Origin of the sequence: Halorientalis marina (genome assembly GCF_023028345.1) — an archaeon.
Taxonomy (GTDB): Archaea; Halobacteriota; Halobacteria; order Halobacteriales; family Haloarculaceae; genus Halorientalis; species Halorientalis marina.
Genome location: NZ_CP095487.1, coordinates 881,016 through 937,938, shown reverse-complemented (window position 1 = coordinate 937,938; position 56,923 = coordinate 881,016). Strand labels below are relative to the sequence as shown.

Here is a 56,923-nt window from a genome sequence, read left to right as displayed (position 1 = left end):
TCGAGGAGCTCGGTCTGTACGGCATCGCCAACCGCGCGGTGTTCGTCCTCGACGACGACGGCACGGTCGTCTACGCCTGGGAGGCCGACGACCCGACGAACGAACCCGATTACGACGCGGTACTGGACGCCGTCGAGTCGGCCTGAGACGACGGCGCCGGCGGGCTCACTTTTATTGTCCGTCGATGGAGAGGGTGTCGTATGCGATGCCGCCCTGCCCTCCCGTGTATCGCCCTCCTCCTCCTCGCCGGCTGTACGTCCTTCGGCGGGGGCGTGACGACGACCGACGCACCGGCCGACACGCCGACCGTAACGGAGACGACAGTGCCCCCGACGGACGCGACCCCGACGCCGGAGACGACGACCGACGGGCCGGACGCGACGACTGGGACGGCGACGCCGTCGAACGACTCGTCGCCGGCGGCCGACGCGTACCCGCCCGGCGTCGGTCCCGACGGACTGACGAACAGCACCGCGCTCGAACTGGCGAACCGGGACGCGCTCCTGGAAACCGGCTACGCGGCGGCCGGGACCCGGAACCTGACCACCGAGGTCGGGACGCGGAACACGTCGGTCCGAGCGGTGGTCGGGGCCAGCGGGTTCCCGCACCACACCGTCACCCGTCAGATAATGAACGGCACTCTCGGCCGTGAGACGGCGACGTGGGCCAACGAGACGGTCGGACTCACTCGCTACCGGGGCGACGACCCCGTCGAGTACCGCAACCGGTACGGCCCGGACGCGCCGACCGCGGCCGCCACGGAACTCGGACTGTTCACGGCCCTCGAAGGCGGTGACTGGGAGACGGTAGCGGTCGAAGGCACACCCGATGCCCGACGACTCACGCTCCGTGCGACGACGCCCGACCCGACCGGCGAGCGCCCGCCGGAGGCGACCCTGACCGGCTACGACGGACGGCTGGTGGTGGGTGAGAACGGAACGATCCACCGCGCGAACGTCACGGTCGACATCGAGATGCGGGGCGCGAACCACACCGTCCGCTTCGCCTACGGACTCACTGCGACCGGCGGTGCGACCGTCGACCGCCCGGCGTGGGTCGACGAGCGAATCCGTGACGTACTGAACGTCAGCGTCCGGGCGGCGGCGGTCGACGACCGGTTCGTCCGCGTCGAGAACACCGGTCGGACGGCCATCGGACCCGGGAGCGAGTTCCTGCTCTGGTACGGCGGGTGTGGCCGCGCGGCGGCCGACCTCGAACGCCCGCTCGCGCCGGGCGAGGCGGTGTACGTCTACGTCGAGAACGGCACGTACAGCGACCTCGGCTTCAATCACACGAGCCCCAGCGGGCCGGCTCAGTCCATCTCGCACCCGAGCGACCTCATCGTGTACCCGCCCGCCGGCGACGACGAGCGGCCGGACCCGGTCGCGCGGGCGGACGTGGCCGAGGTCGACGCCACGAACGCGTCCGCGTCGGGGAGTGCCGCCCTGTCAGTGGCGGGCGGTGCGACTCGTCTCGGCTCGGCGGTGGGGTGCTGACGCGCCGCCTCACATCGTCCCGAACAGCTCGAACTTGTCGCGGCGGAACATGTCGATCTCGCTTGCCATCGAGGGGCCCTGCTCGGCGGCGAAGACGACCGCCTCGGCGATCTCCTCCGGCTCGGTGACCTCGCCCTCGTCGAACCGCTCGGCGAAGGTCTCGCCGTAGACGCCGCCGAACTCCGTGCGGACCTCGGAGGGATTGACGACGGTGACGCCCACGTCTTCGGTGCCGACCTGCGCGGAGACGCTCTTGGCGAAGCCCCGCGTCCACCACTTCGAGGCGGCGTAGACGGGGTTGAACGGGCGGGGGAACTTCCCCGCGAAACTGCCGATGAAGACCAGGTTCCCCTCGGACTCCCGGAGGTGGGGGATGGCCTCTCGCGTGACGAAGAACATCCCGTCGACGTTGACCTCCATCATCGTGCGGTACTCCTCGGTCGTCATGTGTTCCACGTCGGCGCCCCGAGCCAGGCCCGCGTTGTTGACGACGAGGTCGAGGCCATCGAACTCGGAGACGGTGGCCTCGACGAGCGTGGCGACGGCGTCCTCGTCGCGGACGTTCGTGGGGACGACGTGTGTCTCGGCGTCGTACTCCGCGGCGACGGTCTCGGCGATCTCGTCGAGTCGTTCCTCGCGGCGGGCGGCGAGGACGACGCGGGCACCCTCGCGGGCGAGCGCGTGAACGGTCGCGCGACCGATCCCCGCGCTCGCTCCGGTGACGATGGCCGTCTGTCCGTCGATGGATCGTGGCATGCACTGGGGTTCGGGCGGTCGGAGCGTGAATCTTTGGCCGGGTCGGCCCTTCGAAGGCCCTTTCGGTGCTGACGGTGGTTGTTGGGACGAATGCGCACTCGCACCCTCGTGCTGCTGGTTTTCGCGGCCGCGGTCGCCCTCGCCGGCTGTGGCGGGCTGGGCGGCACGACGACCGACGGGCCGAACGCGACGACGAACACGACGGCGACGGACGGGTCGCCCGCGACGGCGACACCCGACGGCGGCGGCGGGAACGGTGACGTCGACTACCCGCCCGGCGTGACCGAGGCGGGACTGGCGAACGCGACGGCGCTGTTCGAGGCCGACTGGACCGCCCTCAACGAGAGCGGCTTCGCCGCGACGGCGACGCTGAACCGGTCCGCGGGGGACGCGACCCTCACGCTCGTCCGCGAGGGCCGTATCACCGCCGGCGGACAGGACGCGCTGTTGCGGAACGAGGAGCGGACGGCGAACGGAACGGTCGAGACCACCATCTGGCGCAACGAAACGGTCGGCCTCAACCGCATCAACGAGCGCGGCTTCGAGTCCGGAACGGCAACGCTCTACCGCCAGCAGTCCGATATCGGGCGGATCGGGGCGAACCCGTTCTACAGCGGGCCGACGGCGGGGATCATCGCACTCGGGAACTACGACGTCGCCTCAGTCGACGGGACGGGCGCTGACACGCGGATCACGCTCACCGCCGACGCGGCGAACGAGAGCCGGGCGTCACAGCTCCGTGTCGACGTCACGAGCTACGAGAGCGAACTCGTCGTCGACCCGACGGGCCGCGTCCGTGCCGCCGACACGACGGTCGAGACCGGCGGCCAGCGGGCCGCGACGATCTCGATAGACTACGAACTCCGGGAAACTGCGGACGTCACCGTCGACCGCCCGGACTGGTTCGAGACGGGCGCGAGCGAGGCCCCGGACGTGACGGTGTCGGCCGAACTCGTCAACGAGAGCTACGTCGCGCTCACGAACGAGGGCCCCGACGCGCTGGAGAGCGGCTGGCAGGTCCAGCTCCGGACCGGGCTCCGGCCGATTTCGGTGTCGCTCCCGTCGGCAGTCGAGCGCGGCGAGACGGTCTACGTCTCCTACCCGGCCGACGGCCAGGAACTGCAGGTGACCGAGAGCGCCCCCTCGGAGACGGGCGAATCCATCTCCGGCGCGCGGGGCGTGACGGTGGTCGAAGTCTCGCCGTCGGGTCGCACCTACCCCGTCGCCGGCACCGCGCTGGGCGGGGCGGGGCAGCCGTAACCCCGAGTCGTCCCACACACGCACCCGGCCGTGCCGGGACCGTTCGCGCGGTGAACGGAGCGCAACGGATAAACCGTTGCCGCGTGATAGCGTAGGCACATGCAGCGGGTCCAACCGCAGGATTTCGAGCGGGTCCTCTCGTCGATGTGTACCAAACCGCATCCAGCGGCCCGCGACGCCGCCGAACGCTTTCTCGCGACGAACCCCGGCGACCCCGGTACGTACGAGACCATCGCCGAACTGGAGCGGAAAGCGGTCGAGATGCTGGGAACTATAACCGGCCTGCCGAGCGCCGAGGGCTACGTCACGAGCGGTGGGACCGAGGCGAACATCCAGGCGGTCCGGATCGCGCGCAACCGTGCAGCGACGGACCAGCCGAACGTCGTCGCGCCGGAGAGCGCCCACTTCAGTTTCAACAAGGCCGCGGACCTGCTGAACGTGGAACTCCGGACGGCGCCGACCGACGCGGACCACCGGGCCGACATGGCGGCGGTGAAAGAACTGGTCGACGACGACACTGTCGCGGTCGTGGGCGTCGCGGGCTCGACGGAGTACGGCCGGGTCGACCCGATTCCCGCGATGGCCGACCTCGCCGCCGACCACGACGCGATCTGTCACGTCGACGCCGCGTGGGGCGGGTTCGTCCTCCCCTTCACCGACCATCGGTGGCACTTCGGCCACGCCGACGTGGACACGCTCACCATCGACCCGCACAAGATGGGACAGGCCGCCGTCCCCGCCGGCGGACTTGTCACCCACTCCACGGAGTTGCTCGACGAGCTCGCCGTCGACACGCCCTACCTGGAGTCGAAGTCACAGGCGACGCTGACGGGGACCCGGAGCGGCGCGGGCGTCGCGAGCGCGGTCGCGGCGATGGAGGAGCTGTGGCCGGTTGGCTATCGCGAGCAGTACCACGAGTCGATGGAAAACGCCGAGTGGCTGGCCGAGGAGCTGGCCGCGCGGGGTCACGACGTGGTTGCGCCGGACCTGCCCATCGTCGCCGCGGACATGACCTCACCGGTGACAGAGGACCTCCGCCAGCGGGGCTGGCGCATCTCCAAGACCGGCGCCGGCGAGATGCGCATCGTCTGTATGCCCCACGTCACGAAGTCGATGCTGCGCTCGTTCGTCGCCGACCTCGACTGGTACTGACTCGGCGCCCCCCGATGACACGGTTTCACACAGGAGTGCAACGGAGTGAAAACATCAAGGCTTACACACGGGGGCAGCTAACTCCCGCTCGTGGCGACTGTATCGGTCCTCGCGTCGGGAGGGTTCTTCGACGGTCTCTACCACGGACTCGAAACCCTGGTCCGGACGTCGACGGGACCTGCAGGACTCGGTATCATCGGCGTCTACTCGTTTCTGATCGCGTTCGTCCTGCCGCTGCCGAGCGAAGTCGTCCTCGTCGCGCCGCTCCGGCTCGGCCTGCCGGGCTGGGTGGAGCTCGGACTGATCGTCCTCGTCAGCGGCCTCGGGAAGGCGGCCGGGAGCGTCTTCGCCTTCCACATCGGCCAGGAAGCCAAGCAGTCGGGCCCGGTCATCCGTTTTCTCCGCCGGTCGCGGTTCGACGTGGTCGAGTGGTCCGAGAACAAGACGGTCGAACTCGCACAGCGGTACGGCTACATCGGCCTGGCGCTGGCGCTCTGCGTTCCTGGTTTCCCCGACACGCTCTCGATCTACGCATTTAGCGTCCTCGAAGAGGACTACGTCCGGTTCGCGCTGGCGACGTTCGCCGGCAGCGTCGGGCGCCTCCTCCTGACGCTGGCCGGCGCCGCCAGCGTCGCCGCACTGGCCTGACGACACGGCCGACTGCCTGACCGAAAGATACACGACGTGTGGTGACACATACCGCACGTAGATCGGGGGAATGGAAACCGCACTCACGTCACGGGAGCTGCGCGACGAGTCGCGCGCGCTCGTGCTCGCACCGACGGGTGTCGCCGGGGGTGGCGGGGCCTGCGTCCCGGGGATCGCCCGGCCGTCGGACCGGCACGTCCTGCAGGTCTCGTACGAACGGCCACCGGACGCCATCGTCGAGGACTGGCTGACACACCACGACGACCTGCCGGCGTCGCTGGCCGTCGTCGGCCCCGGCGACGGAGCGGCGACGCTCCCGACGGACGTCCACGTCACGACCGTCGCGCCCGACGACCTCACGGGGGTCGGCATCGCCGTCGGCCGGTATCTCGACCGCTGGGACGGGACGCCGGTGGTCTGTGTCGACTCGCTCACGACGCTGCTGGCCCACGTCGACCAGGACCGACTGTTCCGGTTCATGCACACGCTGACCGGGCGGTTCGTCGCCGCCGGCGCGGCAGCACACGTCCACCTCGACCCGTCGACGCAGGACGAGCGGACCGTCGCCACGCTCGCGACGCTGTTCGATACCGTCGTCCGGCACGACGACGGGACCTGGCGCGTCGAGCGGCCCTGAATCCGGCTGTCAGGGCCGCGCCGGCCCGTACCGGCGCGGAACGACCGGGTGTCCGAGAGCCTCACCCGGTCGCGATGCCGCCGAGGACGAGGCCTTCGGGGGACGCCGCGGACACGGCTCAGCCACCCGACATCGTGCGTCCGCGTGGCGGTCGATGCTCGATCACACGCCGGCCAGTGACCGAAGCCTACCGCGAGAGCGGGGATGACCGGCGACGCGGCAGCCGTGACGCCCTCGCACAGGGGACCGGACCGGAAACCAGCGGGTTTTAGGTCGGCATGGCAGTAGGGAGAGTCATGAGCCACGAGGAGTTCCCGACGGACGACCCCGCGGTGGTGACCTGTGGGTTGCCCTACGCGAACGGCGACCTGCACGTCGGCCACCTGCGGACGTACGTCCTCGGCGACGCCCTGAGCAGGGCGCTCCGGCGTGTCGGCCAGCAGACCGCCTTCGTCTGTGGGTCCGACATGCACGGGACGCCCATCGCCGTCAACGCCGCCGAGGAGGGCGTCGACCCCGAGACGTTCGCACTGGAGTACCACGAGCAGTACGAGGAGACGTTCCCACGGTTCAACGTCGAGTTCGACAACTACGGCCACACACACGACGAGACGAACACCGAGACGACGCGGGAGTTCGTCGAATCCTGGATCGACAACGACCACGTCTTCGAGAAGGAGATCCAGGTCGCCTACGACCCCGACGCCGACCAGTGGCTCCCGGACCGACTGGTCGAGGGGACCTGCCCCTACTGCGGCGAACACGCCCGCGGCGACGAGTGTGACGAGGGCTGTCAGCGCCACCTCGAACCCGGCGAGATCGAGAACCCGGAGTCGACGCTGACGGGCAACCCCGCCGAGTACCGCGAGCGCGACCACAAGTTCCTCCGGCTGTCGGACTTCCAGGCGTACCTCCAGGGCTTTCTCGACCGGATGGAGGGGACCGACAACGCGAAAAACCAGCCCCGCGAGTGGGTCGATGGCGACCTGCAGGACCTCTGTATCACCCGTGACATGGACTGGGGCATCGACTACCCCGGCGAGGGCGATGGGGAGACGCCGGAGGATCTCGTGCTGTACGTCTGGGTCGACGCGCCCATCGAGTACGTCTCCTCGACCAAGCAGTACAGCGAGCGGGTCGACGACTACGACTGGGAGGACGTCTGGAAGATCGACGGCGAGAAGCGCCACGGCACCGAGTGGGACGACGACTGGACCGACGCGGGCGGCGAGATCGTCCACGTCATCGGCCGCGACATCATCCAGCACCACTGCGTGTTCTGGCCTGCGATGCTCCGCGGGGCGGGCTACAACGAGCCGCGGTCGGTGCTGGCGACGGGCTTCGTCGGCATCGACGGGAAGGCCCTCTCGACGAGTCGGAACCGCGCGGTGTGGGCCGACGAGTACCTCGAGGAGGGGTTCCACCCCGACCTCTTTCGCTACTACATGGTCAACGGGAGCGGGCTGGAGACCGACGTGGACTTCTCGTGGGACCGCTTCGCCGAGCGGGTCAACGGCGAACTCGTCGGGAACCTCGGGAACTTCTGTTATCGGTCGCTGTTGTTCGCCCAGCGCAACTACGACGGGACGCCGGACACCGAGGTCAGCGACGACGTGCGAGAGCGCATCGAGGACGCCGTCGACGAGTTCGGCGCGGCGCTCGACGATTACCGCGTCCGGGACGTGGGCGCGGTCGCGGTCGACCTCGCGGACTTCGGCAACGAGTACATCCAGCGCAACGAGCCCTGGAAGCTCGTCGACGAGGACCCCGACGAGGCCGCACAGGTCATCCGCGACTGCGTCCAGCTGGCGAAGGCCATCGCCGTCTGTATGCAGCCCGTCCTCCCCGGGAAGGCAGAGGAGCTGTGGGAGCAACTCGGCGAGGACGGCTCCGTCCACGAGGCCGGTCTCGACGACGCGCTGGCGGCACCGCCCGCCGACTTCGACGAGCCGACGGAGCTGTTCGAGGGCATCGAGGACGAACGCATCGAGGAGCTGAACGCCAAGCTCCAGGAGCGCATCGAGGAAGCAACCGAGGACGACGAGGAGGGCAGCGACGCGGACGAGACCACCGACGACGAGGACACCATGGACTTCGATCCCGAACCACTGACCGAAAAGCGCATCGCCGTCGACGACTTCGAGGACCTGGACATCCGTGTCGGGCGGATCGAGACGGCCGAACCGGTCGAAGGGTCGGACAAACTCGCGCGGCTGGAGGTCGACATCGGCGTCGAGACCCGACAGGTCGTCGCCGGCATCAAGCAGCTCCACGACCTCGACGAACTGCCTGGCACGCGGGTCGTCCTGCTGGCGAACATGGAGAAAGCCGAGCTGTTCGGCGTCGAGAGCAACGGGATGGTGCTGGCCGCCGGCGAGGAGGCGGACCTGCTGACCACCCACGAGGACGCTCCCTTGGGCTCGAAGATCCGGTGACTCCCCGGCCGAGTCAGGCCGTGACCTTTTGCCGTTCAAGCGACTACGATGGAGTATGACTGACGAAGACGAGGGTGCCGACGAGGGCGGCAACGAGTGGCGGTTCGGGGTCGACGAGGTCGGTCCCGAGGCCGACGACGACAGCGAGGCCGCCGCCAGCGGAGCCGATGGTGCGAGCGCCGACGGCGAGACGGACGACGGCGAGGCGGACGACGACGGCAACGTGGCCGGGTCGCTACTCGAACTGGAGGACGAACTCGAACCGGGAACGCCGTCGCTCGAAGGGACGATGTTCGTGCTCCTTGGCGCGTTCGCGACGGTCCTCTTCCTGCTCGAAGCGGGCGGAGTCCTCTGACCCCGGAAGGATTAACCGCCGCGCACGTCTAGTAGGGAGTATGGCAGGAACCCTCATCGGCCAGCAACTCGCGCTCCTTCTGGTCGTCGCGGGCGCGGGGCTCGTCATCGCCGAAGCGCTCGCTCCGGGCGCCCACTTCATCGTCCTCGGCGTGTCACTGCTCGTGGCAGGCCTGCTGGGGCTGGTCATTCCCCCGAGCCTCGGCCTGTTCGCCCCGCTCGTTCTCGCGGCGACCGTCATCGTCGTTGGCGGCATCACCCTCTATGGCTACCGCCAGTTCGACTTCTACGGCGGGAAAGGCGCCGGTCAGACCTCGGACTCCGGCGACCTGCGCGGGAAGACCGGTCGGGTCACCGAGGAGGTCACGGAGACCAGCGGCGAGGTGAAACTCGACAGCGGGGGGTTCAACCCCAACTACCGCGCCCGCTGTCTCGACGGCTCGATCCCGGAGGGGACCGAGGTTATCGTCGTCGACCCGGGCGGCGGCAACGTCGTCACCGTCGAAGCCCTGGACGAGATCGAAGACGAGATCGACCGCGAACTCGCCCGCGATCCCGAGACGCCCGAGTCAGGGACCGGCGACCCGGACGCCGCCTGACGCGACCGCGCCCGTCGTCTCCCCTGCACCCACCTCGGTATATCCGAATGTCTATTTTTACCGGCCAATAGTGTCGATACGTAACGTATTACCGCCATCGTAGAATACAACCACACACTGAAATCCGATATAATCCTCCTTATACCCAAATTTTATTACCCTCCTCGGACGTTTGTGTAAGTGTAATGTCCGTGTTTGAACGGTCGTACGCGGTTCGGAGGTGGTAGCGAACGAACGACAAATCAGAGTGCAGGTCTCGTAGACGGCCGCACTCTCGCAGTGGCGGTTCTGGCATGCAGCGCGCAGTGGCGCCATCCCAAGATCGCCACGGCGCGATCCGTTCCCAACCCTGTGGACCGTGTTCCCCCTGTCAACGGTCCACGTTCGGCCGGATTTCCGGCCGATGGCTGTACCGAATCCTTTTCACTTAGTCGACCGAAGGTGAACACAATGTTCCCCGCCGTCCCCTTGCAGTTCAGCGGCCCGATCGGGCTCGTCACGGTCATCCTGCTGTTGATCGCAGTCGTGACGGTCTACCAGATGGTCGAGATCGTCAACGCCTACGAGAAGCGGGCGCTGACCGTCTTCGGCGAGTACCGGAAACTGCTGGAGCCGGGTATCAGCTTCGTCCCGCCGTTCGTCTCCCGGACGTACGCCTTCGATATGCGGACCCAGACGCTCGACGTGCCCCGGCAGGAGGCCATCACCCGGGACAACTCCCCGGTCACCGCCGACGCCGTCGTCTACATCAAGGTGATGGACGCGAAGAAGGCCTTCCTCGAAGTCGACGACTACAAGCGCGCCGTCTCGAACCTCGCCCAGACGACCCTCCGTGCCGTGCTGGGCGACATGGAACTGGACGACACGCTGAACAAGCGCCAGGAGATCAACGCCAAAATCCGCCGTGAACTGGACGAACCCACCGACGAGTGGGGGATTCGCGTCGAGTCCGTCGAGGTCCGCGAGGTCAACCCCTCCCAGGACGTCCAGCAGGCCATGGAGCAACAGACCTCCGCCGAGCGCCGCCGCCGTGCCATGATCCTCGAAGCGCAGGGTGAACGCCGCTCCGCCGTCGAGAAAGCCGAGGGTGACAAGCAGTCCAACATCATCCGCGCGCAGGGTGAGAAGCAGTCCCAGATTCTGGAAGCCCAGGGTGACGCCATCTCCACCGTGCTGCGGGCGAAATCCGCCGAGTCGATGGGCGAACGCGCCGTCATCGAGAAGGGCATGGAGACGCTCGCCGACATGGGACAGAGCGAGTCGACGACGTTCGTCCTCCCGCAGGAACTCACCTCGCTGGTGGGCCGCTACGGCAAACACCTCACCGGCAGCGACGTCCAGACGAACGGCGAGAGCATCCTCGACAGCCTCGATTTCGACTCCGAGACCCGCGAGATGCTCGGTCTCGACGACATCGAGGAGATCCTCGGCGAGATCGACCAGGAAGCGGAGGTCGACGTCGAGCAGATGGAAGAGCAGGCACAGGCGGTCAAGTCCGGGGCCGACCCCGCGGACATCAGAGACCCCGACGAGGTCATCGAGGAGATGGACGCCGAACTCGACGAGTCGGCGCCGCCGACGGACGACACCGAACCCGGCGGGGCCGGGTCCGACGAACCCAGCGGAGCGGACGGCGAGGAAAGCGACGAAAGCGACAAGTAACAGATACGTGTGCGTAGTCGAAGCCGTTTTAGGTAGCTCTATCCTACACGTTCGTAGATGAGCGACGAGGGCGTCGACGAATCCAAGCGGGCGACGTTACGTCGGTTCGCCGCCATCGGGGCGGCCAGCCCGCTCGCTCGCCTGGACGCCGGCGGTGAGGGCGACAGCGACGCTCCCGGGGGCATCGCCGGCTACGTCGCCGCCACCCCCGGCGCCCACTTCTCGAAGATCCGCGACGACCTCCAACTGGGAACCGGCGAGACCCAGCACCACCTCCGCGAACTGGAACGCCGCGGCGTCGTCGAGCGCCGGAAAGACGGCGACTACACCCGCTTCTTTCCCGCCGACCGCTTCTCCGAGTTCGAGCAGGTCGCGCTGGGCTACCTCCGCCGGGAGACGCCACGCGGGATGATCGTGACGCTGCTGCGCGACCCGGCGGCGACCGCCGGCGACCTCGCGGACCGGCTGGCGGTCTCGACGCCGACGATCAGCAAGTACGCCGCCGAACTCGATACTGCCGGCCTGCTCTCGCGGGCGGACGGCTACGCCGTCGAGCAGCCGGAGACGCTCTTGCTCCTGCTCGTTCGCTACGCGGACTCCTTCGACGCCGACACGGCGGCACTGGCTGCCGAGGCCGACGCCATCGTCCAGTACGACCCCTGAGTTGCCTTGGGGCGTCGACGAGCGGAAAGACCGGCCGCTCAGGCCGTGACTTTCCAGGTCGTCGAGGAGGAGTAGCCCCACTTCTCGACGTCGATGTCGAACTCGCCGTTCCGGATGGCGGGCATGTTGGTCCCGACTTCCTTGGCGGACATATCGAGGTCCTCACCGATACAGCGCGATTTGAAGTAGGTCTTGGTGTCGGCGTGCTCGCGGAGGTACGCCAGGATACGCTTCTGTTTCTCGGTGAGTGTCTCGGCTGCGGCCGTCGCCGTCGCAGTCGCGCTCATACAAACGACGTGGAGCGTAACCCCCTTAGCGGGTTTGGTACGGTCGGCTAAACCGCCCGCCCGCTTGCGGTTCTGGGAGAGAAGGTGCGAGAGAGACGACGGGTGATCCGTCGCTGGCCGGTGTGTCGGTGCCGGTTGGTACGGGGAGGTAACGGCGCCGGCCGCCCCGCGGCGCTGTCAGATATCCTCGTCGATGATCTCGCCGACCGCGAAGTTGGACTTGACCTCCGTGATCTCGACTTTGACCCGTTCACCGATGTCGGCACCGGGGACGATGATGACGTAGCCACGTTCCACACGGGCGATTCCATCGCCCTGTTTGCCGATGTCCTCGATCTCGACGTAGCGGATCTCGCCGGCCTCGACCGGCGGTTGTGGCTCGTCGGATACCTCTTCCTCCGGTTCGTCGGGCGCCGGTTCCGCCCGCTCGCTGGCGATGAGCGCGACGCGATACGTGCTACCGGGCTCGACGGAGCCGGTGTCGATCTCCCGTTTGGGGATTTCCACCGTATAGGTGTCGCCGTCGTCCCTGACTTCCGCACTGAACAGACACAGGAGCTTCTCAGAGATTTCCAAGGTGAGACCTCCACCGACCGAAAGGCCGCCTGTAATAAAGACTTTGCCCGTCACTCGCTGCTTGAAGCCGCCCGTGACGCCCGCTCGCGCGCCACGTTCCGCTCACTCGATGGGCGTCCCGTCCGGCCGCTTCCGTCCCTCCGAGTCGTGGACGACGACCTCCCCCGGCCCCGGGTCGGCGGGTTCGTAGTTGTCCCGGACGGCGATGGCTTCCGTCAGTTCCCGGACCGCCCGCTCCTTGAGCGCCCCGGCCAGTTCCTCGGCCTCGGCCCGGGAGATGTCCCGGCCCAGCCCCTCGCACTCGTGCGCACGGACCATGCCGTCCTCGTCGACGGCCTCGCCCATCGGCTGGCTCGTGCCGCTCAGCGCGACGGAGAAGGGGTAGGTCCGACAGATCAACGGGCGATCCCCGTGAACCGTACAGGCACCGACACCGTCGTCTTCCTCGTAGAACGTGCAGTCACCGCAGCCGTCGGTCTGGAGTGCCCACTCGAAGGTCTCTCCCTCCGGGCCGTCCGACCCCTCGCTGAGGCCGTAGGGCATCGGCCGAGCCACGTCCCTGAAGTCGTAGTCGCCGGCCTCCTGTAGGTCCCGGATTTCGTCGGGGAAGACCGTCGCCGTGTGGGGTTCTCGGTCGGTCTCGTCGTCCCCCGTGTCGGTCTCGTCGGCACCCGCTTCCGACTCCTCACCGCACGTCTCGGCCTTGCAGCAGGCGCCACAGCGCGTACACTCGAAGCCGATTGACTCGATAGCGTCGGCCAGCTCGCTCTCGTCGAGGTCCCGCGCCCGGTCGAGTTCGGTTTCGAGGCTTTCCATGCCCTCGCTTGCCGCCAGGAGTAGAAGAGCCTGCTCACTCGGTGTCGGGCGTCCCGTGGCCGCCGCCGCCCGGCGTCTCGATCCGGAGGGTCGTCCCCGCCGCGACCTCGCGGGTGGTCTTCGCGGGCAGTTCGACCCGCTCGCCGTCGGGCGTCACGAGCAGGTTCCGGCCCGACTGTCCGTCGGCACCGCCGGCCAGCCCCCGCGGCGCGTGCCGCCGGCGCTCGGTCAGCAAGGAGACGGTCGCGTCGGTCAGCACCGTCAGTTCCCGCACGAGACCGTCGCCGCCGTGGTACCGACCCGCGCCGCCGCTGTCCTGGCGCAGGCCGTAGCTCTCGACCCGGAGCGGGTACTCGGCCTCCAGCGCCTCGACGGGCGTGTTCAGGGTGTTGGTCATCCCGACCTGGACGCCCGAGAGCCCGTCGCTGTCGGGGTTCGCCCCCGCGCCGCCGCCGACGGTCTCGTAGTACTGGAAGTCGGCGTTACCGACGACGGTGTTGTTCATCGTCCCCTGCCCGCCCGCGGGGACGCGGTCGGGCGCGGCCTCGGCGAGTGCGGCGAAGACCACGTCGGTCACCCGCTGACTCGTCTCGACGTTGCCCCCCACGACTGCGGCGGGCGGCGTCGGGTTCAGCAGCGACCCCTCGGGCGCGCTGACCGTGACCGGGTCGTAACAGCCCTGGTTCGGCGGCACGTCCGGGTCGGTTATACATCGTATGACGTAGTAAACAGCACTCGTGGCGACCGAAAGCGGCGCGTTGACGTTCCCGGGCACCTGGTCGGCGGTGCCGGCGAAGTCCACGTCGACGGTCGCGCCGTCGACGGTGACGGTGGCCTCGATGGGCACGTCGCGGTCCGTCTGTCCATCGCCCTCCAGTACGTCGCTCGCCGTGTAGGTGCCGTCGGGGAGGTCGCGGAGTTCGGCCCGGACCCGCTCGCGGGAGTAGTCGATGACGGCGTCGAAGGCCGCGAGCAGGCGGTCGCCGTGGGCGTCGAGGAGGTCGCCGAGCCGTTCCTCGCCGCGCTCGTTCGCGGCCCGCTGGGCCCGCAGGTCCGCCCGGCGCTCGTCGGGGTTGCGGACGTTCGCCAGGAGCAGCGCCTCCACGTCGGCGTTCGTCTCGCCGGCCGCGACGAGTCGCACGGGCGGAATCCGGACCCCCTCCTGCTGGATGTCGGTCGCCCCGGACGGCATACTGCCCGGCGACATCCCGCCCACGTCGGCGTGATGGGCTCGGGAGACGGCGTAGCCGACGATCTCTCCGTCACCGGGCGACGCCCGGTTGCCAGAGGGACTGCGTCCCTCGCTGTCGGGCGCCATCGGCGAGACGAGCGTCACGTCGGGGAGATGCGTGCCGCCGGTGAAGGGGTCGTTCAGCGCGAACACGTCGCCCGGTCGCGGGTCCCGCTCGCGCACGGCGTCGACCGCCGCGGGCATCGCACCGAGGTGGACCGGGATGTGTTCGGCCTGGGCGATCAGTCGGCCGTCCGCGTCGAACAGCGCCGTCGAGCAGTCCTGGCGCTCGGTGATGTTCGGGGAGTAGGCGCCGCGGATGAGGACCTGTCCCATCTCCTCGGCGACGCTCTCCAGTTGGTTCCGGAGTATCTCCAGTTCCACGGCGTCGATGTCGTGGGCCGCCGGCGCGGTCGCCCCGTCGTCGCCGCTCATCGGTCCACCTCCAGCACCAGCGCCCCGTCGTCGGCGACGCGAGCGGCCCAGTCCGGCGGCAGGACGACGGTGCTCTCCCCGCCCTCGAAAATCGCGGGGCCGTCGTAGGTCTCGCCGGCTGGAACCCGCTCGCGGGCGTACACCGGCGTCTCGTGGAAGCGGCCGGCGGTGGCGTCACCGGTGTCGTCGCCCGTGTCGTCGCCGCCGTCGTTGCCGGCTCCGTCGTTCGCCTCCTCGCCGGCCGCGTCGGCCCCCTCGCCGACGAAAAACGCCTCCCGCGTGCCGGTCCGGGGGTCGCCGGTCGGGTCGTGGTCGAGCGTCGGCGGGTCGCCGGGGACGGTCGCCGTCGCCCGGAGATTGACGAGCGTGACCGGTTCGTCGGCCATCCGGTAGCCGCGGACGCGCTCGTGGGCGTCGTGGAACCGCTCGGCGACCGCCCCCGCGTCGAAGGGGTCCGGGACGGCGACGGTCAGCTCGAAGCTCTGCCCGGCGTAGCGGCAGTCGGCCTCCCGGGTGACCGTCGCGGCGTTCGGCTCGGCGGTGTCGGCCAGCACCGTCTCCCGAAGGTCGTCGTAGGCCGCCCCGACGGTATCGGGGTCGGCCTCGGCGAGCGGGGTCCGGTGGGTCCGGACGGCGTCGTGTTTCTCGTCGGCCGCGAGCAGGCCGAGCGCCGAGAGGACGCCCTCGGCGGGCGGGACGACGACCGTCTCGACGCCTAGCCGGTCCGCGAGCGCGGCGGCGTGCATCGGCCCCGCCCCGCCGAAGGCGGCAAGCGCGAACGCGCGCGGGTCGTGCCCCTGTTCGACCGTCACGCCGCGGATGGCGCGAGTCATCGTCGCGTTGGCGACCCGGTAGACGCCGCGGGCAGCCGCGAGCGCGCCGTCACCCTCGCTCCCCCCGTCCAGACCCGCCTCGTCTGCGAGGGCCGCGAGCGCCGCGCGGGCGGCGTCGGCGTCGAGTTCGAGTCCCTCCCCGAGCGTCGTCTCCGCCCCGAGGTAGCCGAGCACGAGGTTCGCGTCGGTCACCGTCGGCTCCGTCCCGCCCTTGCCGTAGCAGGCCGGGCCCGGCTGTGCGCCGGCCGAGCGGGGGCCCACACGGAGCGCGCCACCGGCGTCGACCCACGCGACCGACCCGCCGCCCGCACCCACCGTGTTCACGTCCACCATCGGAACGCGGACCGGGTGGCCGCCGACGTCCGCCTCGGTCGTCCGCTCGGCCTCGCCGTCCCGGACGAGACTCACGTCGCTCGACGTGCCGCCCATGTCGAAGGTGACGAGGCCGGCGGCGGGGGCGTGGCGGTCGAAGACCGACGCGCCGACGACCCCCGCCGCCGGGCCGGAGAGGACCGTCGTCACCGCGTTGTCACGGACCGTCGCCGCGTCCGCGATGCCGCCGTTTGCCTGCATCACCCGCGGCGCCGGCAGCCCCTCCTCGTCGGCCCGCCGCTCCAGGCGTCCGAGATACCCCTCGATGGCTGGCGTGACGTACGCCTCCGCGACGGTCGTCGCCGTCCGCTCGTACTCCCGGAATTCCCCGAGCACTTCGTGGGAGGCCGCGACCGGCACATCGAGTTCCTCGCGCAGCGTCGCGGCGACGGTCCGCTCGTTCTCGGGCGTCGCGTAGGCGTGCAACAGGGAGACGGCCACGGCCTCGACGGGCGGGTCCGCCCCCGCGATGTCGGCCGCGATCTCCCGGATCTCCGCCGGGTCCACCGGCTCGTCGATGCCGTCGGGCGTCGCCCGCTCGTCGACCGCGAAGCGGCACTCGCGGGGGACGAGCGGGGCGGGCTTGCGCGCCGAGAGGTCGTAGAGCGCCGGGCGGTCCTGGCGCCCGATTTCGAGGACGTCCCGGAAGCCGTCGGTCGTGACCAGCGCCGTCCGCGCGCCCGCCCCCTCCAGGATGGCGTTGACGGCGACGGTCATCGCGTGCCGGAAGCCGTCGACTGCGGCAGGGTCGACGCCGGCGGCCTCGCAGGCCGTCGTGATTCCTTCGACGACGCCGACGCTCTGGTCGGCCGTGCTCGGGACCTTCGCAGTCGTGCGGTCCTCGCCGACGAAAAGGACCACGTCGGTGAACGTCCCCCCCACGTCGACCCCCAGCCTGACGCCCTCGTCGTCCGCTGTCATGCCCGTGACATCGGTCCGCGGGCCCGTAAACGGTGCCGGTCCGGCGGCGCTCGGGACCGAGTCACCCCCTCGGCCCCCTCCGAATAAGTTAAAGCTTTATTACCTGTCAGGCTGTCGTGATGCGTATGAGTGACGGACCAGGTGACGACAACGGCGGACAGGGCGATCAAGGCGGACAGCCCGGGCAGGGCGGTCAGCTGGGCGGACAGGGCGGTCAGCCGGGTGGACAGCCAGGCGCCCAGCCCGGACAGGGCGGCCAGCCGGCCGGACAGGGTGCCCAGCCGGCCGGGCAGGGCGCCCAGCCGCGAGGCCAACCCGGCGGCGCGCCCGGTGCGGGCGCCAGCGCGACCGACGTCCTGAGCCAGCCGGCGGGCCAGGCGACGCTGAAGTACGTCGTGGGCCTGCTGGGCGTCCTCGCCGCCGCCACCGGGCTGTTCGCGTTCCTGGCGAGTGAGCTACTCGGCAACAACGCCATCGCCGTGAACGCTCCCCAGTCGGCGTTCCTGACGCTTACCTACGTCGGCGCGCCGCTGCTCGTCGCGCTGCTGGCCGGACAGGGCGTGTTCGAGGTCGGACAGGACGACGCACAGAGTTACCTGCTCGGGTTCGTCGGCGGCTTCGCGGGCCATCTCGTGCTCGTGTTCGTCGGCGGCATCTTCACCGCGCTGGCGTCGGACACGTTCGAGTTCGGCGACGCGCTCATCCTCGGGATCATCCTCGCCATCGGCACCGGCGTCGTCGCCGCCGGCGTGACGTGGGTCCGGGACTGGAGCAGGGCGCCAGCGGCCTGAGCCGGGACCGCTCTTTTACTCGCGACCGAACCCCGCCAGCGTCGCGTTCGTTCGATCCGCGAGGTGCGTCTCGACCGCCTCGCGGCGCCAGCCCAGCGGTGAGACGACGCTCTCGGCGGCCCGAACGAGCCGGTCGGCGTAGAAGTCGGCGTCGTAGGTCGCGGGGTCCTCGTCGGCGAGTCGGACTCGCTCGCGACCGTCAGCGCCGTCGTCGACGACCACGTACCGGACGTGCTGGCCGGGGCGACGATCCAGGCCCGCGTCGGCGGCCCGCTCCAGCGCGGCGACCGTGCGCGTCGACCCCTCGTACTCGTCGACACCCTTCGAGGCACGCTGTTCGATCACCAGGTCGGCCGGGTCGACCGCGCCGCGCCGGAGGCGACCCAGGTGGTCGGCGAGGCGGTCACAGACCGCTTCGGGGTCCCGTGTCGCGTCGAACGCCCGGAGCAGATCGCGCTGTATCTCGGCGACGAACGCCGCCGTGCTTTCCTGCCGGCACTCGATGCCGCGCGTCTTGAACGCGTCCGCACCGTCGGTCGCGGGGTCGGCGTCGGCACGGCGGCCGAAGTACTTCGTGAGCGCGCCGGCCGCGCCGTCGCGGGTCGGGACGAACGCGAACCAGTCGTACTCGTCCTCGTACTCCAGGGCGATGTCGGTGTCGTCGCTGACGCGGGCCGCGACGGCGGCGACCGGTTCGCGCTCGCTCGCCGGCACGTCGGGCGCGGGTGTCACCCAGAGGCTGTCGACGACGCCGTGGAGGACGCGCCAGCCGCCGGCCTCGAAGGCGGCTTTCGCGTCGAGCAGTATCTCGCGGGCGTAGGCGTTGATCGCCTCGTGGCACTCGATGCGGCCGAACTTCGCGTTGGAGAACCCCTGGTAGCCGAAGCAGGCGACGAGGATCCACTTGAGCGCCTCGATGCGCCGGTCGAGGGATGTCCGGCGTTCGGGGTCGTCAGTCGCCGCGCGCTCGCGTTTGAGCGCGGCGCGGTCCTCGACGAGCGGGGCGAGCACGTCCGGGAGATAGCCCGGCTCGTCACAGACGCTGTAGCCGAGGCCGGGCACGTCCGCGCGGTCGTGGCAGTCACAGCGGACCGTCTCCGGGCTGACGTTGCGGGTGCGGATGACGTTTGGATACAGCGACGCGAAGTCGAGTTCGTGAACCGTCTCGTGGACGCCCACGGCGGGCGAGAGGGTGTGGCCGCCGCGGTCGGCTCGCCGGAGCGTCGTCGCGGACTTGAAGAACTCGGGGCGGTAGGCGTGCCAGGGGACGAGCACGTCCCGCTCGCGGGCCTCGCGGATCTGGATCGCCGTGAGCACACGCCCGATGGACGCCCACGCGAGTTCCTGCAGGGGCTGATGCGACCGCCCGACGAGGTCGAGACAGCCGTCGAGCCCGGCCTGCCGGTAGAAGAACGTGTTCGACCGGTCGATCACCGCCCGGCCCGGCACCGTGTAGCGGGCCGGCGAGTGGTGGACCGTCCCGTAGCTCTCGTAGGTCGAGGCGCCCGCCAGCCGCCGCCAGCCCGGCAGTCGGCCGAGTTGCAGGTCCACGCCCCCCGTCGCCGCCGCCTCGTACAGCGTCGGGATGACCGCGCCCGCGTTCACCACGAGGACGTCCGGATCGCGTCGCTCGACGGCCGCCGCGACCGCACCGACGAGGTCGCCGGGCGCCCCCTCGTGTTCGGTGCCGTCGACGACGAGCGATTCGAGCGGGCCGTCGCCGAGCGCCCGCTCCGGCACGGCGAGTTCGAGCGCGCGGGGGTCGCGGGCAGGCGTCGGATCGACTCCCCGGTCGAGGCAGTAGCGGAACCCCCGCGAGAGGTCCACGTCGGCCAGTCGGACCTCGCCGGGGTCGCCGCAGTCTCGGATCCGGGCCGCGAGCGGTCGCACGCGGTCGATCCCGCGCACGTCGACCCGGAGAACCGGTTCTGGGTCCCGACGCCAGCCCCGCCGTTTCTCTGCGACGGCGACCGAAACGGCGTCCGCCATGGCCGCGACCTCGTCGCGGATGGCGGTCACCGGGCCGTCGGCCCGAACGACGTAGAGCGTCGGCGTGTACTCGGTGTCCCGGTCGGCGGTCGCGCCGTCTTCGGTCAGCCGCCACGCGAGGGCGTCGCCGTCCCGGTAGTCGACGGTGAAGGCCATCAGCCGTCCGGGCCTCCGGGTCGGTCGGGTTCGTCGGCGCTTCCGGAGCGGTCGAGGTCGTCGCCGACCGCCGACGCGGCGTCCCGGTCGCCGCCGCGCTCGCCGTCGCCGGTCGCCGTCCAGGGCCGTTCGAGCCGAGCCTGTGCGCCGTCGACCGACCGGCGTTCGTCCGGGTCGATCCCCGCCTCGGCTTCGAGGGCGCCGAGGCGGGCGTCGAGCGCGGCGAGCCGTGCCTCCTGTTCGAGCGCGACCGAGAACAGCACCGCGGCGAGGGGCGCGTCGTGGTTCAGGTAGCTGCAGGCGTCGGCGTGGGCGCGTGCGTGGGCGAACAGGCGGTCGAAGTGCGGGCGGTCGCGCCGCCGGAGCGCCCGCCGGTAGTCGGCGAACTCGCGTTCGATCCCCGACAGCCGGTCGCGGAACGTGGGGTTAGTACGCCCCATCGGTCACCACCTCCCCGGGGACTGCACCGGTCGACGCGAACGGGTGCCCGTCGGCCTCGCGGTTCGTCGCGTCCGCTCGCGTCGCCGCGTCGTCGGCGACCGCGCCGGCGGGGTCGACGGTGACGCCCTCGTGGCGCGCCGCAAGCACGGACTGCCAGAAGGCCAGCGTCGTCTGGACCGTGCCGTCACCCTGGGGGTAGACAAGCGTCTCGAACGCCTCGGTCCGGAAGCGCAGGCCGAAGCGCGTCCGCTCGCACTCGATCACCCGCTCGCTCGCCCGCTCGACGGGCGCGGCGAAGTCGTCGGCCCGCCGCCGCGTCACCACCACCGGCACCGCGTGGTCGCGGGCCAGCCGCGTGAGTCGTGCCAGCGAACGCAGGAGGAGCGCCTGCCCGTCCGCGCCCGCTTCCTCGCGGTACCGCGCGTCGACGGCGGGGACGACGAGCAGTGCCGTCCCGTCGTCGACCCGCGACCGGAGTCGCCGGACCAGTTCGGCGTGCTGGTGGGCGGTGAACCCCCGGGCCACGTGCACCCGGTCCAGCAGCCGCGTCTCCGGTGCCAGCCGCACCAGCGGGCCGGTCCGGGCGTGCCCGCCGGCGTCGACCCAGCGGGCGCGGCCACCCGTCCGCAGGAGGTGGTCGACGACGAGCGCGGCCAGCGGTTCCAGCCGGTCGCCACGGCCCGTTGCCTGCACGTCCAACAACTGTACCCCCGACTCCAGCGTCGGCAGTTCGGGTCGGTCGTCGCGTCGCATACGCGAGGTGTCGGACGCGACCGGGAAGAGCGAACCCGGGTCGGTTCCGGAATTTCCAGAAGTCAACGGGGTCGTCGTCAGTGGCGGGGAGCGGTGCCGAGGCTGCTGGTTCTCGATCTTCGGGCCGTTTCCGAATCGTTTCCAGAAGGCGTCAGCTACCCACCGCTGGAGCGGTGGGCTTGCCGGTGGACTCCCGTTCTGCCGACACGTAGGTGACACACCCCCGGCTCGCGGCCACTGCCGGGTCACCGGTCGTCGTCGGTCGCGTGCGGGGCGGTCGAGGCGGCGTGGCCGGTCGTCGGGTCGGCGACGCGGTAGACGCGGTCGCGGCTGGTCCCCTCGGCGACGAGCAGGTCGTACTGGACCATCTTCGCGAGGTAGTTGCGGACGGTGCGGTCGGTCTTGGGGTCGTCGACGCGCTCGCGGTAGGCCTCGTAGAGCGGGGCGGGTTCGATGGCGCCGACCTCGTCGACGGCGTCGTACAGCGCCCGCTGGTGGGGCGTCAGTGTCTCGAGGTTCTTCCGGTGGACGGCGGTCCGGCCGGCGGGGATGGCCTCCTCGAGCAGGTCGTCGGTGACCGTCTCGCGGTCGGCGCGGTCGGCCTTGCGAGCGGCGCTACGGAGGATGCTGATGCCGACCCGGGCGTCGCCCGCCGCCGCGTCCGCGATGGTCCGTATCTGGGCAGTCGACACCGCGTCCGCTGTCAGCCCCCAGCGGGCGCGGGCGGCGAGGATGCTCGCCAGTTCGTCCAGCCCGTAGCGGTCGAAGCCGATGGTCTCGCTCCCGCGGAGGCGGCTGGTGAGGCGCTCGTCGGCCCGCGCGAACAGTTCGGCCTCCCGGTTGGCGATGAGCACGAGCGAGAACGCGGGCAGCGAGTGCAGGTCGTAGAGGACGTCGAGCGCCTCCAGCTGGTCGACCTCGTCGAGGACGACCACGCAGGGCGGGCCGTCGTACCTCCGGAGCCGGTCGAGCAGTTCGTCGTGTGGCGTCGACCGCCGGTGGATGTCGACGGTCTTCCCCAGCCCCTCCAGGATGCGATAGAGCGCCCGGAATCGCGAGTAGTTCTGCCAGCAGTTGACGTACTGGGAGCGCACGTCGAGGTGCTGTTCCCTGAGCCGCCCGACGGTGTAGCGGGCGATACAGGTCTTGCCGGCACCGGAGGGACCGGTGATGACAGCCGTGTCCGCTGGCTCGCCCCGCGTGACCGGTTCGAGCATCCCCGAGAGGTGTGTCACCTCGCCGTCGCGATGCTCGACCTCGCGGGGCACGAACTCCTCGCGGAGGACCCGAGCATCCTCGATCATACGGGATGGAGGGGACGCCAGCGGCTTAAGCGCCGGCGTGTCACTTCCGCGGTTTCCAGAATGTGTCACACACCCATGGAGAGCACGAGGGCGGTGCGACCGCGCGTGAACCGACCGGAGATTGATGTGGGGCGGCACCGTAGCACCGGTCACCGTGACCGAACCCTCACATCGCTGCGACGGCTGTGGGGCGACGCTCGGTTCGAAAGACGAACTCGACCACGAGTCGGGTGCCGGCGGCCGTTCCTGGTACTGCCGGTACTGCGGGACCGCCGTCCCGGGAATCGTCGCCGAGAAACTGAGCCACCGCCGCGACGGGTCCGCGACGGACCGGCGGTCGTAGACGGCACACCCCGACTCACGCCAATGGTAGAGGTAGCCGCCGATCCGGCAGTCACGCCGGGCGGGTCCGGGCGTGCAGCGGGAGGGCAATCGGGCGGCGTCGCTGAGTTTTCGCGATACCGGCACTCCCGGACCGATGAGGAGTCGCTGACTCGCGTTTTCGGAGGCCACAGCGAGCGGGGGGCCGGTAGCGGAAACCCCCGAAGAGTGGTGGGGATTGATGTGCCGGCCGGTGTAATTGTTGGCAGTCATGCGCGAGTACACCCTCGCTCCCCCCGCGACCCCGGTGGAGGCGGAACCAGAACTGGCGATTCCGACGCGGCAGACGGACCACGGACGGTGTGACGTATGAGCGAAAAAGTCTTCGACGGACTCAAAGTACTCGACGTCTCGACGTTCGTCACCGGTGGGTTCTGCTCGGCGATGCTCGCCAACCAGGGTGCCGACGTCGTCAAGATAGAACAACCCGGCTACGGCGACGCCATTCGCCACTCCGGCCCCCCGTTCATCCAGGGTGAGTCGCCCTACTACTGGACGGTCAACTACGGTAAACGAAGCCTCGAACTCGACCTGAAGAACGACGAGGCCAAAACGGCGCTCTACGATCTCGTCGAGGAGGCTGACATCTTCGTCCAGAACTTCCGGCCCGGCGTCGCCGAGCGTCTCGACGTGGACTACGATACGCTCACCGAGTACAACGACGACCTCATCTACCTCGCGGTCTCCGCGTTCGGCCAGACCGGCCCCTGGCGTGAACGCTCGGGCTACGACCTGCTCATTCAGGGCATGGGTGGCATCATGGACGTCACCGGCGAGGAGGGCCGCCAGCCGGTCAAGGTCGGCCTCCCGATGTCCGACCTCGTGACGGCGATGTGGGCCGCCTTCGGCGTGGCGACCGCCCTCTACAGGCGCGAGCGGACCGGCGAAGGCGAATACATCGACCTCGGGATGCTCGACTCGGTGTTGCCGTGGCTGACCAAGCAGGCCGGCAAGGTCTTCGCCGACGAGGAGCCGGAGCGCATGGGCACCAAAGACCCCGTGCTGGCCCCCTACCAGACCTTCGAGACCGAAGACAGCTACATCAACGTCTGCGTCCTCAACGAGAAGCTCTGGGGCGAACTGTGCGAGGCGATCGGCCGCGAGGAGTTGATCGACGACGACCGCTTCGCCCAGAACGCCGACCGCGTCGACCACATCGACGAACTCGAAGCCGAGATCGAGGCGACGCTCACCCAGAAGACGACCGAGGAGTGGATCGAGATAATCGCCGACGAGGGCGGCGTCCCCGCCGGCCCGGTCTACAGCGTCGAGGAGGCCCTGCACAACCCGCAGGTTGACGCCCGCGGTGTCATCACCGAGATCGAACACCCCGACCTCGGCGAGATTCCGGTCATCGAACACCCGTTGAACTTCGAGAACGCCGACAGCGGGTTCGAGTCGGCACCGCCGCTCCTCGGGGAGCACAACCGCGACGTGTTCCGCGACCTGGGCTACACCGAGGACGAACTCGATGAACTCGAAGCCGTGGGTGCCTTCGGCGACCAGGAGGGAGGTGACTGACCGTGACGGACGACCTCCCGCCGGTCTACGGGGGCGAAATCCTCCACGTCCACCTCGACACCGGCGAGACGGAGACCGAGGAGATCACGGCCGAGGACGCCCGGCGGTTCCTCGGCGGCAACGGCTTCGTCGCCGAGCAGGTCGCCGAACACGTCCCCGTCGACGCCGACCCGCTGGACCCGGAGAACGTCCTCGCGATGGGCGTCGGCCCGATGAACGCGACCCCGTTCCAGTCGACCTCCCGGGGCGTGCTGGGCTTCGTCAGCCCGATGACGAACGGCTTCTTCGACTCGACGTTCGGCGGAACGCTACCGCAGGCACAGAAGACCACCGGCTTCGAGTGTGTCGTCCTCCACGGCGAGGCCCCCGAACTCTCGTACGTCCTCGTCGACGGCGACGGGGCCGACGTGAAACCGGCCGACGACCTCGCGGGACTCGAGACCTACGACACCTGCCAGGCCGTCCGCGAGCGCGAAGGGGTCGGGTACGACACCCACGTCCTCGCCAACGGCCCGGCGGGCGAGAACCGGGTCCGCTATGCCTGCCTGCTCCACGACTCGGAGATACGCGAGGGGGTCGCCGGCCGCGGCGGGAGCGGCGCCGTCCTCGGGTCGAAAAACGTCAAAGCCGTCGCGGTCCAGGAGGGCGACTTCGAACCGGAGCCGGCAGGAGACCTGCGCGGTCGGACCGTCCAGCAGATGGGGCGGCTGATGGAGGATACCGAGATGCTCCAGGACTACGGGACGGCGGGGCTGGTCAACCCCATCAACGAGATGGGGAAACTCGGCCAGCACAACTACCAGCACGAGCAGGCCGACCCCGAGACGGCCGAGCGCATCAGCGGCGAGCGCATCCGCGAGGAGTACGTCACCGAGGACACCACCTGCGCGAACTGCGCGGTCAAGTGCGGCAAGCACGTCTCGGTGCAGGCAGAGGGGATCACCGAGGCGAAGATTCCGGAGTTCGAGTCGCTGTTCGGGACGGCGACGATGCAGGAAGTCTACGACGTCGAGCGCGTCATGAAGGCGAACGACCTCTGTGACCGACTCGGGATGGACACCATCTCCTGGGGCGTCACCGTCTCGTTCGCCCGCGAGTGCAACGAGGACGGACTGCTCGACGACGCCGATTCGCCGCACCTGGACTTCGGCGACGCCGACGGTCTCGTCGAACTCGCCCGGAAGACCGCCCACCGCGAGGACTTCGGCGACGACCTCGCCGAGGGGTCGTTCCGGCTGGCCGCGTCGCTGGCCGACGAGGCGGAGCAGTACCTCCACGGCACGAAGGGGCTGGAGTACGCCGCCCACTCCCCGCGCGGGCTGAAGGGCATGAGCATCGGCTACGCCACCGCGACCCGCGGCGGGTCACACCACGACACCCGCCCGACCCTCCAGTACGACGGCGAGCACGACGAGACCACGGAGGGAACGCCGGAGTTCGCCGCCCGCATCCAGCACTTCACCGCGCTCGGTGACTCGCTCACCCAGTGCCGGTTCGTCAGCGAGGGCGGGTGGGGCGCTCGCGTCAACGAGAACTACACCGAAGCCATCAACCTCGCGACGGGGTGGGACCTCTCGGTCGAGGAGGTCGAGGAGATCGGCGAGCGGGTCTACAACCTCGAACGACTCATCAACGTCGCCCGCGGCGTCGCCGACCGCGAGTCCGACACGCTCTCCCATCGCGTGATGCACGAACCCATCCCCGACGGACCCGCCGAGGGGATGTACTGTCCGCCGGCGGAGCTGGACGCGATGCTCGACGAGTACTACCGGTTCCGCGGCTGGAACGACAACGGCCACCCGACCGAGGAGACCGTCGACCGCCTCGACCTCGACGACGTCGCCTCGGCCGTCTCGGAGTGATGCCCGTCGAACTCCGGTACTTCGCGACGGTCCGGGAGGCCGTCGGCCAGCGCACCGAGACCCGGGAACTGCCGGCCGGCACGACGATCCGGGAGGTGCTCGCCACACTGGAGGACGAACACCCCGACCTCGACGGTCGCCTCCTCGACGGCGAGGGCGTCGCCGACAGCGTCACCGTGCTGCGAAACGGGACGCACGTGACCCATCTCGACGGGGTCGACACGGAATTAGCTGACGGCGACCACCTCGCCATCACTCCGCCGGTCACGGGCGGGTGAGGATTGAAACGTATCACACACGTTATTAAACACTTTTACTCTTCCTTCGTGTTTGTCGAAAGTATGTCCGAGCCGACACCGGAACATGGGACACGTGTCGTCGTTTCACCGGGCCGAACGGTACTGGGCGTCGACGCCGTCGAGAAGACGGGGACCTACGCCGCCCGACACGGGGAGAAGGTACTCATCGTCGCAAGTCAGCAGATATTCGACATTCACGGGGAGCGTATCGTCGACGCGCTCGAAGGGGCCGGCGTCGAGGTCGCGACGTTCACCGACGTTCGGCCGGACCCGACCGTCGAGAACGTCGAGGCGGCCCACCAGGTGTGGGACGCCGAGGGGTGTGACGTCATCGTGACGCTTGGCGGCGGGTCGTCCATCGACGTGGGCAAGTCGGTCGGCATCCTCGCGACCAACGAGGGGTCGATCCGGAGTTTCGGCGTCGACAAGGCCGGCTACGAGGGCGTCCCGAACCCCGCGCCGCCGATCATCGCGGTCAACACGACTGCCGGGACCGGGAGCGAGACGACGCGGACGGCGGTGCTGTCCGACGAGTCCACGTCGACGAAGTTCATCATCGTCTCGGAGAACATCGTCCCCGACGTCGCCATCGAGGACCCCGAACTGACCAGGTCGCTCCCCAAGAGCCACACCGCGTTCACCGGCATCGACGCCTTCACCCACGCCATCGAGGCGTTCACGTCGGTGAAGTCCTACAGCGTCACCGACGACTACGCCCGTGACGCGATGGAGCGCATCGTCGACTCGCTGGCCCTCGCCTGGTCCAACGGCGACAACATGAAGGCCCGGACCGAGATGATGATCGCCCAGTTCAAGGCCGGCAAAGCCTTCGGCAACTCCTCGGTCGCGCTGGTCCACGGGATGGCGCGCCCGCTCGGCGCCCAGTTGCACATCCCCCACGGCCTCGCGAACGGCCTCATCCTCCCGTACGTGGTCGAGTTCAACTCGATGGCCGCACCCGAGAAGTACGCCGAGGTCGCCCGGCTGCTGGGTGCCGCGGACGAGTTCGACGGGACCCGCCAGGCCGCCGCGAAGGCCGGCGACGCCGTCGAGCAACTCTGTGAGGACATCTCGCTCGTCGATTACCTCGACGAGTTCGGCGAGGTCCCGTCCCGCGAGGAGTACCTCGACGTGGTTCCCGAGATGACCCAGGACGCCTTCGACTCGGGTTCGCCGGACAACAACCCGCGGACGCCGACCCGCGACGAACTGGAGGAACTCTTCGTGACCGTGTACGACGACGCGCTCGCTCCCGACAGTCGCCGCCGATCCTGACCGACGACGACGCGGGGGGGCGCCGGCCACGCCGGGTTCGACCCGCGACGACGCGGGAACGAGCGGACCACGTCACCCGTCGTGGTCCCGGCACCTGACTCGAAAAGCCTTCCTACGCGCCGGGACAGGTGTCGCGTATGGCAGACGACACCGATGACGCGCTCGAATCGACGCTCGCGGAGGCGTTCGCTAGCGATTTCGGCGCCGACGAGGAGACCGCCGCCGACGCCGCATCGAAGGCCGAAGCCTTCCGCGAGGACTGGGCCGAGGACCTGACGGCCGAGGACGTGCTCGACGAACTCGCCGCAACCCCCTACGAGGACTTCCAGCACCGCTTCGACGACGCCATCGGCGAACTCGCCGCGGCGACCGAGGACTGCACCGACTCCCGGGAGTACCGACTCGCCGGCTTCGGCGACCTCGCGGCCGACCCGACCCAGGGCGCCTGAGGCGACCGACGACGCCCGACTGCACTCGGCCGTTCGGCCCCCTGAACCGACCGAAAGGTACGTCCATCGGGGGTCCGAAGCGGGGCCATGGCACCGGCGGTCCTGTGGCCCGTCCTCGGTTCGCTCGGGGCCGCCGGCGGGACGCTCGCGCTCGTCTGGTACCTCTGGGACCGGCGCGACCGACCGGGCGCGTCCTGGCTCGTCGCCGTGCTGGGCGTGCAGTTCGTCCTCACCGCCAGTTACGCCGTCGGCTACCTCGTCTTCGACCCGACGCTCCGCCTGGCCGTCGAAATCCTGTTCTGGGTCGCGTACATCTGGCTCGGCGCCCTCTTCGTCGCTTTCGGCCTCGCCTACACCGGCCGGGGCCACGTCATCCGCTCGCCCTTCTTCGGCGCGCTCGTGGCTTTCTCGGTGGCACTGTCCGCGCTCGTCGTCACCAACCCCCTCCACCACGTCGTCTGGGAGGGGTTCCGCGTGCTCCCCCCGCCGGGGCTGGCGACGGTCGAGTTCACCCGCAAGAGCGGCGCGATCCTCGTTCTCGGCGTGTCGGCGCTGGGCGCGGCCGTCGGTACCCTGTTGCTCGTCGACACCATCGTCAGCTACGGCCGACTCTACCGGGCGGAGGCGCTCGCAGTGGCGATCAGCCCCCTCCCGCCCGGCATCGGGTTCGTCCTCTGGACGTTCGACGTCGCGCCCGAACCGGGCCTCAACGTCGCGCCCGTCCTCTTTCTCCTCCACGTCTGCATCGACGCCTACGCGTTCGTCGGCGGCGGCATGTTCGACTTCCACCCGGCGACCCGGCGGGCCGGCAACCGCGCGGCCATCGCCGACCTCGGGAGTCCCGTCGTCGTCGTCGACGAACAGGAGCGGGTCGTCACGCTCAACCCCGCCGCGGAGCGGACGCTCGGCGTCGAGGCCCAGCGGGCACTGACCCGCCCGCTCGCCGACTGCTACGAGGGCGACCGCGTCGACCCGACGGTGACCGAGCAGGACGCGACCGTCCGCGTCGCGGCGGGAACCCGGACGTTCAAGATCACCTCGACGGAGCTGGCCGACAGCACGGGCACCCACCTGGGGTACACGCTCGTTTTCCAGGATATCACCGACGAGCGGCGGCGCGAGCAGCGGCTGGCCGTCCTCAATCGCGTGCTCAGGCACAACCTCCGCAACGACCTGACGGTCGTCAGGATGACCCTCGGGGAAGCCGTCGACCGCGCCGACGAGGACATGGCTGCCCTGCTCGACCCCGCACGGCGCAAGACCGAGGGCCTGATCGACCTGAGCGAGAAGGCCCGCGCCTTCGAGCGCGTGATCGACGACGAGACCGAGTCCGTCGTCGCCGTCTCGCCGGTCGTCGAGTCCGTCGTCGCCGACATCCGCGCGGAACACCCCGACGCGGACCTCCACATCGCGGAGACGGACGTGGGTCGAGTCCGAACCAACCGGGACCTCCTCGATGTCGTCGTCGGCAACCTCGTGGAGAACGCCGTGGAACACGGTTCCACGAGCCCCGACTCGGGGACTCGTCGGGACGCTGTCGAGCACGGCTCGGCGAGTCCGGACGTAACGGTCGCGGTCACCACCGGGGACGACACGGTGACGGTGACGGTCCGGGACCGCGGGCCCGGGGTGCCGGAGCACGAACTCGCGGTCATCCGGGACGGCGACGAGTCCGCACTCGAACACGGGAGCGGTCTCGGCCTCTGGATCGTCCAGTGGGGCGTCACGGCCGCCGGGGGCGAAATCGACTTCGACACGAGCGACGGAACGACGGCGACCGTCACGTTCCCGCGCGCCGAGGACTCGGTCAGCGAGGACCCCGCGCTCGACCGCTGATATCGGTTGCGGCGAGGTGGCGGGCCGCCGGTCCTACCCGCCGTCCGCCCGCATACCGTAGACACACTCCCGGTACGACTCGCCGCCGATGACCGTCTCGCCCTCGTCTTCGAGCGTGAAGCCGGCGCCCTCGTAGAAGGCCCGACCCGGTTCGTTGTCGGCGAGGACCATCGCCTGCACGTGGTTTGCGCCGCGGTCGCGCAGTTCGCGCTCGGCCCGGTCGAGGAGTTGCGACCCGAGTCCCTCGCCACGCGCGTCCGGGTGGACGTAGACGCGCAGGATCGTCCCGCGATCCTCGACCACCACGGCGTGGACGAACCCGGCTACCTCGTCCTCGCGCCGTGCCACCAGGACGACCGCGTCGTCGCGCTCGATCTCGGCAGCCAACTGCTCGTCGTCGTACCACTCCTCGACCCCCTCCTCGGCCGTCTCGCGACTCAACACGTCCGGGTAGTCCGCACGCCAGGACGCGCGTGCGACGCGCTTGATGGCCGTCACGTCCGCTGTCGTCGCCGCTCTAATCGGCATACGATACCATACATCACGATAGCAGTTAAGCGTACTCACGCGGCCGAAAGCTTAGGGCGGGTGCCGCCGACGTGGGAGGTATGTCCGAGGACACCGACGACCGGGACCGGCGCCTCGTCACGGGCTGGCAGGGCCGGTACTTCGAGGACTTCACCGTCGGCGACGTGTACAAACACCCCTACGGGCGGACCGTCACGGAGACGGACAACGTCTGGCTCACGAACGTCACGATGAACGTGAACCCGATGCACTTCAACGAGGCCTACGCCGCGGGGACGGAGTTCGGCGAGCGCCTCGTCGACGGCCTGTTCGTCATCGCACTCGCGGTCGGGATGAGCGTGATCGACGTGTCCGTCAACGCCACGGCCAACCTCGGCTACGACGACGTGCGCCACCACGCCCCCGTCTTCCACGGCGACACCATCTTCGCCGAGAGCGAAGTGCTCGCCAAGCGCGAGTCCGACTCGCGGGACCACGTCGGCATCGTCACCACGGAACTCCGCGCGTACAACCAGGACGACGAGCTCGTCCTCTCGCTCGAGCGGACGCCGATGGTCCTGAAACGCGAACACGCACAGCCCTCGGCCGCCCAGCCGCCGGGCTGGCCCGAGGGCGTCGGCACCCAACCCGAGGACCTCGACGATGCGTGAGAGCGGTGCGGGCCACGAGGGCGGCCCCGTCGACCAGCGACTGACCGGCGACCTCCCGGTCGCGTCGGCCGCCGCGGCCGCCGACTACGTCGGCGACGACGACACCCTCGTCGTCTCGGGGTTCGGGAGCGTCGGCGACCCGAAAGCCGTCCCCGAGGCGCTGGCCGCGTCGGACAGGGACCTGTCGCTGACCGTCGTCAGCGGCGGCTCGGTCGGGCCGCCCATCGAGGTCGACCTCGCCGAAGCGGGCGGGCTGGCACGACGGCTCCCGTTCACGAACAAGGCCGCAACCCGGGACCGAATCAACGCCGGCGAGATCGCGTTCCACGACCCACACGTCGCGCGTATGGGCGAGCGCGTCCGGACCGGGGCGCTCGTCGACGCCGACACCGCCGTCGTCGAGGCTATCGCCGTCGGCGAGGACTGGCTCGTCCCCGCAACGTCCATCGGCCAGACACCCGCCTACGTCGCCGCCGCCGACCGGCTCGTGGTGGAGCTGAACCGCGCCCACCCGCTCGCACTCCAGCGGTTTCACGACGTGTACCGGCCCGGGCTCCCGCCCGACCGTGACCCCATCCCGCTGTCGGCGCCGGGCGAGCGCATCGGCGACCCGCGGGTGCGGTTCGACCCCGAGACGCTGGTCGCCGTCGTCGAGACCGACCGCCGGGACGCCACCTACGAGTTCCGCGACCCGACCGCCGCCGACGAGGCTGTCGCCGCGACCCTCCGGGACTTCCTCGCCGCCGAGATGGAGCGCAATCCGGCCCTCGCCGACCGCCTCACCCTCCAGTTCGGCGTGGGGAGCCTCGGCAACGCGCTCATGAGCGCGGTCGCCGACCTCGACCGCGGCGACCGCGACCTGGTCTACTTCGGCGAGGTGATCCAGGACGGCCTGCTGGACCTGCTCGACGCCGGTGAACTGGCGTCGGCGAGCGCCACCTCGCTGGCCCTCTCGGCCGACGGGCAGGACCGCCTGTTCGCCGACCCCGGGCGCTACGCCGACGACGTGACCCTCCGGCCCGCCAGCGTCTCGAACCGCGCGGCCCTCGTGGACCGCTTCGGCGTCGTCGCCATCAACAGCGCCCTCGAAGTCGACCTCTCGGGCAACGTCAACTCCACGCACATCGACGGCCGCCGGCTCGTCGGCGGCGTCGGCGGCTCCGGCGACTTCAACCGCAACGCGCTCGTCTCGATCACCGCGCTGCCCGCCGCCGTCGACGACCGCTCGCGGATCGTCCCCCACACGCCCCACGTCGACCACACCGAACACGACGTGGACGTGATCGTCACCGACCACGGCGTCGCCGACCTCCGCGGGAAGGGGCCGACGGAGCGCGCCGAGGCACTCGTCGAGAACTGTGCGGCCCCCGTGCACCGCGAGTCGCTGCGGGACTACCTCGACGGCGCTCGCGAGCGGGGTGGTCACGTCCCCTTCGACCCCGGGTCGGCGTTCGACCCGTAGCGGTTTCGGAGTGTCCAGTCCGCGGTCACTCCGACGGGGCCTGGTACTCTGGGAGGGGGACGAGCGTGATGGGGATCGTCACCTGCTGAAGGAGCGACTGGGAGACGCTCCCGAAGATGATGCGCTCGGTCCGGGAGTGGCGGCGCAGGGCAGTCAGTATCTCGTCGGCCTCCACCTCGTCGGCCATCGCGGCCAGTTCCTCGGCGGGCGAGCGCCCCCGGCTGATCTGCCGGGCCGTCACCGAAATGTCGTCGCCGAAGCGCTCCTCGAAGATCGACAGCGCCGCCTCGCCCTCGCGCAGGTCGTCCGCGTCGTCGCCCTCCTGCACGTTGATGACCTCGACGTGGTCCTCGGGGGTGACACGTCCCTCGAGGTAGTCACAGATCACTCGACTCGCCGGTTCGCCATCCGTTCCCACGAGGTACGTTACCATATCATATACACTCACGACATAGATAATAAATCCGTGGGGCCGTCGAACCGGCCGAACAAGGACGGCGGGGCGGTCGGTTCCGCGGCCTCAGTACGACCGCGGGAGCCCCAGCACTCGCTCGCCGAGGTAGTTGAGTGCGAGTTGCTGGGTAATCGGGACGAGGCGGGTCAGTCGCGCCTCCCGGAAGTACCGCTCCACGTCGTACTCCCGAGCGACGCCGTACCCGCCGTGGGTCTGGACGGCGGCGTCGGCCGCCGCGAAGGCCGCCTCGGCCGCGAGGTACTTCGCCACGTTCGCCCGGGCCCCCGCCGCCTCGCGGTCGAGGTCGTCGAGGCGGTCGGCGGCGCGGTAGATGACGCTCTTCGCCGCGTGGAGGTCGGCGTAGGCTTCCGCGAGCGGGTGCTGGATCGCCTGGTTCGCGCCGATGGGGCCGCCGAAGACCTCCCGCTCGCGGGCGTACTCGATGCCCCGCTCCAGCGCCACCTCGCCCAGTCCCAGACACTCCGCGGCGATGACCAGTCGCTCCTCGTTCAGTCCGTCGAGCACCTGGTAGAACCCCCGGCCCTCCTCGCCGATCAGGTTCTCGGCGGGCACGGAGACGCCGTCGAAGTACAGTTGGTAGGCAGGCACGGCGGCGCTCGCGGTCTTCGGAATCGGCTCGATTTCGAGGCCGTCGGCCATCGCGTCGTCGAGGTCGACGAGGAACATCGAGATACCCTCCGTCCGTTTCTCGACCTCGTCACGCGGCGTCGTCCGGGCCAGCAGGACGAGGTAGTCGCTGGCCTCGACGCGCGAAGTCCACACCTTCTCGCCGTCGACGACGTACCGGTCGCCGTCCGCAGAAGCCGTGGCTTCTGTGGGGTCAGCCGAGGTTTCCTCGGCAGAGTCGCGCTCGGCGCGGGTCGTCATCGCCGTCGAGTCCGAGCCGGCGTCGGGTTCGGTCAGCCCGAACGCCTGGATGCGCGCCTCGCCGCTGGCCACGTCCGGAAGCAGTCGCTGCTTGAGGGACTCGTCGGCGTAGTTCACGATGGGGACGGTGTTGTAGACGCCGCCGTGGACGGCCTGTGCCGCGGCGAACCCGCCGCCGCTTCCCGCGATTTCCTCCATCATCACGACGGCCTCGGGCGTCCCCATCCCGACGCCGCCGTACGCCTCGGGGACGAGGATGCCGAGCCAGTCGTTGGCGGCGAGTTCGTCGACGAACTCGTGTGGGTACTCGCCCTCGCGGTCGCACGTCCGCCAGTACTCGTCGTCGAAGTCGGCACAGACCTCGCGGATGCTCCGACGGACCAGTTCCTGCCGTTCGGTGAGCGGGACGGACGCCCGCCAGTCCCGAGCCATATCCCCCGGTAGACCGCGAGGAACAAAAACCCACGAGCGATTACCCGGGATGGGGGTCGGGGTCGTAGTCGGAGCCGACCCGGAGGTCGAGCGCGGCCGGACGGATGGAGACGGCGAGGCGTTCGTACTCGCCGACCTCGCCGTCGCGGCTGAACGTGATGGGACCGTCCTGGCCGGTGACGGTCACGGAGTCGGCCTGGACGTGGAACACGCCGTCCGTCTCCCGGCCGAGGACGCGGTGGCTGATCGCCTCCGCGACGAGGCTCCCGGCCGGCATCCGCTCGACGACGGCCAGGTCGAACACCCCGTCCTCCATGTTCGCCTGGCCGCCGGCCTCGACGAACCGGCGGGCGTTGCCCACGAGCAGGCAGAGCGCCTCGCCGTCCCAGGTCCGCCCGTCGCCGGTCTCCAGGTGGATGTCGAGGCCGTCGAACTCCCGGGCCTCCCGGAGCCCGGTGAGGACGAACGCGAGCGTCCCGAACCGCTCTTTCAGGTCGCTGGAGGTCGCGACGCTGGCCTCGGCCGGGAACCCGGCGATACAGGAGACGACGAAGGGGTCGTCACCGGCCATACCCACGTCGACAGTCCGCACGTCGCCGGTGTCGGCCACCTCGACCCCGTGGTCGATACTCTGGATACCGATCATCCGCGCGAGGAGGTTCGCCGTCCCCGTCGGCACGACCGACAGCGTCACGTCGCCGAGGCCGTCGGCCGCGACGAGTCCCCGGAGGACCTCGTTGACCGTGCCGTCGCCGCCACAGACGGCCAGTTCCGAGACGCCGGCCTCGGCGGCCTCGGTCGCGAACGCGACCGCGTCACCCGCTTTTTCGGTGCGGTCGACGGCGAACCCGCGGGCGCGAACGAGCCGTGAGACGTACCCGGCGTGGTCCCCGGTCCCGCTGACGGGGTTGAGGATGCAGCGACGCGACCCGACCTGCATGGTCGAGCCGACACACGGCACCTACTTAATCCGGGCGGACGGCACACAGGCGACGGTTCGGGTCGCCGAAACGGCCGCTAGTTTCATATTGACAGACAGTTTTGGCTGCAACGAAGCCGTGCATGGGCGGATCGAGCTGCTGGGGTGGGGGTATCTACTGATGACATCCTCCGCGCCGTAAACGGCGCGGTTTCCCAAGCGTTGGGATATTATGGTTCGCGGTTCGCCTGTTCTTGTGGGGCTACTCGCCCCGTGGATTTGTCGAACAGGCGCACCGCTGGCTGTGCCATCCAGCCGTTATCCCTATCTCCCCCGTCACAGGCGAGACTCGGGAGTACCTTCTGTCGGATGTTCGCGGCGCCGTTCACGTCGGCATTGGCGACCAGCCCACACACCTCGCAGACGTACAGCCCACGTTCGACGCGCTGGCTGTCGTCGGTGGTTCCGCAAGACGCACACGATGTCGAGGTATCGCGTTCGTCCACGCGCTCCACGCTGATGCCGCGCTCGGCGGCTTTGTATTCCAGCATTTCGATGAAGCGGTCGAACGCCCACCCGTGGAGGTCCAGATTGCCGTGGTCGCTCCAGTCGGTTCCCTCGCGGATGCCCGACAGGTCGCCCACGGCAATCGTCCCGACATTACGGGCGGCACACTCGGCCACCATATCCGCTGAAACAGCGTGCAAGAAGTGGTCACGTCTGCCCCGGCGCTTCCGGTCCAGTCGTCGTGCTTGGCGGGAGTCGCTGTCGTCGCACTTTGCCCGCTGTTTCTGGAAGTAGTAGTCGTCCTCTTTGAGTGTGCCACCGGGGTACAGTAGGGCCTCGTCACTGACCGCGACGGCGGCGAAGTTGCAGATGCCGAGGTCGATGCCCGCTACCCGGTCGCCGGGTGGGTCCGGGTCGCCAGTCTCGATACAACAGACGATGTGCAACTCCCACTCGTCGCCGGTCCAGACCGCCCGGACCTGCTGGACGTTCTGTACGTCCACGTCTGGGTCGGCGGCGTACTCACAGAGAACGAAGTCCGACCACGACTCTTTGAGATTCGCCCCTTTCGAGAGTCGAATCCTGTCGTGGTCGGGGTCGTGCTTGAACCCGTCCTCTTTGAACGTCACCGTCGAGCGCGGGTGGTCGTCGCCATACTTGCGGTAGCCGGGTGGGTTCGCGTCCTCGTTACCGTTCTTGCGGTGGGCGTACCACGACTCGAACGCTTCAGCCAATTCTTCGAGAATTGCCTGACTGGATTGTGCGTTCAAATCCGCGTAGCGTTCGTGATTCTTGAGGTAGGCTTTGAGTGTGCTGTCGTCTGGAATCGTCCCGGTTTCGTCCCAGATGCGGTCACACGTCCATCGGGCGACGTTCCAGAGTTTCGAGGCGGCGAACCCGAGCGAATCAAGGTCGTCGCGCACCTGCTGGTGGTTGCGAATGGACGCAACGTAGGTGCGCGTGACCTGATTCGCCATACATAGCCTGTGACGGACTGGCTACATAATGGCTTGCCGACCGGAGTGGAAGTAGAATATCCGGCCCGGCAGACCCCGTGGACTGTGGCACCGGGCGTACGCGATTCACGCCCGGCCTGAAGGCCGGGATTCTCTCGCTGAATCAAGATAGCCCTGCTTGTCATCGCGTTCGTCTATATCGGGTACAGACACTGGACGACACCGGGAACCACTGGGTTCGGGCTCGTCATCGTCGGCGGTGCTGGCTGGGCGTTCGCATACGCCGTCCAGTTGCTCGTGGCGCATCCCTTCGTGACCGTCGCCGCCGCGAACGTCGAGCGTGCGTTCGTCGAGATCGGTGCAGCCGGTTGGTTCGTTCTCGGCTACGAACTCTACCGCCAGCGGCACCTCCCGCTGAAACGAGTCCTCGCACTGCTCTGGATCGTCCCCGCCGTGCAGCTCGCCCTGTGGACGAACCCGCTCCACGGGCTGGCACGAGCCCCCGGCACGCACATCGACGCGAACGGTGTGCTGCACACGATCAACGGGCCGTTCCTGTGGGTCCACGCGCTCTATGACTACGCGCTCATCCTGCTCGGCCTCGGGATGCTCGTCAGCACGCTGCTGCGCTCGCGGGGCCTCCACCGCGATCAGGTCGGGACGCTACTCGCTGGCGGGCTCCTGATCGTCCTCGTCAACGCGGCCCACGTGGTCGGCGCGACGCCCGTTCCGGCGGTCGATCCGACGCCGCTCGCGTTCGTTCCGGCGGGAGTGATCATGTCGTTCGGCCTGTTCCGCCTCGATCTGTTCGAGCTGACACCCGTCGCCCGGGATCGGGCGATGGCCGAGATGGCAGAGGCGACCATCACGATCGACGCCAACGACCGAGTAGCTGACCTCAACGGCGCCGCCCGCGAACTGCTCGCCACCGACGACGACGCCATCGGAGCGCCCGTCGCCGACGTCCTCGGCGACTGTCCGGCGCTCGCCGATGCGCTCCGTGGGACCACGGACACCGACACCGAAATCGAGATCACACACGGGACCCGGCGGCGTCACTACCTGCTCAACGTCACGCCGATCAGCTACGAGGGTGGCGACGTCTCCGGTCGGCTCGTCGTCCTCCGGGACGTTACCGAGCTGAAAGAGCGGGAGGCGGAACTCGCGCTCCTCAAGCAGGTACTCGCGCGTGTCCTGCGACACAACGTCCGAAACAGCCTCAGCGTCGTCATCAGTCGCGCCGAGACGCTCGAGGAACGGACGACCGGCGAGGAAGCCGACCTCGCGGCGGGGATCGTCGAGCAGAGTCGGACACTCGCCCGGCGGAGCGAGAAAGCACGGAGCATCGAACGGATCGTCGACCGCGACCAGCGTCTCGTCGAGCGCGATATCTGTCGGTCGCTCACCGGTCTCGTCGACTCATTCAAGAACGAGTTCCTCGACGCCGACATCGAACTCGACGTGCCGCCGACCTGTCGCGTCAGAGCCGACAGCGGGATCGACGTCGCACTGGAGAACCTCCTCGAGAACGCCCTCCTGCACGGCGACTCGCCGACGGTCACCGTGACCGTCGAGCGGACGGCGGAGCGCGCACTGATCCGGGTCGTCGACGACGGTCCCGGCATCCCGGACCACGAACTCGCCGTCCTCGACGCGGAGTCCGAGACGCCCCTGGAACACGGGAGCGGGATCGGGCTCTGGCTGGTCACCTGGATCCTGGACCGCTCTGACGGGACCGTCTCGTTCGAGCGGACCGACGGCAGGACTGTCGCCACGGTCGAGCTACAACGGGTCCCGGAGAACGACGTCGACCGAGCCGAGCCGGTCGGGCAGTGACCGGAGCCCGATCAGAACCGTGGCGGGCGCTCGCCGAGGATGTCCTCGCCGGGCGGATGGCCGTCTGCCGACCGAAGCGAACGGGTATCAGCAGCAACACCCCGAGGTCAGGACGACTCCGATAGCCGTTCTCGGCTAGAATCCACCGTTCGGCTGAGAATAGGACTCCGTAGGTGGGCGACGGTCTCAGTCGTCGCTCGGCTCGGCCACGCGCTCCACCGTCTGGTCCGCCTCGGCCGCGACGGTGAACCCGTCGAGATCGGCCTCCAGCGTCGTCGCCTCGTCGCTGAACGACCCGACCGCGTCGGTCATCTCCGAGACCAGCGAGCGTTGCTGGGCGGCCGTCGACGCGAGGTCGTCCGCGCTCCGGGCGGTGCGGTCCCCGATAGCGCTCACGTCGTCGATGAGCGCAACGACTTCCTGGGCGGAGTTGGCCTGTTCGTCGGCCGCACGGTCGATCTCCTGGACGGCGTCGTTGACCTGTTCGACCTCCGCGACGACCTCCCCCAGCGTCGAGATAGTGGTCGTGATCGTGTCGCTCCCGTCGCTGACCCGTGAACGCATGTCCAGCATCTCCTCGCGAGTCTCCTCGACACCCTCCTCGATGTCCGCGACGAGGTCCGACACGTCGGTCGTCGCCGCCCGCGTCTCCTCGGCGAGTGCCTTCACTTCGTTGGCGACGACGGCGAACCCCTCGCCGGCCTCGCCCGCGCGAGCGGCCTCGATAGAGGCATTGAGTGCGAGGATGTTCGTCTCCTCGGCGATGTCGTCGATGACGGTCACGACCTCCGCGACCTCGGCGGTGATGTCGGCGAGTCGTTCGACCGCCTCGACCGCCTGCCCGGTCTGGTGGTTGATCGCGTCGAGCGCGCTCTGGGCCTCCGAGGAACTCTGCTGTGCCTGACGGCCCATCTGGGTCGCCTCGTCGACCTGCGCTGCGATCTCGGTCACCGACGAGGACATCTCCTCGACGGTGGCAGAGAGCGTCGACATCTCGCTGGCGGCGGTCCCGAGTTTGGTCTGTTGGTCGTCGGCGTCGGCCGCGATCTCGTCGACGGCGTCCGCGACGGCCTCCGTCTCCTCGCTGAGTCGCCGTCCTTCGGTCGCGACGGCGTCGCTCTCGCTCGCAATCCGCCCGGCGACGGTCTGGCTCTGCCCGATTGCGTCTTCGAGCGCTGCCAGCGTCTCGTTGATCGCCTCGCCGACGGCCGCCATCGCGTCGTTCATGCTCTCGCTGTCGACCCGCTGTGTCAGGTCGCCGTCCGCGGCGGCCGAGAGCGCCTCGCGGTACTCCGTCGCCTTCAGTTCGAGGTGGCCGGTCAGGGCGGACAACTCCGCCTGCTCGCTCTCGGCCTCCTCTCGAGCCTCCTCCGCGGCTTCACGTGCCCGTTCGGCCTCCTCACGAGCCTCGCGGGCCTCGGTGAAGGAGGTTTCGAGCGAGTCGGCGGTGTTTTCCAGCGCCGTGTAGGTTTCGCCGATCTCGTCGACACGCTCGCGCTCGAAGGACACGTCGAAGTCGCCGTCCTCCAGTCGCTTGACGCGGGCGTTGATCTCTCTGAGCGCACGGTACATCTCACAGTAGCCGAGGAAGCCAGTGACCGTCACGATCGACGCGATCAACAGCGCAGCCGTCAGGACGTCGTCCGTCAGGAGGATCGCGATCCCCGGCGCCACGACGATCGAGAGGAAGGCGAGCGCGAAGATTCGCGCGCCGAAGTTCCGCCGGACGAACTCCGGCAGGGACGACTCGATCGCCATCGGCACCCTGCCGACCGTGACGAGGATCCACTCGCTCCGTGTCGTGTGTGTCGTATCCATCGGTGAGCCAGAACGCCGTCGTGGGTCCTAGTTCATACTGTGGTCGCTCACCGTATCAACGGTTCGTGGATTTCGGCACTCGACGTGATCTGAGGTTTTACACGCCCCACGGGGCTGGGCCCCGGTCGGCCACCGGGCAGTGCCAGCCCGCCGGCTCAGACCGCTTCGACGTACTCGGCGACGGCCTCGACGCGGTCGACGCCCTCGGCGCCCGGCACCAGTGGCACCTCCCGCACCGCCGGTTCGAACGACTCCCGGGCCGTCGAGAGGGCGGCCTGCTGGTTCTTGTGGCGCGGCCAGCAGGTCGGACAGTCCTCCGAGGGGTCCTGTAACACCTTGTTCGCCAGCACGTGGTCGACCGAGATTCCTGACGCACCGAGTTCGCCCAGCAGGCGTTCGGTCTCGGTCACGGCCATCCGCTCGGGGATGGTCACGACGCGAAAGCCAGTCCGGTCGCCGTTCCGGAGCCGGTCCGCGACCGCCTCCATCCGGGTCTGGAGCCGCTCCATCTGGTCCCCGTAGGACGCCGACTCGTCCTCGTCGTCGTCACCGCGCCCGAGCATACTCGACACCGTGCTCGTCACCGACCTGAGTTGCTGTTTCATCCCCAGCAGGGTCCCCATCGTCGAGTCCATCACGTCGGGCAGCTCCAGCAGCCGCAGGGTGTGGCCCGTCGGCGCCGTATCGAAGACCACGACGTCCCAGTCGGGATGGTCGTCGTACTCCGCGAACAGGTCGACGACCGCGATCTCGTCGGCTCCCGGGATCAGCCCGTGTTCGGTCACCGAGGAGACGTCCCCCTGTGTCAGGTCGATGCCCAGTGACTGCACGTCATCGAGCATCCGCTCGAAGGTGTCGCCGTACCGGCGCTCGAACCGTTCGCTGGGATCGATCTCCAGGGCGTACAGGTCCGCCTCCTCGGTCACCCGCGTCGGCGTCTCCCCCACCGCCGACTCGTAGGCGTCCGCGATACTGTGTGCCGGGTCGGTGCTGACGACCAGCGTCCGGTTCCCCGCCCGTGCGCTCCGTAGCCCCGTCGCCGCCGCGAGCGTCGTCTTGCCGACTCCGCCTTTCCCCCCGTACAGCACGAACTCCGTCATGGCACCGCCTTGCGACTCCGAACATAAATCCGATTCCGTCCGCGTCCGAGGTGACTGCTCGTGACAGGCCCTGTCCGGGCGCCGCGTGACCTCCCCGTCAGTACGGGAACTCGGTGTCGACCTGATTGGCGGCGCTCGCGAGCGTCGACGCCCCGTCGGTGTACTGGAGCATGAGCTGCATGTCGCCGACCACGTCGAAGGCACCGCTCATCAGCCCGTCGATGGGGCCGATCTCGCCGTGGATCAACTGCTTCCAGCTGTCGTACGACCCCTCGTAGATGAACCCGTAATCGTACTCCTCGATCTCGTCCGGGTCGACATTCTCCACGCTGTGGACCGCGCCGTCACTCACCTCCGCGAAGTTCGTGATTGGTTCCTCCATCGGGCTGTCGCCCGGGTTCACCCGGAAGATGTAGTTGCCGTTGAAATCGACGCCCCAGCCCTCGCCCGTCTCGTGATAGTCGGTGTTCTCGTTGACCTGGTGCATCCACTCGTCCATCCACTCGTCCGGTTCGTCCACGAAATCGATTCCCATGATACGGATGACCAACACGACCCAAATATCCTTATAATTCATTATACTAATACGGACAGGAAAAAACCGCGGTACTGAACCTGGAGCCGCTGAAGTCGCTTCTGACAGGCTGGTATTACCAGTATCCCTATTTACCATTGGATTTATAATGATAGATTCCAACGGGATGGTTGAGTATGTCTGGCACAGTTAATTATGGGAACCGCATCGACAGCGATGACAAAATATACGAGTTGTTCCAGAAGGGCGTCGAATTGGGCGGCTGGAACGCGGAGAAGCTCATCGAGCAGGTGCCGGTCGAGAAGGACAGGGAGACGTGGGCGAACATGGACGACGACGAGAGCGAGCAGTTCGCCCGGTTGATCTGTGTGTTCATGGACGGTGAGCAGGAGGTCGCACAGGACGCCTCGCGGCTGATCCAGATGGCCGGGTCGCCGTATCTCGACAACAACTCCGTCAAGGAGATGTTCTACGCCAACCTCGCGTTCGAGGAGGCGAAACACACCCAGTTTTTCACCTGGTACGTCGAGAACGTCATTCCCGACGACGTCGTCTCGAGCACTGGTGAGGGCCGGCAAAACGGGGTCGAACGCGTTCCCCTGACCGCCGGCTCCGGGGGGTACAAGCGCCTGTTCGACCGCCAGCGCCAGTTGCTCTCGGCGGCCACCGAAATGGGCGCCGACCCCGTCGACATCGCGCGGGCGACGACCAACTACAACCTCGGCGTCGAGGGGATCATCGCCCGCGGGGGGTACTTCATCCGCAACCGGATGATGCAAAACGCCGAACTACCGAGCCTCAGCAAGGGCTTCCAGCTCATCTCGACCGACGAGGGGCGGCACATCACCGCCGGCATCGAGATCGTCAAGGAACTGCTGGAAAAAGAACGCGCCGGCAAACCCGAATATCAGGGCGTCGACGCGGCCGTCTGGGACCAAGTCAAGACCGACCTCCCGGACATCTACGACCTCGCCGTGTACATCTGCACCGACCCCGGGCACCCCGACAACACGGACCCGCTCGACGCAAACATCGACGAGGTACTGAGCCGGTTCAGCAACCTCTATCACGACGTGTTCGTCGAGTCCCTCGGGCTGGAGTCGTTCGACCCCGGCGAGTTCGCCCGCTTCGCCGGCGAACAGGCCGAGCTCTGCAAGTCCAAGGTCGACGAGGGCGTCTTCGACCGCAACATCGAACAGGCACGCGAACTGCACGAACGCCGCGCCGAGCGACTGCAGGGCAGCACCGACGTGACCGCAGCGGACGACGACTGACGACCACCGACGACACCACAACACAATGAGCGAGACAGAGATTCCCGATTTCGACTGGCCGGAACTGAGCGGCGGTTCCTACACCGCTGAAGACGACGAAGTAAACCGACGCATCACCGAGGCCGCCGAGGAACACGGCGTCGACCCGGAGGAAGTCTACGAGAACGTATCATTCATCCTCGACGCCAGCGGCGACGGCAGCGTCACCGCCGAGGGCGTCGCCGTCAGCGCCGGCGAGAACCCCGACACGGAGAGCGATTCGCGATTGGAGGCACTCAGCATCTGGGAGATGCGCCAGGGCCTGTAGGATGAGCTACGAGGTGACCATCGAGGTCGACGGCGAGGAGACCGTCGTCGACGTCGCCCCCGACGAGTACGTGCTGGACGCGGCCGAAGACGCCGGCCTCGACCTCCCATACTCCTGTCGAGCCGGCCAGTGTACTTCCTGTGCCGCCCGGATGGAGTCCGGCGCGGTCGACCGCGAAGGCGTCGCGCTCGACCGCGGCCAGCGCGAGGACGGCTACGTCCTCATCTGCTGTGCGACCCCCGAGGACGACTGCCGGTTCGTCGCCGGCGGCGAGATTCAGGAGGAGTTGCTCGGTATCGATTTCGACGCGCTCTAGTTGCCCTCGCTCCCGCCCTCCGCGCTCGCACCGCCAGCGTCACGCTCGCGGAGTTTGCGTCGCTGTATCTTCCCCGTCGTCGTCTGCGGGAGCGCGTCGACGAACTCGATCTCCCGGGGGTACTCGTACTCGGCCAGGCGCTCGCGCACGATGCCCCTGATCGCCGCGCGGAGGTCGTCGTCGCCGGTCACCCCGTCGACCGACTGGACGAACGCCTTGATCACTTCCCCCCGCGTCTCGTCCGGGATGCCGATGACGCCGGCCTGTGCCACGTCCGGGTGTTCGAGGATCGCGCTCTCGACCTCGCCCGGCCCGACGCGGTAGCCCGAGGTGATGATCACGTCGTCGTCGCGGGCCTTGAACCAGCAGTACCCGTCCGCGTCGCGGTAGCCGAGGTCCTCCGTCAGGTGCCAGCCGTCGACGGTCGCCGCCTCGGTCTTCTCCGGTTGGTTCAGATACTCCCGGAAGACGACGGGGTCACCCTCGCGCCGGACCGCGATCATCCCCACCTCGCCCGTCGGCAGTTGCTCACCGGTCTCCGGGTCGATGATCGCCACCTCGTGGCCCGGCACGGGCTTGCCCATGCTCTCGGCCTGTGCCGGGAACCAGTCCCGGCAGTTACAGACCAGCAGGTTCGCCTCGGTCTGCCCGTACAGTTCGTTGACCGCGACGCCGTCGAGCGTCTCGTCCGCCCAGTCGAGGATTTCCGGCGTCAGCGGCTCCCCGCCCGAGGCGATGGCCTTCAGCGCGAGGTCGTAGCGCGCCGTCGGGTCGTCGACCGACATCATCATCCGAATCGCCGTCGGCGGGAGGAAGGAATCGGTGACACCGAACTCCGCCAGCAGTTCGAAGGCCGTCTCGGCGTCGAACGACCCCATCGGGTAGCCCACGATCGGCCGGCCGTAGTGCCAGGCGGGAAAGACCAGGTCGCCCAGCGCGCCGATCCAAGCCCAGTCCGCCGGCGTCCAGAACGTCGAGTCGAACACGTCCCGCTCGTAGTACATGTATGCGGCCGGGCAGTGGCCCGCCCAGACGCCCTGACCGTGGAGGACGCCCTTCGGCGGCCCCGTCGAGCCCGACGTGTACATCACGATGGCCGGCGTGTCCGGGTCCGTGTCGGCGAGTTCGCGCTGGTCGTCCCGGCCCGATCGGAAGGCCTCGAACCCCAGCACGTCACCCGCGGCGTCGCCGTCGACCTCGACGACGTGGTCGAGGTTCGGGCACTCCGTGCGGGCCTCGTCGACCGCATCGCGAACGCTCGCGTCGACGACCGCCACACGTGCGTCGCTGTCCCGAAACCGGTATTCGAGCGCGTCGGGGCCGAAAAGCACCGAGAGCGGGAGCGACACCGCGCCGAGTTTCCAGCAGGCGAGGTGAGTCAGCGGGTTCGCCGGCTTCTGTGGGACGACCACGGCCACGCGGTCGCCGCGCTCGACGCCGAGGGCGGCCAGGCCGTTCGCCACCTGGTTCGAAAGCCGGTCGAGGTCGTCGAACGTGTACGTCTCGCGCCGCCCGTCCGGGTACGCCTGGTGGAGGGCCGGCCGGTCCGTCCGGTCGTGTTTCCGGAGCGTGTCGTGGGCGATGTTGTAGTCGTCGGGCAGGTCCCACTCGAACTCGCGACGGGCCCCCTCGTACGTGTCCGCGTCGAGTGTGATATGCCACGTCATACCGCCACATCAGGGGCGGCCAATAAATGTCTTGGCGAGACGCGGCGGGCCGTGCGCGACGGCCAAAAAATAAAGCGGGCAGCGAACGCGGCGGGCGGCGTTAGTCGCGGCGTGCGACGAGCACGGCACTCACGAGCAGTGCGACGACTGCCAGTCCGACGCCGAAGCCGGGACCGGTGCCGGTCGTCGTGGCGTTGGTGTCGTTGCCTGCCGTGTCGGTGCCGTCGGTACCTTCGTCGCCGTCGGTACCCTCGTCGCCGTCACTCCCGGAGTCGCCCGCGGACTCGTCCTCGATACCGAGGTAGTCGCGTGCGTTCTCGGTGTCGAGCGTGGGGAACTCGCGGTCCCAGTCGCCGGCCATATTGATCGTCGTGTCGTCGCCGACGTACTCCAGCGCGCGAACGTCGCTCTCGGAGGCCCCGCTACTGACGGCGCCTTCGACCGTCACGTAGGTCCGCGTCTCGCCGTCTTCCGGCTGGGCAACGACGCTCGTCAGCCCCGCGGGGAAATTCTCTTCGGACTCGGCGAGTGCGTCACGGATCGCGGACATGTTCTCGAACTGGGCACCGCCCTCGAGGGTGACGGTGCTCTCGTTGACGTTGACGTCCATCCTGCCGACCTGGAAGTCGGACTGCTGGAACGCTTCGAGCGCCCGCTGGGCTTCGGGATCGTCCTGCGTGGCGTTCGCGAACTGCTCGGTCATCCCGGCGAAGAGGTCGCCCTCTGCGGTCACACTCCCCTCGAAGTTCAGCCGCTCGCCGGTCGACGTCCCCGTGAACTCGTACTCGGTCCGGGGGGTGTCGATCCCGCGCGTGTCGAGTTCCGAGATGTAGGCCTGCCAGTTCTCGGTCTCGTAGTTCGCGTCGAAGTCGAGCGTGACCGACTGGGTGCTCGGCTTCGTCACTTCACCGTTCCAGGTGTAGGTCTGCTGGAGGTTCGCGGCCTCCTGAGCTTCGATCTGCGAGCGGAGCCGGTCCAGGCCCTGGAACGACGCCGAGTTCACGCCCTCCGTATCGGCGGACTCCGCGACTTCGAGGAAGCCAAGCAGGGCGGCGTCGTAGTTCTCGAGGTCGACCGAGAAGTCGGCGGTCACGGCCTCGGGACCAGTATCGTAGCTCGCCGAGACGTCGTTGATCGAGAGTTCCTCGAGGCGGGTCGCGAACTCTTCGGCCTCCTGTTGGGTGAGGTCGAGGTCGGGGTCGTTCGTCATGTTCCGCGCGATGGCGTCCGCGAGCTGGCTCTCGATGTCAGCGTACTCGACGGTGTAAGCGATGTCGAGCCGGTACTGGTTCGAGGACCGCTCACCGGGACTCGGGACCTCGGTGTAGGAGTACTCCTCCAGCGTGATGTCGGCCGACCCTTCGAGCTCCTCGGCGGTCAGCTGGTACTGTTCTTCGAGTGTCTCCAGTGCGGACTCGCGGGTCTCCCACTCGGACTCGCCGAAGGAGAAGACCGTCTCGTTGCGGTCCACGTCGACGGTGTACCCGCCGTCACTCTCCGAGAGGGCGAAGGAGAACGAGGACGGTGACGTCGCGGACGTCATCGGCGACGCCTGGAGGTCGGCGTCGAAGTCGCCGGTCGCGGTGAACTGCGATGCGGTCGACGTGATTTCGCCGGAGGTCGTCACCGAATTGAATGCCTCGTTTGCACCCGTCCCGGCCGTGTTGACCGTCGCGTCGACCGTCAGCGTCCCGTCGGCGTTCTGGTCGGTCGACTGGCCCGACAGCTCCATCGAGAACTCTTCGAGCAGGGCCGGCTGCCGTGCCGAGAGCGAGCCGTTCCCGACGAACTCCGTCGGCGTCAGCGAGAGTGTCGCCTGGCCGGTCGTGTCGCCAGTCCCCTCGCGGGGCTGGGTCACGAGCAGGTACGCGAGGTTCGAGCTCACGTCGAGTCCGAACTCGCCCTGGGTCTCGGGCTCGGTCGAACTCTGTTCCTGGTCGTACACGAGGACCGCGTCACCGTTCTCGCGAACGTAGACTTCGTCTGCCTTATCTACCCCGTCGTCCTCCTGTGCGGACTCCTGGGCCGAAGACTGTTGGACTGCGGACTGTTGTGGAGCCGCCGCCCCGGCGCTTCCAGCCGGCACGAGGCTCACGACTACGAGCAGGGCGAGCAACACGCCCATCAGGGGACCACTTCTGTAACGTGTCATACCCAATTATTCTACTACTACATATAATAAAGGTGGTGAACGACGAACCCGGGTGGGCAAGCATCGGTAGCCATCGCCACGACGGACAGCGCCCGGCCGACTTTCCGTCCGATGTCACGAGGGTCCCCGCGACCGATCCAACTCGGTGTGGTTCGCCAACATATCACAGTACAAGAGTTTAAAAACCAGAACGCGGCCACACCCGCTATGTCGCAGTTCGGGACCGGCCAGTCGTCACAGCCGACCGTCCCAGCGCCAGCACCGCCCGACGACCCCGAGGCCTGGTACGCCCCGGACGTCCACCGGCAGGAAGAGGTCCACCCCGGCGTCGTCGCCACCGTCCGCGAGACTCGCGATGGGTTCCGATACGAGGTCCGTGAGCCCTCGCTCACGGACAGCGAACGCGCGGAGTTAGCGGCCGTGCGGGAGCACTTCGCCGACGCTCACCTCGAACGTCCCGTCACCCGTGAGGGCGCAATCGAGCGGATGGACGCCGGCCTCGGCGAGAAGTACCGCCGCGTCGTCGACCGCCTGACCGACGCGACGCCGGCGGGGCGCCGGCGACTCGACTACCACGCGCTCGCCGAATTGCGGTGTCTGGAGGACCTCACGCCCTACGCGCTGGACGAGCGCATCGAGGTGGCCGACACCGCCGAGGACCGCCTGGTTGTGCGCTACGTCTCATCAACAGCAGCATCATCTATTGGAGAGGTCGATCTCAGGCTTGACTATAGTGTAAACCCACTGGGGAACAACAGGAAGACGACCCCAAAGGCGGAGAACCCCAGTCCGAAGAGCACCAGAGAAATCGATCCCGACGCACCCGGCACGAGTACGGCGCGATTAGGGCGGTCCGGATCGTAGTGGATGGTGACCTCGCCTCTCGGCCGATATCTCCATTTCCTGACTGTACCGATTGAGAGAGTCGAAAACGCGGTGTCTATGAACTGTTGTATGATACCCTCTAGTGTCCGCAAGTAGTTACTGAATGTGGAACGTCTCAACTCGGGTATTTCAGGCGGTGGATGTGAGGTAAACCGCAAGAGCGGCACACCCCAGCCCTGCGATTTTGCGCGCCGTCGCGGGTTCCTCGAACGCGACCATCCCGATAACGGAACTGCCAACCAGAAAGAGCCCAAAGATGGGCGTCACGACGCTGACTGGGCCGATCGACAGCGAGTGAAAGTACGACAGCACGCCGACGGTGAGGAACACCCCAGCCGCAATCGCGTAGAGGCCGTGTGTTGAGGACAGCGACCCCAGCCCACCCTCGTCGAGGTACAGGACGACGGCTAGGTTGACGACTGTGATGGTCACGTTCGCAATAAGTGCGACCAGCATGATCGGGAGCTGGTCGGACGCTAGTTTCGAGAGCGGGGGCACTAACGAGTACGCAAGTAGCGCAAGGATTGCCCAAAGCAGGTAGTGCATGCGAGGCACGGCGAGTTGCGTGCCAATATGGCTGGTGCTACCGGATGAAAATGGAACGAGCGGTCAGTCGTCGGCGGGTGGCACCTATGTCATCCTGACCCGCAACTCGCAAAGTCAGAGGGCAGTAAAAGAGTACGGGCGTACTGTGACGTAGCGACCAGTCTGCTAACTGCACGCTCTGTATTCAGCAGCCACTGCCGATTTCATAACACATCTGTATTCAGAACGACCAAGCCGCTCTTGTTTAACGAAATTCAATCCAATAGCGTCTACTATACTGGATGTCAAAGTAATTGGATATTCTGGCAGTGAGTTTCCGGCTCTGACCTGTTGAGCCGGCGCTACTATCGAACCACGCCTTGACGAACTTCTGGCTTTCAGGATAGTAGATGTGCGTATACCCCAAATCGGCAGACAGAAGCCAACTGACTAGACTGGATGAGTTATATCTGATAGGGTTTTATGAGACTGCTGAATTCAGCACGCAAGGACAGAGACCCTACCTACGGCTGTTTCAGGAGGAAGGATGTCATATTGATGGGGTTTCAACAGAGCCTCCCGTACTGGTGTTGGAGAACCTCCAGTACATCCGGGAGAACATGGACTACGGCGCGACCGAGTTTTCCGTGTGACCGTCGCCACCTTCCGCGAGGCAGTCGCTGACGACAAGCGGTTCGTCACCCCGGACAGGCTCGAATACCTGTGCTGTGTCCTTCACCGAACGACTCTGAGTCCCTCGGTTCCGTCGTCGACGAACTGGACCAGCGAGACGTGGACCGCGTCGTCGTCGATGGCGACTTCAGAATCGGTGTTCGCAGCGAGTGTATGGCCTCGCTGCTCGGCATCCGGGACAGCACTGACTGTCCCGGCAGGGTCAAAGACTGTCTCCACCCGCTGTTCGATTACGTCCATGTCTGCTCGAGTGACCTCCGCGCCGAGCAGGAGGAACGCGAACACCGTCGACGTACGACCGTACTCGCTCTCGAACAGTGGGTCGATGCTCGCGGGAATCTCGCTGTCGAGGTCGGCCGTCCGTGGGAACGACCCGGTCCACAGGACGCCGAGGCCGCCGTTCGAGAGCTGTCGGTGCCAGGCCGATCGATCCAGCCCCCCGCACGAAGCGCCAGTGAGTACCCGAACGAACACGGAGAACAGATCTGCCACCCGGTCGGTGGGGCCGTCCAGACCGTCGGTAGTGGGGCCGTCGACGTGGTCCGTTACACGGTCGGTGTCAACGGGGACGACGGACGCTGACGCGTCGATCAGGCGTGAGAGCTTCGTATCGCCGCCCGCTCGGTTCACCACTGGGATCGATACCGGGAGGGCATCCGCCTGGCTCGCGAGGCGTGCGATTTCCGTTGCTGCCCCCATCGCCATCGGATTCGTCGTGTCGACGGTCAGGAGGCAGTAGTCCGCGTCGGCAACATGATCGCGAAGCTGACGACGTGTGTCGTGTGCTCGCTGCTGGCCTGCGGTCCACCGGGACCGACGTGCCGTCGGCTGGACTCCCTGGGCCAGCGAGACGACGTGATCGGCCCGCTCCGTTTCGTCCGGGGCAGCACTGATTGGAACGACGACTGATCGGGTCGATTCGGCGTGTGCACGCATCGCCGTCTCCGTTTCAGGGAGGACTTCGTACGCCTGGAGTCGGTCGATCCCACCCGCGCCGACACCCACCAAGAGGATCTCCGGGGGACCGAGCTCGATGTCGTCGCCGTCCTCCGTCGATGTCTTTTCTCTCTCGGCCGCGAGTGCCTTCTCCACGATATCTTCCATGTGCTTTCCGTCTCACCGGAGCCGGGTATATCTTCAGCATGAAAGCAATGTATATGTTGACAGTTTTTGGTCGGTGAAGGAGGCACCGCTCCCGTCACAGCTAAAGGTGAGTGCGAGTGCCCCGGCGATACTACGAATCCGGGAGAAGATCGAAGGTTGCCTCGACCTGTGCCTCGACCGTGACCGGGCCGGGGTGAAACTCGAAGGCGTCGTGCGGCCCAGCTTCGAGTGCACTATCGACGAGCGATCCCATTCCTGCGGGGTCGACAGTCGTCACGTCTCGAACTGACCCGAGCGTCGCCTCCTCGGCGGACGCGATCTGCCTGGCAGTGTGACGTGCGGCCGTCGTCGCCTCGGCCACCGCCTCGTCGTAGAGCCGTTTTCGCGTTTCCTCGGTGAGGTCGAACTGTACACTGGTCACCGACGCGCCCGCGTCGGTTGCTGCGACGACGACTGCCGCTGCTTCGTCGGGCATGGGGGTCGCTTCGACGGTTTGCCGGGCAGTGAAGGGCAGATCCTCGTCGTCATCGGGAAACGTCCCCTCGTCGATGCGAACGCCAGTCGTCCGACCCAGTTCGCCGGGCAGCGATGCTAGCACCGTCGCGCCCGTGTCACTCGCTTCCTGCCGAGCCGACCCCGGCGACGGGCCCTCCCCTTTCACTTCCAGTTCGACGTGTGTCCGTTCGACCGGGTGTACCCGGTTCCCGCTCCCGGTCGTCGTCACTGTTCTCTCGACCATGCGCTCCGGTCGGATGGTCGACAGATAGTTGTTATGCCCCGGTAGCTAGTAATTACTAATAATAGCTAAGCCAAAGTCATTATTGCTAGTTATCGGTAAGTATAAGTTAAACCAGTCGAAACGCAAGGCTGTGATGACAGATCACGACGACAACCTGCGGAGTGTGGCAAAGCGAGTCGGCTTCTTCCACCAGACTGCGGAGAACTACGGTGGAGAAGGCGGACTCTGGACGCTCGGACCCCACGGGACCGGCGTCAAGCGGCGAATCGAGAACGACTGGCGCCAGCGGTTCACCGTCGAGGAGGGGCACGTCGAGATCGAAGCGCCGACCGTGATGGGCGAAGCCGTGTTCGAGGCTTCGGGACACCTCGACGGGTTCGACGACATGCTCGTCGAGTGTCCACAGTGCGGACAGAGCGAACGGGCCGATCACATCGTCGAGGACAACACCGGCATCGAGGAAGCGGAGTCACTCCCCAACGAGGAGGTCGAATCACTCATCGCGGAGCACGAGCTCGTCTGTCCCGAGTGCGGCACTGACCTAACTGGCCAGTCCGTGATCGACCACAACCTGATGTTCGAGACCAGCATCGGGCCGGGTAGCTCGACGCCCGGCTATCTCCGTCCGGAGACGGCACAGGGCATCTTCGCCGACTTCCACCGACTCAAACAGTACGAAAACAAGCAATTGCCCTTCGCTGTCACCCAGATCGGGCGCTCGTACCGCAACGAGATCAGCCCGCGGGGCGGACTCGAGCGGCTACGGGAGTTCACCCAGGCCGAACTGGAACACTTCATCGACCCCGCGAAACACGAGCCCGACCTCGAACGGGTTCGCGAGGTGCCGGTGACGCTGTACCCGAGCGAGGCCCAGCAGGCAGACGACGGCGCCCCGTTCGACACGACGATCGGCGAGGCCGTCGACGAGGGCGTCATCGCCGACCCGTGGATCGCGTACTACATCGGCATCGCGAAGGAGTGGTACGTCCGCATCGGCATCGACCCCGCACGGCTTCGGTTCCGGCAGCACCAGCCCGACGAGCGCGCCCACTACGCGTCTGACTGCTGGGACGCCGAAACGGAGATCGACAGTGACTGGCTCGAAGTGACCGGATTCGCCGACCGCGGGAGCTACGATCTGCGGAAACACGGGGCTCACACTGGTGACGAGACCGCCTACCAGATCTTCAGGCCCTTCGACGCGCCCCGCACCGAAGAGCAGGTCGTCGTCGATCCGGACATGAGCGTCATCGGGCCGGAGTTCGGCGAGCAGGCCGACGCCGTCAAGCAGGCGCTCGAACGGAAGGGCGCAGCCGATCCGTCCGCCTTCGACGGCGACACGGTGACGGTCGAACTCGGCAACGGCGAGGTGACGGTCCCGACCGACGCGGTCGACGTGGAGCGCGTCGAGGTCACGAAGGAGGGCGACCACGAGCATCCGAAGATCATCGAGCCGTCGTTCGGCATCGACCGCATCGTCTACAGCGTGCTCCACCACGCACTCGAGGTCGACGCAGTTCCCGGGAGCGACGATCAGCGGACCGTCATGTCCCTGGACCCGGTCGTTGCACCGACGCTCGCCGCCGTCCTCCCCCTCCGCGATACAGTCGACGACGCGGCACGGTCTCTCGCCGACGAGCTTCGTTCGGCAGGGCTTCCGGTCGAGTTCGACGCCGGGGGGCGAATCGGCCGTCGCTACCGCCGACAAGACGAGGCCGGGACCCCCTTCTGTGTCACGGTGGACCCCGAAGGGGTCGTCGACGGCTCCGTCGAGCGGGTGACGATCCGCGACCGGGATTCGACCGCGCAGGTCTGGGTCCCCGTCGAAGACCTCGCCGCGGAACTCACCGCCCTGCAGGCCGGGGCACGCGAGTTCGACGACCTGCTCGAGGCGTACCAGATCCGAACCGAACCGAAGGCGGAGGCGGCCTGATCGGTCCCGACCCCCGGAGCGGTTCAATTCAGGAGATTCACAGGCATGATCTTTACACGTGCAGCGGACGGACCGTACGCGGCGCTCGCCGAAGAGATCGCGGCCGACCGGAACGAGCCGGTCGTTTCGGACATCAACCGCGTCCACCAGGCCGACAGCGTGCTGATCGTCGACGCGCCCGGGTCGATCCAGCCGTCGGACCTGCGCGCCATCCAGACGCGGTTCATGGAGGCCGAACCGTACACCCTCGACGCCGGGCTGATAACCGGCCGCACGCCCGAAGAGGCTCGTGACCTCTATTTCGACCGGGCGCAATCGACAGCGACGGCGGCGGAGTCAGCAGACACGCAGCACTGTATCGCAGTCCCGGACGCGAACGAATCGATCGGGACGAACGACGAGACTGCCGCACTCCTGACCGGCGATTCGGTCCGACGGGCCCAGCTCCGGGGACTGGCTGACGGCGGGATCGACTCGCTGTCGACAGTGCTTCACGGCTCGCACATGTTCTCCCGGCTCGCGGACGGGCTGTTGAGCGGCTTTCCGGCAGCGCCAGCGGACTTCGCGTTCGACGGACAACAACCACCGTTCGTCGACCAGGACGCAGGGTCCCAGCGCGTCGAGGAGCAGGCAATTCTGGCCGAAACCCTCGAAATACCGCAGGTCTTCCTCGATGGCTGTAGCGCGCTTTTGCAGAATATGAACGATGGCAAGGACCGACCGGTTCACACCGCGCTGAGCCTGCTCGCAGGCGCCGAGTCGATGATCGGGACGTACCGCATCACGGAGTGTGTCGAACACCATGGACCCCTGCATCACAATTTGCTCCGTGCTGGGTACTCGGCCGGCGAGCGTGCGTACATCCTCAACCGAAGTGCGGTCACTGCAGGCGTCGAGCCGTACCCCTACGTCGTCGCCGGTCTCCCGTCGCACGAACCCTCGCCTGCTACTGTCCGTGACCAGACGTACACGACCACGCTCGAGCGGGCCGACGATCGGTGTTTCGTCACCGTCTCCGACGTTGATTCCCCCATCATCGACGTCCGGGTACCGGCGGACGTCTTCGCTGCGGACGCGGAGACGTTCGCCGTGCGCTGTGTCGACGGCCCGAAGCATCCGCTGTATTATACGGCCTTCCGCGAAGGCGAAGACGTCCGGGTCGTCATCAACGCGTGGGGACTGATCGTCGCCGACCAGTTCGAGTTCGAGGTGGCACCGTCTCGAACCATCGACGAGTCACGGTCGCGACTCGCGGCACTCGCCCCCGAGGACAGGTCGGACACAACCGTCGCACGGATGGCAACACTTACTGAGTCAGTCCCGGATGCCGAGCAGATCCTCTGGGCTGAGCTGCCGGAGAGAGCCACCCGACAGTCGATGAAGGAGTGCCGTAGTGCGCTGCGACGCGTCAACGAGAAAGCTGCGGCCGAACGGTTCGCAGTTCAGGACTACCGAGAGACACTCGACGCGCTCGCGGAGGCGAGTGAACACCTCGAACGCGCCCGTGGGAACCTTGTCGAGACGGTCTGTGAGCGGAAGTCGGATTCCATACAGGACCTCTATCTGTCTCGGACCGACACGGCACAGCCGGAGACACTCGACAGCGGCTGTCCGTACTGTCACGGCACGGTCTACCTGCGGGTGCGAGAGGATCGGTTCGGACCGGCTGCACGCGCCCTCGGGATCTGTGCCAATTGTGCGTATGTCTTCGACGCCCCCCACGACGACACCGGCGACGTCACATTCCCGCGTCTCTGGGGTAGCTTCCACGACGTGTCTACCGACACGCAGACGTTCACGGTGGAGTTCGAGAACCCTCTCGACCGGCTGACGACAGCCTCCTGTCGACTCTCCGTCGAGCAACTGAGTGACGAGGAGGTCATCGGTCGACCGACCCGAGAGGTGGTACTCGAGCCCGGCGAAACGATCACTGTCGAGTACACGCTCGATGTTACCGGAATCCGTGAACACCTCCGCTCGACGTGGAGCCAGTCTGCGGCGGTCTCCATCGAACCCGACTACTCGACGTTCGGCCCGCGGTTCGCTGACGTCGGGCCTGACAACGTCGAAGCGGCTCTCGAGGAACTGGCAGCCGACGGCCACGACGCGCTCGGTATCGAATCCGTTACCGTCGCTGTCGATGGACAGGAGGTGACGGTCGACCCCTCTCTGTACGACGTCGAGCGTGGGGAACCCGACAGATCGTACAGCCTCGCGGAGTTGTCCGGGAACTTCGTCGTCGAGGCACACGTAGTGCTGGATACGCTCCACACCTACAGTGGGACGCGGACGCTGCACCCGGATATGGGCTAGCTGGACGACCCTGCCGTTGCCAGTTGCCGGTACGTGTCTCAAGACAGGGCGGTGGAGAGCAGACGCTCGACGATACTCGGCTCGTACTGTTTCTGCTGGGCGTTCCAGTCGGGTAACCGACCGTGTTTCCGCTGGAACCAAGTGAGTTCGGCGTGTTCGATCTTGTCGAGACATCGCTTGACCGATGGCGTCAGTGGGTGGAGCGCCCACGACCGACGAGCAAAGTACTGTCGAACGGTCTGGAATCGGAATCTGTTCGGCTGTTGATCGCTGTATTCGAGGAGACGCCGGCGGAGGTTCACCGACTGTCCGACACGTACCAGGCGGCCAAACGACCAGAGCCAGTACACGCCGGGCTCCTCGGGAACTTTCGTCCGGATTTTCTCCGGACTGTACCCATACGGACGGCCTTTCGGGGGCATCGTGGATTCGGTGGTCACCCTCAACCGATTTGCTCGGTGTATTCGGGCGTTGCACGTCAATATAGATAATAATTACTCATAATCACAAATCAGTCCGCGTTTCGAATATGCAAGAGGACAGAGCAGTATTCAATTTATATCCTCGTACACAACCTTAGACGAGCATATTAAACCGCATTCGATTCCTGCGGAGATTCTGTAATTCGCGAAACCCACGACTATAATGACTAAGAAAAACTTTTATTTACTACCATACCTGTACTAGTGGATGCAATGGAACGCGACGATAGAGACCGATTCGGCCCGGCAGGACAACCC

General features: G+C 67.9%; 51 protein-coding genes and 1 pseudogene (1 of these 52 running past the window's edge). 27 read left to right on the top strand and 25 right to left on the bottom strand.

From position 1 onward, the window contains the following. Window positions 1-146, top strand: the final stretch of a protein-coding gene (locus tag MUG96_RS04805) for a redoxin domain-containing protein (protein WP_246987006.1). The gene continues 328 nt to the left of window position 1, outside the view; only the last 146 of its 474 coding nucleotides appear in the window; its start codon lies off the left edge, out of view; the stop codon is at window positions 144-146. Window positions 147-200: 54 nt separating this feature from the next. Beyond that, entirely contained in the window at window positions 201-1,496 is a 1,296-nt protein-coding gene (locus tag MUG96_RS04800; RefSeq protein WP_246987004.1) for a hypothetical protein, read from the top strand. A gap of 9 nt (window positions 1,497-1,505) precedes the next feature. Here the strand turns inward: MUG96_RS04800 and MUG96_RS04795 are convergent, their stop codons facing one another. After that, the gene (locus MUG96_RS04795; protein WP_246987002.1) at window positions 1,506-2,252 is read right to left on the bottom strand and encodes an SDR family oxidoreductase; all 747 of its coding nucleotides are present in this window, start codon (window positions 2,250-2,252) and stop codon (window positions 1,506-1,508) included. Between the two features lie 90 nt (window positions 2,253-2,342). On the opposite strand from MUG96_RS04795, the gene MUG96_RS04790 reads away from it, so the two are divergent. The 9 genes from MUG96_RS04790 (at window position 2,343) to MUG96_RS04750 (ending at window position 11,662) form a co-directional block, all read left to right on the top strand. Next, a complete protein-coding gene (locus tag MUG96_RS04790) occupies window positions 2,343-3,512 on the top strand; it encodes a hypothetical protein (RefSeq protein ID WP_246987000.1) in 1,170 nt (389 codons plus the stop codon). 99 nt (window positions 3,513-3,611) lie between these two features. Next, a complete protein-coding gene (mfnA, locus tag MUG96_RS04785) occupies window positions 3,612-4,664 on the top strand; it encodes a tyrosine decarboxylase MfnA (protein WP_246986998.1) in 1,053 nt (350 codons plus the stop codon). Between the two features lie 90 nt (window positions 4,665-4,754). Then, window positions 4,755-5,312: a YqaA family protein gene (locus tag MUG96_RS04780; RefSeq protein ID WP_246986996.1), complete on the top strand. Its 558-nt coding sequence runs from the start codon at window positions 4,755-4,757 to the stop codon at window positions 5,310-5,312. A gap of 70 nt (window positions 5,313-5,382) precedes the next feature. Continuing rightward, entirely contained in the window at window positions 5,383-5,949 is a 567-nt protein-coding gene (locus tag MUG96_RS04775; RefSeq protein WP_246986994.1) for a DUF7504 family protein, read from the top strand. 296 nt (window positions 5,950-6,245) lie between these two features. Further along, window positions 6,246-8,384 (top strand): methionine--tRNA ligase, encoded by a 2,139-nt coding sequence (metG, locus tag MUG96_RS04770; protein WP_246986992.1) that lies wholly within the window; start codon window positions 6,246-6,248, stop codon window positions 8,382-8,384. Window positions 8,385-8,439: 55 nt separating this feature from the next. Beyond that, window positions 8,440-8,739 (top strand): DUF7312 domain-containing protein, encoded by a 300-nt coding sequence (locus MUG96_RS04765; RefSeq protein ID WP_246986990.1) that lies wholly within the window; start codon window positions 8,440-8,442, stop codon window positions 8,737-8,739. Window positions 8,740-8,779: 40 nt separating this feature from the next. Beyond that, on the top strand, window positions 8,780-9,337 hold the full coding sequence (locus MUG96_RS04760; protein WP_246986988.1) for an NfeD family protein: 558 nt from the start codon (window positions 8,780-8,782) through the stop codon (window positions 9,335-9,337). A gap of 450 nt (window positions 9,338-9,787) precedes the next feature. Continuing rightward, the gene (locus tag MUG96_RS04755; protein ID WP_246986987.1) at window positions 9,788-10,999 is read left to right on the top strand and encodes an SPFH domain-containing protein; all 1,212 of its coding nucleotides are present in this window, start codon (window positions 9,788-9,790) and stop codon (window positions 10,997-10,999) included. Window positions 11,000-11,056: 57 nt separating this feature from the next. After that, window positions 11,057-11,662 carry a winged helix-turn-helix transcriptional regulator gene (locus MUG96_RS04750; RefSeq protein ID WP_246986986.1) on the top strand — a complete coding sequence of 202 codons (606 nt, stop codon included), beginning with the start codon at window positions 11,057-11,059 and terminating at the stop codon, window positions 11,660-11,662. Window positions 11,663-11,700: 38 nt separating this feature from the next. Here MUG96_RS04750 and MUG96_RS04745 read toward each other — a convergent pair whose 3' ends face one another. The 5 genes from MUG96_RS04745 to MUG96_RS04725 form a co-directional block, all read right to left on the bottom strand. Further along, window positions 11,701-11,949, bottom strand: a complete 249-nt coding sequence (locus tag MUG96_RS04745) for a DUF7123 family protein (RefSeq protein ID WP_246986985.1) — start codon at window positions 11,947-11,949, stop codon at window positions 11,701-11,703. Window positions 11,950-12,126: 177 nt separating this feature from the next. After that, window positions 12,127-12,525, bottom strand: coding sequence for a TRAM domain-containing protein (locus tag MUG96_RS04740; RefSeq protein ID WP_246986984.1), 399 nt, complete (start codon window positions 12,523-12,525; stop codon window positions 12,127-12,129). Window positions 12,526-12,627: 102 nt separating this feature from the next. Continuing rightward, window positions 12,628-13,341 carry a YkgJ family cysteine cluster protein gene (locus MUG96_RS04735; RefSeq protein ID WP_246986983.1) on the bottom strand — a complete coding sequence of 238 codons (714 nt, stop codon included), beginning with the start codon at window positions 13,339-13,341 and terminating at the stop codon, window positions 12,628-12,630. Between the two features lie 34 nt (window positions 13,342-13,375). Then, complete coding sequence (locus MUG96_RS04730) at window positions 13,376-15,007, bottom strand: hydantoinase B/oxoprolinase family protein (RefSeq protein WP_246986982.1); 1,632 nt, start codon at window positions 15,005-15,007, stop codon at window positions 13,376-13,378. Then, window positions 15,004-17,133: a hydantoinase/oxoprolinase family protein gene (locus tag MUG96_RS04725; protein WP_246986981.1), complete on the bottom strand. Its 2,130-nt coding sequence runs from the start codon at window positions 17,131-17,133 to the stop codon at window positions 15,004-15,006. The genes MUG96_RS04730 and MUG96_RS04725 overlap by 4 nt, the downstream gene beginning before the upstream one ends. A gap of 125 nt (window positions 17,134-17,258) precedes the next feature. Here MUG96_RS04725 and MUG96_RS04720 point away from each other — a divergent pair, with 125 nt between their 5' ends. Next, window positions 17,259-17,924, top strand: coding sequence for a hypothetical protein (locus tag MUG96_RS04720; protein WP_246986980.1), 666 nt, complete (start codon window positions 17,259-17,261; stop codon window positions 17,922-17,924). 15 nt (window positions 17,925-17,939) lie between these two features. On the opposite strand, the gene MUG96_RS04715 is transcribed toward MUG96_RS04720, so the two are convergent. The 4 genes and pseudogenes from MUG96_RS04715 to MUG96_RS04700 form a co-directional block, all read right to left on the bottom strand. Then, window positions 17,940-20,069: a type B DNA-directed DNA polymerase gene (locus MUG96_RS04715; RefSeq protein WP_246986978.1), complete on the bottom strand. Its 2,130-nt coding sequence runs from the start codon at window positions 20,067-20,069 to the stop codon at window positions 17,940-17,942. Between the two features lie 164 nt (window positions 20,070-20,233). After that, window positions 20,234-20,509 (bottom strand): annotated as a pseudogene (locus MUG96_RS04710) (DUF8156 family protein); the annotation flags it as partial. After that, on the bottom strand, window positions 20,496-21,263 hold the full coding sequence (locus MUG96_RS04705) for a hypothetical protein (protein ID WP_246986976.1): 768 nt from the start codon (window positions 21,261-21,263) through the stop codon (window positions 20,496-20,498). The gene MUG96_RS04705 and the pseudogene MUG96_RS04710, both read right to left, overlap by 14 nt. Window positions 21,264-21,508: 245 nt before the next feature. Continuing rightward, complete coding sequence (locus MUG96_RS04700; protein WP_246986974.1) at window positions 21,509-22,567, bottom strand: Cdc6/Cdc18 family protein; 1,059 nt, start codon at window positions 22,565-22,567, stop codon at window positions 21,509-21,511. Window positions 22,568-22,721: 154 nt separating this feature from the next. Here MUG96_RS04700 and MUG96_RS04695 point away from each other — a divergent pair, with 154 nt between their 5' ends. The 7 genes from MUG96_RS04695 (at window position 22,722) to MUG96_RS04665 (ending at window position 30,190) form a co-directional block, all read left to right on the top strand. Next, window positions 22,722-22,910 carry a hypothetical protein gene (locus MUG96_RS04695; protein ID WP_246986972.1) on the top strand — a complete coding sequence of 63 codons (189 nt, stop codon included), beginning with the start codon at window positions 22,722-22,724 and terminating at the stop codon, window positions 22,908-22,910. Between the two features lie 347 nt (window positions 22,911-23,257). Further along, window positions 23,258-24,469, top strand: a complete 1,212-nt coding sequence (locus tag MUG96_RS04690) for a CaiB/BaiF CoA transferase family protein (protein ID WP_246986970.1) — start codon at window positions 23,258-23,260, stop codon at window positions 24,467-24,469. Between the two features lie 2 nt (window positions 24,470-24,471). Beyond that, window positions 24,472-26,331 carry an aldehyde ferredoxin oxidoreductase family protein gene (locus tag MUG96_RS04685; RefSeq protein ID WP_246986968.1) on the top strand — a complete coding sequence of 620 codons (1,860 nt, stop codon included), beginning with the start codon at window positions 24,472-24,474 and terminating at the stop codon, window positions 26,329-26,331. Continuing rightward, window positions 26,331-26,609, top strand: coding sequence for a ubiquitin-like small modifier protein 1 (locus tag MUG96_RS04680; RefSeq protein ID WP_246986966.1), 279 nt, complete (start codon window positions 26,331-26,333; stop codon window positions 26,607-26,609). The genes MUG96_RS04685 and MUG96_RS04680 overlap by 1 nt, the downstream gene beginning before the upstream one ends. Window positions 26,610-26,672: 63 nt before the next feature. Further along, window positions 26,673-27,905: an iron-containing alcohol dehydrogenase gene (locus tag MUG96_RS04675; protein WP_246986964.1), complete on the top strand. Its 1,233-nt coding sequence runs from the start codon at window positions 26,673-26,675 to the stop codon at window positions 27,903-27,905. A 137-nt stretch (window positions 27,906-28,042) separates the two neighbouring features. Further along, on the top strand, window positions 28,043-28,354 hold the full coding sequence (locus MUG96_RS04670) for a hypothetical protein (RefSeq protein WP_246986962.1): 312 nt from the start codon (window positions 28,043-28,045) through the stop codon (window positions 28,352-28,354). Between the two features lie 87 nt (window positions 28,355-28,441). Then, on the top strand, window positions 28,442-30,190 hold the full coding sequence (locus MUG96_RS04665) for a histidine kinase N-terminal 7TM domain-containing protein (protein WP_246986960.1): 1,749 nt from the start codon (window positions 28,442-28,444) through the stop codon (window positions 30,188-30,190). A gap of 33 nt (window positions 30,191-30,223) precedes the next feature. Here the strand turns inward: MUG96_RS04665 and MUG96_RS04660 are convergent, their stop codons facing one another. Continuing rightward, complete coding sequence (locus MUG96_RS04660) at window positions 30,224-30,718, bottom strand: GNAT family N-acetyltransferase (protein ID WP_246986958.1); 495 nt, start codon at window positions 30,716-30,718, stop codon at window positions 30,224-30,226. A gap of 80 nt (window positions 30,719-30,798) precedes the next feature. Between MUG96_RS04660 and MUG96_RS04655 the strand changes: the two genes are divergently transcribed. Both MUG96_RS04655 and MUG96_RS04650 read left to right on the top strand, forming a co-directional pair. Next, on the top strand, window positions 30,799-31,368 hold the full coding sequence (locus MUG96_RS04655; protein WP_246986956.1) for a MaoC family dehydratase: 570 nt from the start codon (window positions 30,799-30,801) through the stop codon (window positions 31,366-31,368). Beyond that, window positions 31,361-32,830: an acetyl-CoA hydrolase/transferase C-terminal domain-containing protein gene (locus tag MUG96_RS04650; RefSeq protein ID WP_246986954.1), complete on the top strand. Its 1,470-nt coding sequence runs from the start codon at window positions 31,361-31,363 to the stop codon at window positions 32,828-32,830. The genes MUG96_RS04655 and MUG96_RS04650 overlap by 8 nt, the downstream gene beginning before the upstream one ends. Window positions 32,831-32,855: 25 nt before the next feature. Here the strand turns inward: MUG96_RS04650 and MUG96_RS04645 are convergent, their stop codons facing one another. From MUG96_RS04645 to MUG96_RS04630, 4 genes are all read right to left on the bottom strand, one after another. Further along, window positions 32,856-33,263 carry a universal stress protein gene (locus tag MUG96_RS04645; protein ID WP_246986952.1) on the bottom strand — a complete coding sequence of 136 codons (408 nt, stop codon included), beginning with the start codon at window positions 33,261-33,263 and terminating at the stop codon, window positions 32,856-32,858. 87 nt (window positions 33,264-33,350) lie between these two features. Further along, window positions 33,351-34,604: an acyl-CoA dehydrogenase family protein gene (locus tag MUG96_RS04640; protein WP_246986950.1), complete on the bottom strand. Its 1,254-nt coding sequence runs from the start codon at window positions 34,602-34,604 to the stop codon at window positions 33,351-33,353. 40 nt (window positions 34,605-34,644) lie between these two features. Beyond that, window positions 34,645-35,544, bottom strand: a complete 900-nt coding sequence (locus tag MUG96_RS04635; protein WP_246986948.1) for a diacylglycerol/lipid kinase family protein — start codon at window positions 35,542-35,544, stop codon at window positions 34,645-34,647. A gap of 209 nt (window positions 35,545-35,753) precedes the next feature. Beyond that, window positions 35,754-37,007, bottom strand: a complete 1,254-nt coding sequence (locus MUG96_RS04630) for an RNA-guided endonuclease InsQ/TnpB family protein (RefSeq protein WP_246986946.1) — start codon at window positions 37,005-37,007, stop codon at window positions 35,754-35,756. 141 nt (window positions 37,008-37,148) lie between these two features. Here MUG96_RS04630 and MUG96_RS04625 point away from each other — a divergent pair, with 141 nt between their 5' ends. Further along, window positions 37,149-38,822 (top strand): histidine kinase N-terminal 7TM domain-containing protein, encoded by a 1,674-nt coding sequence (locus MUG96_RS04625; RefSeq protein WP_308220121.1) that lies wholly within the window; start codon window positions 37,149-37,151, stop codon window positions 38,820-38,822. 186 nt (window positions 38,823-39,008) lie between these two features. Here MUG96_RS04625 and MUG96_RS04620 read toward each other — a convergent pair whose 3' ends face one another. The 3 genes from MUG96_RS04620 to MUG96_RS04610 all read right to left on the bottom strand — a co-directional run bounded on the left by MUG96_RS04620 (window position 39,009) and on the right by MUG96_RS04610 (window position 42,275). Continuing rightward, window positions 39,009-40,640: a methyl-accepting chemotaxis protein gene (locus tag MUG96_RS04620; protein WP_246986944.1), complete on the bottom strand. Its 1,632-nt coding sequence runs from the start codon at window positions 40,638-40,640 to the stop codon at window positions 39,009-39,011. A 155-nt stretch (window positions 40,641-40,795) separates the two neighbouring features. Continuing rightward, window positions 40,796-41,740: an ArsA family ATPase gene (locus tag MUG96_RS04615; protein WP_246986942.1), complete on the bottom strand. Its 945-nt coding sequence runs from the start codon at window positions 41,738-41,740 to the stop codon at window positions 40,796-40,798. A gap of 97 nt (window positions 41,741-41,837) precedes the next feature. After that, window positions 41,838-42,275, bottom strand: a complete 438-nt coding sequence (locus MUG96_RS04610) for an SCP2 sterol-binding domain-containing protein (protein ID WP_246986940.1) — start codon at window positions 42,273-42,275, stop codon at window positions 41,838-41,840. A 176-nt stretch (window positions 42,276-42,451) separates the two neighbouring features. Here MUG96_RS04610 and MUG96_RS04605 point away from each other — a divergent pair, with 176 nt between their 5' ends. Genes MUG96_RS04605 through MUG96_RS04595 form a run of 3 tightly spaced genes read left to right on the top strand, consistent with a single transcriptional unit; the run spans window position 42,452 to window position 44,172 of the window. Then, on the top strand, window positions 42,452-43,549 hold the full coding sequence (locus tag MUG96_RS04605; RefSeq protein ID WP_246986938.1) for a ribonucleotide-diphosphate reductase subunit beta: 1,098 nt from the start codon (window positions 42,452-42,454) through the stop codon (window positions 43,547-43,549). Between the two features lie 25 nt (window positions 43,550-43,574). After that, complete coding sequence (locus MUG96_RS04600; protein WP_246986936.1) at window positions 43,575-43,856, top strand: hypothetical protein; 282 nt, start codon at window positions 43,575-43,577, stop codon at window positions 43,854-43,856. Between the two features lies 1 nt (window position 43,857). Beyond that, window positions 43,858-44,172 (top strand): 2Fe-2S iron-sulfur cluster-binding protein, encoded by a 315-nt coding sequence (locus MUG96_RS04595; protein ID WP_246986934.1) that lies wholly within the window; start codon window positions 43,858-43,860, stop codon window positions 44,170-44,172. On the opposite strand, the gene MUG96_RS04590 is transcribed toward MUG96_RS04595, so the two are convergent. The 6 genes from MUG96_RS04590 to MUG96_RS04565 form a co-directional block, all read right to left on the bottom strand. Beyond that, window positions 44,169-45,839 (bottom strand): acetate--CoA ligase, encoded by a 1,671-nt coding sequence (locus MUG96_RS04590; RefSeq protein ID WP_246986932.1) that lies wholly within the window; start codon window positions 45,837-45,839, stop codon window positions 44,169-44,171. The two genes, MUG96_RS04595 and MUG96_RS04590, sit on opposite strands and share 4 nt — an antisense overlap. Before the next feature lie 100 nt (window positions 45,840-45,939). Then, entirely contained in the window at window positions 45,940-47,991 is a 2,052-nt protein-coding gene (locus tag MUG96_RS04585) for a PGF-CTERM sorting domain-containing protein (RefSeq protein ID WP_246986930.1), read from the bottom strand. Between the two features lie 728 nt (window positions 47,992-48,719). Continuing rightward, entirely contained in the window at window positions 48,720-49,043 is a 324-nt protein-coding gene (locus MUG96_RS24390) for a DUF3592 domain-containing protein (protein WP_443984561.1), read from the bottom strand. Then, entirely contained in the window at window positions 49,006-49,422 is a 417-nt protein-coding gene (locus MUG96_RS04575; protein ID WP_246986926.1) for an EamA family transporter, read from the bottom strand. The genes MUG96_RS24390 and MUG96_RS04575 overlap by 38 nt, the downstream gene beginning before the upstream one ends. Window positions 49,423-50,136: 714 nt before the next feature. Further along, window positions 50,137-51,198 (bottom strand): hypothetical protein, encoded by a 1,062-nt coding sequence (locus tag MUG96_RS04570; RefSeq protein ID WP_246986924.1) that lies wholly within the window; start codon window positions 51,196-51,198, stop codon window positions 50,137-50,139. A 130-nt stretch (window positions 51,199-51,328) separates the two neighbouring features. After that, the gene (locus MUG96_RS04565; RefSeq protein WP_246986922.1) at window positions 51,329-51,937 is read right to left on the bottom strand and encodes an SIMPL domain-containing protein; all 609 of its coding nucleotides are present in this window, start codon (window positions 51,935-51,937) and stop codon (window positions 51,329-51,331) included. Between the two features lie 133 nt (window positions 51,938-52,070). Between MUG96_RS04565 and glyS the strand changes: the two genes are divergently transcribed. Further along, window positions 52,071-53,870 (top strand): glycine--tRNA ligase, encoded by a 1,800-nt coding sequence (glyS, locus tag MUG96_RS04560; protein ID WP_246986920.1) that lies wholly within the window; start codon window positions 52,071-52,073, stop codon window positions 53,868-53,870. A gap of 45 nt (window positions 53,871-53,915) precedes the next feature. After that, on the top strand, window positions 53,916-56,183 hold the full coding sequence (locus tag MUG96_RS04555; RefSeq protein ID WP_246986918.1) for a hypothetical protein: 2,268 nt from the start codon (window positions 53,916-53,918) through the stop codon (window positions 56,181-56,183). Between the two features lie 38 nt (window positions 56,184-56,221). On the opposite strand, the gene MUG96_RS04550 is transcribed toward MUG96_RS04555, so the two are convergent. Then, the gene (locus MUG96_RS04550; protein WP_246986916.1) at window positions 56,222-56,623 is read right to left on the bottom strand and encodes a GIY-YIG nuclease family protein; all 402 of its coding nucleotides are present in this window, start codon (window positions 56,621-56,623) and stop codon (window positions 56,222-56,224) included. Window positions 56,624-56,923: the final 300 nt, after the last annotated feature.

Bases quoted from the DNA above. Each gene is read 5' to 3' on its own strand.
- MUG96_RS04800 (WP_246987004.1), top strand. From the start codon at position 201: ATGCGATGCCGCCCTGCCCTCCCGTGTATCGCCCTCCTCCTCCTCGCC.
- MUG96_RS04795 (WP_246987002.1), bottom strand. From the start codon at position 2,252: ATGCCACGATCCATCGACGGACAGACGGCCATCGTCACCGGAGCGAGC.
- MUG96_RS04790 (WP_246987000.1), top strand. From the start codon at position 2,343: ATGCGCACTCGCACCCTCGTGCTGCTGGTTTTCGCGGCCGCGGTCGCC.
- mfnA (WP_246986998.1), top strand. From the start codon at position 3,612: ATGCAGCGGGTCCAACCGCAGGATTTCGAGCGGGTCCTCTCGTCGATG.
- MUG96_RS04775 (WP_246986994.1), top strand. From the start codon at position 5,383: ATGGAAACCGCACTCACGTCACGGGAGCTGCGCGACGAGTCGCGCGCG.
- metG (WP_246986992.1), top strand. From the start codon at position 6,246: ATGAGCCACGAGGAGTTCCCGACGGACGACCCCGCGGTGGTGACCTGT.
- MUG96_RS04765 (WP_246986990.1), top strand. From the start codon at position 8,440: ATGACTGACGAAGACGAGGGTGCCGACGAGGGCGGCAACGAGTGGCGG.
- MUG96_RS04760 (WP_246986988.1), top strand. From the start codon at position 8,780: ATGGCAGGAACCCTCATCGGCCAGCAACTCGCGCTCCTTCTGGTCGTC.
- MUG96_RS04755 (WP_246986987.1), top strand. From the start codon at position 9,788: ATGTTCCCCGCCGTCCCCTTGCAGTTCAGCGGCCCGATCGGGCTCGTC.
- MUG96_RS04750 (WP_246986986.1), top strand. From the start codon at position 11,057: ATGAGCGACGAGGGCGTCGACGAATCCAAGCGGGCGACGTTACGTCGG.
- MUG96_RS04745 (WP_246986985.1), bottom strand. From the start codon at position 11,949: ATGAGCGCGACTGCGACGGCGACGGCCGCAGCCGAGACACTCACCGAG.
- MUG96_RS04735 (WP_246986983.1), bottom strand. From the start codon at position 13,341: ATGGAAAGCCTCGAAACCGAACTCGACCGGGCGCGGGACCTCGACGAG.
- MUG96_RS04730 (WP_246986982.1), bottom strand. From the start codon at position 15,007: ATGAGCGGCGACGACGGGGCGACCGCGCCGGCGGCCCACGACATCGAC.
- MUG96_RS04725 (WP_246986981.1), bottom strand. From the start codon at position 17,133: ATGACAGCGGACGACGAGGGCGTCAGGCTGGGGGTCGACGTGGGGGGG.
- MUG96_RS04720 (WP_246986980.1), top strand. From the start codon at position 17,259: ATGAGTGACGGACCAGGTGACGACAACGGCGGACAGGGCGATCAAGGC.
- MUG96_RS04715 (WP_246986978.1), bottom strand. From the start codon at position 20,069: ATGGCCTTCACCGTCGACTACCGGGACGGCGACGCCCTCGCGTGGCGG.
- MUG96_RS04705 (WP_246986976.1), bottom strand. From the start codon at position 21,263: ATGCGACGCGACGACCGACCCGAACTGCCGACGCTGGAGTCGGGGGTA.
- MUG96_RS04700 (WP_246986974.1), bottom strand. From the start codon at position 22,567: ATGATCGAGGATGCTCGGGTCCTCCGCGAGGAGTTCGTGCCCCGCGAG.
- MUG96_RS04690 (WP_246986970.1), top strand. From the start codon at position 23,258: ATGAGCGAAAAAGTCTTCGACGGACTCAAAGTACTCGACGTCTCGACG.
- MUG96_RS04680 (WP_246986966.1), top strand. From the start codon at position 26,331: ATGCCCGTCGAACTCCGGTACTTCGCGACGGTCCGGGAGGCCGTCGGC.
- MUG96_RS04675 (WP_246986964.1), top strand. From the start codon at position 26,673: ATGTCCGAGCCGACACCGGAACATGGGACACGTGTCGTCGTTTCACCG.
- MUG96_RS04670 (WP_246986962.1), top strand. From the start codon at position 28,043: ATGGCAGACGACACCGATGACGCGCTCGAATCGACGCTCGCGGAGGCG.
- MUG96_RS04665 (WP_246986960.1), top strand. From the start codon at position 28,442: ATGGCACCGGCGGTCCTGTGGCCCGTCCTCGGTTCGCTCGGGGCCGCC.
- MUG96_RS04660 (WP_246986958.1), bottom strand. From the start codon at position 30,718: ATGCCGATTAGAGCGGCGACGACAGCGGACGTGACGGCCATCAAGCGC.
- MUG96_RS04655 (WP_246986956.1), top strand. From the start codon at position 30,799: ATGTCCGAGGACACCGACGACCGGGACCGGCGCCTCGTCACGGGCTGG.
- MUG96_RS04650 (WP_246986954.1), top strand. From the start codon at position 31,361: ATGCGTGAGAGCGGTGCGGGCCACGAGGGCGGCCCCGTCGACCAGCGA.
- MUG96_RS04645 (WP_246986952.1), bottom strand. From the start codon at position 33,263: ATGGTAACGTACCTCGTGGGAACGGATGGCGAACCGGCGAGTCGAGTG.
- MUG96_RS04640 (WP_246986950.1), bottom strand. From the start codon at position 34,604: ATGGCTCGGGACTGGCGGGCGTCCGTCCCGCTCACCGAACGGCAGGAA.
- MUG96_RS04635 (WP_246986948.1), bottom strand. From the start codon at position 35,544: ATGCAGGTCGGGTCGCGTCGCTGCATCCTCAACCCCGTCAGCGGGACC.
- MUG96_RS04630 (WP_246986946.1), bottom strand. From the start codon at position 37,007: ATGGCGAATCAGGTCACGCGCACCTACGTTGCGTCCATTCGCAACCAC.
- MUG96_RS04620 (WP_246986944.1), bottom strand. From the start codon at position 40,640: ATGGATACGACACACACGACACGGAGCGAGTGGATCCTCGTCACGGTC.
- MUG96_RS04615 (WP_246986942.1), bottom strand. From the start codon at position 41,740: ATGACGGAGTTCGTGCTGTACGGGGGGAAAGGCGGAGTCGGCAAGACG.
- MUG96_RS04610 (WP_246986940.1), bottom strand. From the start codon at position 42,275: ATGGGAATCGATTTCGTGGACGAACCGGACGAGTGGATGGACGAGTGG.
- MUG96_RS04605 (WP_246986938.1), top strand. From the start codon at position 42,452: ATGTCTGGCACAGTTAATTATGGGAACCGCATCGACAGCGATGACAAA.
- MUG96_RS04600 (WP_246986936.1), top strand. From the start codon at position 43,575: ATGAGCGAGACAGAGATTCCCGATTTCGACTGGCCGGAACTGAGCGGC.
- MUG96_RS04595 (WP_246986934.1), top strand. From the start codon at position 43,858: ATGAGCTACGAGGTGACCATCGAGGTCGACGGCGAGGAGACCGTCGTC.
- MUG96_RS04590 (WP_246986932.1), bottom strand. From the start codon at position 45,839: ATGACGTGGCATATCACACTCGACGCGGACACGTACGAGGGGGCCCGT.
- MUG96_RS04585 (WP_246986930.1), bottom strand. From the start codon at position 47,991: ATGACACGTTACAGAAGTGGTCCCCTGATGGGCGTGTTGCTCGCCCTG.
- MUG96_RS04575 (WP_246986926.1), bottom strand. From the start codon at position 49,422: ATGCACTACCTGCTTTGGGCAATCCTTGCGCTACTTGCGTACTCGTTA.
- MUG96_RS04570 (WP_246986924.1), bottom strand. From the start codon at position 51,198: ATGGAAGATATCGTGGAGAAGGCACTCGCGGCCGAGAGAGAAAAGACA.
- MUG96_RS04565 (WP_246986922.1), bottom strand. From the start codon at position 51,937: ATGGTCGAGAGAACAGTGACGACGACCGGGAGCGGGAACCGGGTACAC.
- glyS (WP_246986920.1), top strand. From the start codon at position 52,071: ATGACAGATCACGACGACAACCTGCGGAGTGTGGCAAAGCGAGTCGGC.
- MUG96_RS04555 (WP_246986918.1), top strand. From the start codon at position 53,916: ATGATCTTTACACGTGCAGCGGACGGACCGTACGCGGCGCTCGCCGAA.